This is a genomic window from Thermococcus sp. MAR1 (assembly GCF_012027305.1).
In the GTDB taxonomy this organism is placed as follows: domain Archaea; phylum Methanobacteriota_B; class Thermococci; order Thermococcales; family Thermococcaceae; genus Thermococcus.
Map to the genome: position 1 here is coordinate 768,639 of NZ_SNUF01000001.1, position 53,213 is coordinate 821,851.

Sequence of the window (53,213 nt, forward strand, 5' to 3'; positions counted from 1 at the left end):
CGCCTCCCTGCGAGTACCTGGTGTAATCAAATGATAGTCTCATACCCTTCATTAATCCGTGATTAAACCAGTTAGATAACCCTCTCGGCCCTCCTCTTGTAGTGCTCGAAGAGTTCTAGCCCCCACCTCTTAGCCTGCTCGCTGGTGCTGATCAGGTCGTTCATCATGTCATAGGTCCCATTGGGAAGGAACAGGCCCAGGGACAGGAAATTATTGGTCACCGTGAAAGCGACCTTCGGATTCTCGTCTATAACGTATAGCCTGACGTTCGGGAGGTTTCGGACCTTCTCAACGGCCTCTGGGGCAGATAGCTCAACCAGTTTCTCGTACACGGTTCTGGTCGTTATTATCTCGATGTCCACGTCCTCCCCAAACGCCAGTTCCAGAAACTCCTCGGGGTAATCGGCAAACAGTATCGGGGAGACCCCCTTAATCCATTTGGACGTCCTTATGAGCTCCATGTAGATTTCGTGGGGCAGCTTCAGGTACTCCGGCGTCGTGGTATGAAGCTCTGAATCCTTCAGCTCACCTATCCTCAGCAGAAGCTCTTTGGGGATGCCGCTCAAATCGTGGGAGAGCCAGAACTCCTCAAACTTCCGGATGCTCTCCAGCGCCTCCATTATGTTTTTCACCTGAAGGGACACGAGGTAGCCCAGGTTGGTGAGCTGGTACTGCTTGGTCTCGGGGTCTTGGATTATGAGCATCTCATCCATAAGGTCGCTGAGTGCGTGTGAGATTGTGGATTTGGTCGAGCCCACTTGACCGTGAATCTCGCCCAGGGTTTTTGGCCCCTCCGAGAGAGCAAGCAACACTTTATGGCGCACGCTGGATGTTATAACCATTTTGAGCACGTTTTCAGGATTCATGGCTTCTCCTCCCGTTCTTTTTTGGTTATCCTCCTAATAAACTTTTCTCGAACCGGGAATTCTTGTTTAATCAGAACAATTTTGTTGCCAGAGAGCAAAAATGTTATATACCCAAACGTACAAATGGTGTAGCGTGAAACACATGAAGGTGGTAACGTCTGGAATAGACTACATAGATACCGCTGTTGGCGGTGGAATCGTGAAGAATTCCAGCTTGCTGGTCATTTACGACTCTTTCTCTCTAGGCTGGGCGTTGCCCTTTGAAATACTGAAGCGCCAGATATCCAACGGAGTCCTGGGAATCATCATAAACTACAACCTTCCCCTTCCAAGGCTGATCCTGCGCGCCAACTCCGCGGGTCTTGATATAGAAGAGGAAGGGGAGAAAGGAAACCTCGTCATAATTGACGTTTTCGGCTCGAGATATGGATTCAATCACTTAGAGGATTACGTTTACAGGATAGAGGGTTTCAACCCCGAGACCTACATTCCGAAGCTTGAGCAGATATACAGGGAGATATTCAGAAAAACCGACAAGACGGAGGTCGTTGATTTTGTGTTCTCGCTCGATGGGATGGCCTTCGAAATCGGCGAGGAAAGAAGCATAAAGCTCATCAAGCGTCTTCTCTCCAACCGCATCATAAACGGTAGGCACCTCTTTTCGCTGTACCTCCTCGGAGCCGATAGGGTTTCCAAGGGATTCCTCTCCTGGAACATCGAGTTCAACGATTACGTGCTTGAATTCTCAAGCAAGAAGGGTGACTATGGAATCTCCGAGCAGATGTACGTCCTCAAGTCCCCCCTGGCCAAGTTCGAGCCCAAGGCTTACAGGTACGATATCAAACACCAGGACATTATGCCGCTCGCTGCTCCACGGGGCTGAGGGGGCAGGATTATAAACCCTCGGACACGAAGCAAAATACGTGATGAGCTCGGCAGAACTGACGTCAGGATGATGACGATCTTGAGTGCTGATGATAAAAAAGAAATCAGCGGAGAATAATATTGAGCCTCCTCAGCTCTATCCTTATGCTGTATTCCTTTGAAACTTCCCTCAGGATGCGCCTTATGGAATCCTCAATGTCCTTCTTGATTTTGCTGTCAGAGACTCCAGAGAACGAGCCGAAGAGTCCCCCTGTTTCCTCCCTCAGAAAACTGGCCTCTATATCGAGCTGAATTGTCGAATCCTTGATCTCGTGGTTCAGCTTGAGCCACTTGAACGTGACCCTGGGAATCATCTTCATCTCGGCGTGGATCCTGGTCTTCAGCGTCTCGATGGCTGGCTCGATGCGGCCCTTCAGTATGGCTTCCTCTGCTTCTTTCTTCTTTTCCTCGGTGAACGGAGCGAGTTCATCTATCCCCGCCTGCTTCAGGAGCTGTTCGACCTCCTTCTCAAGGAGTTCCTTCTTTGCCAGAACCTCGGCAGCCTTGCTCGACGTTACCGCAGTCTCTTTAGTGGTCTTGGAAGTGACTGCAGGCGCGAGGATCTCAACGTCGATGTTGTGCACGGTTATGTAGCGCTTGAGGGACCTTCCAAGCTCCCTGGCATGCCTGGTAAGGACGTCCCGGGCTATTCTCTCGACGGCTTCCTTGGTCATCCCAGCCTCCGCGACCATCGAGAGGTTTATCTCGAACTCCCTCCTTCCCTTCACGTCGAAGTAGGCCTTCTTGACCCGAATTCCCGCGCTCTCCATCTCCGTGACAACTGTCCTGGCGTATGCGCTGAAGTAGGGCCATACATCTTCCAGAACCGCGAGGCTTATCCTGCCGTCCTTCGTCACGTTGCCCGTCTTCTTTTTGTCCCTGTCCACTATCTCCTGGGGCTTCACTTCTTGGCCGTCTATGACGATGCTGACGTCCTTGATTATCGGTTTAACCTCCGCCTCCCTCAGGAGAACCGGTGCGTATTTGCTGACCGCATGGAGCATCCTCTTCTCCGCTATTTCTATGTCCCTGGCGCTGCCATCGGAATTTCCGTGGATGTGAACGTTGAGGTAGACCACTCCCTCGCCGACGTTTGCATCAAACTCAATCCTGCTGATCCTCAGCCCCTTAATCCTCTTGGCCTCCTTGAGCAGGTCTTCTGCGTAGACCCGGAAGGCCTTCTCGGGAACACTTCCTCCACTCAAGTTGACAACAACCTCAGGCTTTTCGGCGGGGGCTGGCTTTTCTTCCACGGGCGCCGGAGTGGGTTTTGGTTTAGGCACTGCCTTGGGTTTTTCCTCGGCGGTCCCTTTGACCGTCTCTTCCGCTCTTACCTTCTCGACCACCGGGAGCGTCGTTGGAACCTCACTTTTGGCAACCTCAGCGGTTGCCGTTGCCTTCATTTCCTCCTTGGCCGGCGGCCCTTCCTCTGCCTTTCCCAGGAGCTCCTCTAGTGGTATCTTTGGGGTCTGGACGTAAACATCAACGTTATCCGCTATTGAAAGCTTGATCTCCAGCTCGTCGAGGTCGTAAACGTCAACAACCATGGGTTTACCAATGAGTGACTTCAACACGCTGATTGCCTCTTCCCCGCTGAGGTCTTGTTTCCTGTCCACGAGGAGGCACTCCGCGGCTAGGATCTTCGACCTGTCGAGGAGTATGGTCAGGTAGTATTTACCGCTTGAGTCCTTGGCGAATATCTTTAGAAACGCTCCGTTGCCCTTCGCGAGGCCATTTTCAACGAGGCCCTTCAGCTCCCCCGCCGACGTCACTACCATGTTCTCAATGAGCGGTTGCTTGTCCGGCAGCTGCATGCTCATCACCATTAGCTATATATATCCCTCTATCAAAGAAATCCCGAAAGGAGTTCACCGTCTTAGTATATCGGCGCTTGTATTTAAACATTATTGTGCAAAAAGGTGAGAGGCATGCGGGTGCTGATACTCGGAGGTGGCGCAATCGGCCGCTCAATAGCAGACTCCCTCAAAGGGGAGTTTGAGGTTATAATCATAGAGAAGGATCAACTCCGCGCAAAGGCCCTTGAGGATAGCGGTTTTCAGGTCGTTCAGGGTGATTTCTCATACACCGCGACCCTACTGAAGGCCGGTATAGACAAGGCAGAACTCGTTATAATCGCCACGATGAACGTTGACACAATAAAGAAGACGGTTTATGTCATAAGAACCAACAAGGAGGTTCCCATTCTAACGGTTCTTCCCGACGAGGTAAGCCTCGATGAGCTCGTCTCTCAGATAAACGAGGAGTTTGAGGCAGATGTTAGGGTTGATTACGCGATTTCCCCAAGAAGCGCCCTCAAGGACGCCATGGTAAAGACAGTGATGATGCTGGGCGAGAGGAAGAACGCAAACCTTCTTGTGAGGAAGCTCAAGGAGCTCAAGTCCAAGAACGACTCCCTTCTTATAGTCACGCATGATAATCCGGACCCGGATGCCATAGCCAGCGCGACCGCGCTTAGCGTCATAGCCCAGACGCTCGGCTTCAAGACCCAGATAGTTTACGGCGGTGAGATAACACACCACGAGAACAGGGCCTTCGTAAACCTTCTCGGCGTTGACATAAGGAAGATTTCCCGCGGCTCCTACGAGCTAAAGCGCTACCCCGTGATAGCCCTCGTTGACTGCCAGCCCAACGGGAACCTGACGATACTCGAGCAGGGAGACTACGAAAAGATAAAGATACTCATAGACCACCACCAGATACTCCAGCACCTTCAGGAGCTCCTCCCCGACGATGCTTTCCTTGACATAAGGCCCGAAGTGAACTCATCCTCCGCCATACTGGCCGAGTACCTCCGTACCCTCAACATATCGGTCACACCGACTCTGGGGACGGCCCTCTTCTACGGCATCTACATAGACACCAAGAAGTTCTCCAAGCTGAGCCACGTTGACCTCAAGGCCATCGAGTTCCTGGCAGGTAAGGTTGATTACGAGCTCCTCGATAAGATAGAGCACCCCGACATAAGCACTGAGACGGCCGAGATATTGGCCAAGGCCATAATGAATCGTCGCATATACAAGAACGTCGTCGTCAGCAACGTTGGCTTCATAACCAATCGTGATGCTATAGCCGAGTCAGCCGACTTCCTTCTCCGTCTGGAGGGCATAACGACTGTTCTGGTGTTTGGAATTGTTGACGACAGGATAGAGATATCCGCGAGAACCCGCGATGTCAGGGTCAACATAGGCACCGTTCTCAGGGAGGCTTTCGGAGACATAGGTAGCGGCGGGGGACACGCGCAGTCCGGCGGTGCCAGAATTCCGCTTGGAATATTCAAGCTAGCGAAGGACAAGAGCTCGTTGCTGAGACTGGCAGAAGAGGCCATAACCGAAAAGTTCCTGGACGCACTAAAAGTTAAAGAGGGTTAATTACCCTTCCCTTGCCTTTACCAGTATTATATCCCCAATCGCAGTGACCCGGTCGTAGGGCACGCCCACCTTCTCCCCAGGAAGGCCTAGGGCGAGTATCTTGGCCTGCCCCCTGTCGATCTCGATCAGTATCTCATCAACGTAGCCAATGTAGTAGCCCTTGGTGTTGTATATCTGCTTCCCGTAGAGCCTTGAGAGGCGCATCACCATTTTAATCACCGAATTAGGTTATCGGTGAACGTATTTAAACGTTACCTCCCCGGGATGTTTTTGGCCACGGTGAAGGCCCACCTCCCGAAGACCGCAAAGAACGCAAGTATTGCCCCCATGACTCCAACAGTGAACAGGCCGACGACAGCCCCCTCCATCCCCTGAAGAGGTTGATAGCCCTTGAAGGTCAGCATGGCGACGGCAAAGCCGCCGAAGTACGTCAGAGGTACGAGGAACATGTCAAAGAACCCACTGCCCCCCACGAGTATCATGATCACCATCACGATGGCGAGGAACGCGTAGATGTCGTTGTACGCCACCGGTTTTACCATCCACAGGCCAGCTAGGAGCGATGTGGCGGCGAAGCCCAGAGGGAAAGCGCAGGCCGATGCCCTGCTCTCAATGGGATACCTCACTCCAAGAAGGGCACCGATGAACATGCCGGCGTATATCAGGTACACAAAGTTTTCATTTCCCTGGGGGGAGTAGGTGGCAACCGCTATTGCGAATCCGGCGAAGGAGCCAACCCCCGCCCAGGTAAGAACCGACTTCCAGTTCATCCTTTCACGACCCTCACGGTTATTCTGTCTCCGTCCTTCAGCCCGAGGGTTTCCCTCAGGCAGACGGGGGCAACTATCTCGGCTATTTTAGGGGGGTGAACTGTCCTCGATGGGATTACTATCGCCCCTTCCACTTCTCCTATCTGAACGCGGTAGGCCTTGACGTCACCGAAGGTTCTTCCCTCCTTCACGAAACCCGGAAGGATTACGGGTCTAACGCCACAGAAAGCATCGAACACCGTCTTTGGAAACAGTATCCTGATGTTAAGTGTCCCGGGATAAGGCTCGAATCCGAGGTATTCCCTTATCAGGTGGGCGTATAACCTGACATAATAGGCGCCCTCACCTATCCCCGAGATTACCTCCCCGATTATTATGCCGTTGTATAATGCCTCGGAAATGGCGTCGCAAAGGTTCTCAAGGAAGGTCAGGCCCTCATGACTGATCTCTACATACGTTTTTCTTCCCACTACCTCCTTGTCCACGAGCCCCTCTTCCTCCATCTCCTCGAGGAGCCTGAGCACCGACTGGGGGGAAATACCCAACTCACTGGCGAGTTCCCTGAGAGTGATCTTTATCTTCTTTCCAAGCGCCCCTCTTTTGGCGAGCAGTATGAGCATCTCTATCCTCTTCATAGACCTCCCCTCTTCGATAGTCTGTCGGCGAGTCTTAGTGGCTTGGGATAGCCTTCCTCAAGCAGGGACTTGATGAGTCTCACCGCAGATTCTAAGTCGACTAAATGGCCGACGCTTACATAAGCTTTTCCCACCTTCCTGAAGTCTTTCTCCGCGACTCCCTTCAAGGGCCTCTTGGCGACCCCTATCACGGGCCTCCTGATGAGCAGGCCGATGTGGCAGGCCAGTCCGTATCCCCTGGGGTGTGCCTTCCCGTGCCCTTCCACCAGAAGGAGGTCGAATTTCTCCCCTCTGAGGGCCAGCAGGACAGGCCTGGTCTCGCGCAGGAAAAAGAATGTGGGTATGTAAGGGAACGGAACCTCGGTCTCAACGATCTTCGTCCTTAAGACTTCGCAGTCGGGATAAGAACAGAGAACGAAGGCAGCTCTGGCGGTGTTGCCCCTGTAAGAGACATCGATCGCCGCGACAGTTTTTACCTCCTCCGGTCTGAGCGGTCTCTCCTTTACCCTCGACGCCAGCTTTTCCTGGATCCTCTCGATTTCCCGAAGTTTTTCATTGAATTCATTAATCACATAATCACCGAATTATGTAATTATGTCATAATTCTTTTCCCAACCGCTTCCCTGAGCTTCTCCTCCAGCTTCCTGCTCAGCTTTGCCCTCGTCAGGTCCTCGAGGGTTCTCTCAAGGATGTGCCTGGCCTGATCCTGCTTGCCCCTGATGTTCACGAGCCCCTTTGGATACTCTAGAGTCATGAGCTCCTCGTAGATGGCCTCCATGAACCGGTAGACCTCTTCGGCACCCTCGATGTTCCCCTCCAGGAGCAGTATCAGGAAGCGCCTCCTCAGCTCCCCTATAAAGTCTCCAATCCCCAGTGCATAGTCCGCGTGCGGAACCCCCAGTTCGGATGGTGACGGGAACCTCCCGCCAGTGATGTACGCGAAGAAGAGACTCGCCTCCACAAACTCCTGGTGGGCGCTCTGAACGTAGCCCGTGAAGTATATGTCCTTATGGCTGGAGAGCTTTTCCCTCAGGCTCTTTACCCTCTCGCCGGCGAGTCTGAGACGGTCGGAGGCTTTTTCAACCTCGCCGCGATGGAGGGCCTTTATGGCATCCCCGCTCAGGCGAACTATCTCCCTCGTGAGTCTCAGAGCCTCCTCCCGCAGGGCGTCTTTCTCATCCAGCACGGTTCGTATCTCATCTATAATTGTCTTCAGCTCCATACTCTCACCAGGAGGTGTTAGGAAGAACCGGTTAAAAATGTGGGCTTGGCCATCCCCCACCATCATCGAAGGCAGAGCCACCCTCAGGCGGTCCGGAGACCAAGCCCTGTCCGCCCGGCATCGTCGCACCCCTTCATCGCCGCCCGAATGCTCCGGGGACCGGGCCACCGGGCGTCGTCGGATGCCGTATGGAGAATTTTCGGGAAGAATTTTAAGGATTTTGGTGTTGATAACCCTCAGGAATATTAGGCTCTCGAATTCATGCCGAAAAATATATAAAGTGATGAACAGAGCCGTTCATACAGACATTAAGAGGTGACGATCATGGCTGGGAAGGTTAGGAACATAGTAGTTGAGGAGCTAATGAGGACCCCAGTTGAGATGCAGAGGGTAGAGCTCGTCGAGAGGAAGGGAATAGGCCACCCAGACAGCATAGCCGACGGCATAGCCGAGGCCGTCAGCAGGGCACTCAGCAGGGAGTACATCAAGAGATACGGCATAATACTCCACCACAACACCGACCAGGTTGAGGTCGTCGGCGGAAGGGCCTACCCGAAGTTCGGGGGCGGTGAGGTCATCAAGCCGATATACATCCTCCTCTCAGGAAGGGCCGTCGAGATGGTCGACCGCGAGTTCTTCCCCGTTCACGAGATAGCTATCAGGGCCGCCAAGGACTACCTCAGGAAGGCCGTTCGCCACCTCGACCTCGAGAACCACGTCGTCATAGACTCCCGTATAGGCCAGGGAAGTGTCGACCTCGTCGGTGTCTTCAACAAGGCCAAGGAGAACCCGATTCCGCTCGCCAACGACACCAGCTTTGGAGTTGGCTATGCTCCCCTCAGCGAGACCGAGAGGATAGTCCTCGAGACCGAGAGGCTCCTCAACAGCGACGAGTTCAAGAAGAAGTACCCCGCCGTTGGTGAGGACATCAAGGTCATGGGCCTCAGGAAGGGCGACGAGATAGACATAACCATCGCCGCCGCCATAGTTGACAGCGAGGTTCAGACCCCCGAGGATTACCTGGCTGTTAAGGATGCCATCTACGAGGCCGCCCGCTCGGTTGCAGAGGAGCACACCGAGAGGAAGGTCAACATCTACGTGAACACCGCCGACGACCCGGAGAGGGGCATCTACTACATCACCGTCACCGGAACCAGTGCGGAAGCTGGAGACGACGGTAGCGTTGGTAGGGGCAACCGTGTTAACGGCCTCATCACCCCGAACAGGCACATGAGCATGGAGGCTGCTGCCGGAAAGAACCCGGTCAGTCACGTCGGAAAGATATACAACCTTCTCTCGATGCTCATCGCCAACGACATCGCAGAGCAGGTTGAGGGAGTGGAAGAGGTCTACGTCAGGATACTCAGTCAGATAGGCAAGCCCATTGACGAGCCGCTCGTCGCGAGCGTTCAGGTTATCCCGAAGAAAGGCTACAGCCTTGAGACCATTCAGAAGCCGGCCTACGATATAGCGGATGCCTGGCTCGCGGACATAACGAAGATACAGAAGATGATACTGGAGGACAAGCTCAACGTCTTCTGAGCTTTCTCCTTTTCTAAAAGTTTTGAAAAACTCAGACGGCGGGATAGCCGTTCTGCTTGAGAACCCTTATCAGTTTTGCCTCCTCTAGAGCTACGGCAACTTTTTCTCTTTTGATCTTTGCAAGCTTGGAAGCGGCAGCCTTTTTCTGACGGGCCATTCTCACAAGCCTGGCCTCTTCAAGGGCAAGGAATTCCTTCCTCTTCTTAACAACCTCAAGCCTCTTCCTAAGTAGGCTGGATTTCAACCTTTCCACTTGTATCACCTAAACTCCTACCAACCTAGTCCTTTATAAGGTTTTCGCTAAATGCTACATGTACATTCGACAATTAACGAGGAACAAGCATATAAACTTCCGGTAACAAAATAGAGTGAGTTCTCGGGGGTAAATCGATGATAATTGCCGTGAGTGGTACTCCCGGAGTCGGTAAAACCACCGTTTCAAAGCTCCTGAGTGAGAGGCTCGGTTACGAATACGTGAGTGTGAAGGATTTTGCCCTCATGAAGGACATAGGCGAGCCTGTTGGGGAGGAGATTGAGATAGACGTAGATGCACTGGCCCGTGAAGTCAGGGCCGAGTTCTCCGGTAAGAACGTTGTCATTGATGGTCACCTCAGTCATCTTGTCCCGGCCGATGTTGTTGTGGTTCTCCGCCTACATCCTCAGATAGTGGCAGAGAGACTCAAATCCAGGGGCTACCCCTTCAAAAAGCTTGCCGAGAACGTCGAGGCAGAGCTCGTGGACGTTATTCTCGTCGAAGCCATTGAGGAGAATGAAAACGTCATAGAGGTGGATACCACAGGCAAAACTCCCGATGAGGTGGTTGATGAGATTCTGTCCCTCCTGAACGAGGGGGTGAAGAGGAGGGTTGGAATAGTCGACTGGAGCTGGGCCTACGATGACGTCGTCCAGTATCTAATGCTCGGAGGGGATTAAATATGGTGGCCCTCAAATGGCTCAGGTTTCTGCTCACGATACCCTTCGTTGCGATTATCCCGGTCATCGTTGGGTATCTCCTGTGGGGGAGAAGGGGCATCACTGCGGCCATCGTTGTGGTTATCATTGCGTACTTCCTGGTTTACTGGTACGGCGACCGGATTCTAATGAGATGGTACCGGGCGAGGCTCGTTGGGGAGGGTGACTACCCCTACCTGTACGCCGTGCTGAGAAAGCTCGCCTCCAGCGCAGGGATTCCTGTTCCCAGGCTGGCCCTGGCCCCAGTTGGAACCCCCAACATATTCTCTGCCGGCAAGGGGCCCGGCAGTAGCACGATAGTCCTGACTTATGGCCTCCTCAGGGTCCTGGACTCCGAGGAGATAGAGGGGGCCATTGCCCACGAGATTGCACACATAATCAACAATGATACGCCCCTTCAGACTCTCGTCTCCGTGATCTGTGGCTCTCTCCTTGGCGTGGCCTATTCCATCGACCGCTTGATAAACCTGCCCTCCAGCACCAGGAAGAGGAGAAACCCCAACGATGGTCTCCTCCTGAGGATTCTCACGCCGATAGTGGGGATTTTCCTTCATGTCGGACTCAGTCCCTCACGCGAGTACTTCGCGGATGAACACGGCGCGAGGATAAGTGGGAAACCGCTCGCCCTGGCCAGCGCCCTTCTCAAGCTCGAAAAGGCAATCTCCTTCCGCCCGATGAGGGGAGGGAACCTCGCAACATCACCCCTCTTTATAGTTAACCCGTTCCGGGGCGACCTTGCGGACATGGTCTCCACGCACCCTCCAACGAAGGATAGGGCTGAGAGACTCCTGAAGCTCGCCGAAGAGATGGGCATCTACACGTAGGGGGGTGGTTCCGTGAGGTTCATAGCGGTTACCGACATCCATGGAAACGTCAAAAGAGTCCGCCAGCTTGCCGAGGTGATTAGGGGCGAGGAATTTGACGCCCTTCTGGTGGCCGGGGACCTCACGCACTTCAGCGGTTCCGATAAGGCGTGGGAAGTCTTGGCGCCAATTCTTGAGCTTGTGATTCCGCTGGTGGTGGTACACGGCAACTGCGACGGCAGGGACGTCCCGGAACTTTTGAGCGAACTTGGGATAAATGCCCACAACAGGCGGGTTGAGGTCGGTGGAGTCGGCATAGTTGGAATTGGGGGCTCCAACATCACACCATTCCACACCATATGGGAGCTGACGGAGGAGGAGATCAGAGGGATCCTCGAGCGAAATTACCGCGAGGGGGACATAATCCTCTCCCACGTTCCACCCCATGGAACGGTCGCTGACAGGGTCCACTTTGGCCACCACGTCGGCAGCAGAGCACTCAGGGAGTTCATAGAGGAGAGGCAACCCCCTCTGGTTGTCTGTGGCCACATACACGAGGGGAGAGGGATCGACCGGATTGGAGAAACCATAGTGGTGAACCCCGGTCCGCTCTTCAGGAAGTATTACGCCGTGATAGAACTGGAAGAAGAGATAAAGGTGAAGCTGAAGAAGCTTTAAACGAGCTTCTTCTCCCTCAATACTCTCTCCATCCTGTTTATGGCCTCTTCGAGCTGCTCGTAGGCCGTCGCGTAGCTTATCCTGATATAGCCCTCGCCGGCGCTTCCGAATGCGCTTCCCGGGACGACGGCGACCTTGGCCTCCAAGAGCATCAGCTCGCTGAATTCCTTGCTGGTCAGGCCGGTGTCCCTCACGCGCGGGAAGATGTAGAACGCTCCCTTGGGCTTAACCGTAGGAAGTCCCATCTCGTTCAATCTCTTCCACACGAGGTTTCTTCTGCGGTCATACTCCTGCCTCATCTCTTCGACGGCCTTCCAACTGCGCTCGTCTTTCAGGGCCTTCGCCGCTGCGTACTGGGCGAACGTAACTGGGCAGGTCGAGTTGTACATCTGGAAGCGGGTCATCTTCTCGATTATCCACTCAGGGGCGGCCACGAATCCAAGGCGCCAGCCGGTCATGGCAAAGGTCTTGGAGAAACCGTTTATGGTTATCGTGCGCTCGAACATGCCGTCGAGCGCTCCAATGCTGTAGTTCTTAACGCCGTCGTAGACGAAGTGTTCGTAGACCTCATCGCTGAAGACTATGAGGTCGTGCTCAACAGCGAAGTCCGCTATCTCCTCGAGGTCCTTCCTGGTGAGAACCGCTCCAGTCGGGTTGTTGGGGCTGTTTATTATGATTGCTCTGGTTTTGTTCGTAACGTGCTTCTCGAGGTCATCAACGCTAAGCCTGAATTCGTTCTCCTCGTAGGTCGGCACCTCAACGGGCTTCCCTCCCGCCAGGATGACGGCCGGGGCGTAGCTGACGAACATCGGGCTCGGAATGAGAACCTCTTCCCCGTCCTTCAGAAAGGCCGCGAATCCCATCAGAAAAGCCTGGTTCGCTCCAACGGTCACCATGACCTGGGTCTTTGGGTCAACCTCGATGCCGTTCTGCTCCTTCAACTTCCACGCGAGGGCCTCCCGGAGCATCATGATTCCTGCGTTCGGGCCATAGTGGGTCATTCCCCTGTCAAGGGCCTCCTTGGCATACTCCTTGATATGTTCGGGGGTATCGAAGTCCGGTTCGCCGATTCCGAGTGAGATGAGACCCTCAACGCCCTGGGCAAGGTCGAAGAGCTTTCGGATCTCAGAAGGGTTAACGAGTTCCAGCCTGTCGCTCAGCGCCATAAGCATCACCGCTCTTCATTGGGTGCAATGTTTATAACTTTACCTCAACGAAAAGATGTTCATCGAAGTGCTGAAAATAGCATGAAAGAACCTAAAGGGTCATTGAGAGAGCAACTCTAACACAGACCCCATAAAGCTCGTGACGCCCTACGGGAGAACTTTAACACCCCTCTTTCTGCCCAGTTTCCTGAACTTGGAGTCGAACGTTATTAAAACGCCCTTTTCAATGGCATGGACTAAAATCATGGCGTCGTTGAAGCGGGAGAGTGAAAGTTTCTCAGCCGTTAGCAACTCAATGGCTCTCCTCACGATTTCGGGATTATCTTTAAGCCCCCTGAACCTCGGGTCATCGAGGTATCCCCTCAGAACTTCCCACGTCTCATCAACGGAAAACCCGTTGTTCTTGAAGAACCAGACGAACTCCTGAAGGACTATCGGGGGTATATACCACGTATCGAGGGACTCCAGAACTTTTTCGGCCTCTATGTGAAACTCCGAGTCCTCGAATGTGTCATAGATGAAGACGTTGGTATCTATCACTCCATGCATTCCTTCATGCCCTCCTCGATGGCCTTCTCGATGTCCTCCGGAGGAAGTTTTCTTCCAATTTTGAGCCTCTTTCTCTTCCTCTCCAGCCTTTTCAGGACTATCCTGTCGCCTTCAAGGTGAACTTCGAGGAGCTCCCCCTCCCTTATTCCGAGCGCCTTTCTAATCTCCGCCGGAATCGTTATCTGGTAGTTTCGGGTTACTTTGGTCACTCTCATAGGAGGCTCACCTTCGTAGTAGATTCGTCAGCGTACTATATTAACCTTTCCACACCGCGAACCCTTCAACCACCAGGACATCCAGTCCGGCCGTTTGGAACGTTCTCAGCGCATCCTCAGGTGAGCAGACTATCGGCTCGCCGTGCATGTTGAAGCTGGTATTTAGAATCGCGCCCAGGCCTGTCTCCCGCTCGAAGGCTTTGATTACCTTGTAGTAAACGGGGTTGATTTCCCTCCTCACAGCCTGCGGCCTCGTTGTACCGTCCACATGGACAACGGCGGGGGCAACTTCCCTAAAGCTTTCGCTTGCCGTGTAGCTCATGGTCATGAACTCGTTGGGCCTTCCGTTGAGGTCTTCAAGGTATTCCCCGGCTTTCTTCCATAGCAGGGAAGGTGCGAACGGCTGGAAGACGTCGCGCTTTAAAGCAACGTTGAGCCTCTCCTTAACGGTCTCCTCCCTCGGATCGGCTAAAATCGAGCGGTTGCCCAACGCGCGAGGCCCGAACTCCATCGCCCCTTGGAAGAAGCCAACGAGCTTCCCATCAACGAGAGCATCTGCAACGAGGCCCGGGACATTATCTATCTCCTCAAACTTAACGCCCTCCCTCGCCAGGAACTCTTCAACCTCGTCTCTCCTGTAGGATGGGCCGAGGTAAACGTGCTCCAGTCTGGAGGGCCTCCACTTCCCGTCGAGCCTCTCGAACTGGGCTTTCACAAAAACCGCGGCGCCGAAGGCCAGACCGCCGTCGTCCATCGCCGGAAAGACCCACAGGTTATCGTCCCCGAAGATGTGCCTCAGCACGGCGTTGGCCTTGACGTTCTGGGCAACCCCACCCGCGTAGGCAAGGGGGAGGCCCTTCGACCTCAGCCTCAACCCCAGCTCCTCCATCAGCTTCTCCAAGTGTGCCTGAGCGCTTGCCGCTATCTCTATGGCCTTTTTCTGGAGCTTGCCCTCAAGCCTTCCCCCCTTCATCTGAAGGGCTATCTCCCTGGCGTGGCGGAGGGGGTAATCAAAGAGCTCTGCGAGTTTCCTCGTCGCCTCGATTCCGATTACTCCGAGATGGTTGTTGAAACTCAGTCCGCTGAGTTCTATTATTGAGCTAAGGTCGTAAGAGGGTTTCCCGTATGCGGCCAGGCTCATAACCTTGCCCTCGTGCCTCATCGGCTTGAATCCCAAAAGCTCGGTAACGGAGGCGTAGAAGTCGCCCAGGGAGTCGAGATAAGTACTCTGGGCTATCCTGATCATTTCGCCATCTCTCGCAATGTAAATCGAGGAGCTCAGCCCGTCTCCCGCGGCATCAATGCTTACTGCGAGGGCATCCCGCCACCCGGAGGTGTAGTAGGCACTCGCGGAGTGGGCTAGATGGTGCTCAACGAAAAGGACCTTCCTTTTAAACTCGGACCCGAAGAGTGCGCGGAGATTCTCCTCGAGCTCAAGAAGTCGTTTCTGCTTTCGGAATATGCCCGCAACGGCTATGATTTCAACGTCCTCTGGACCAGCCCCCGCCATTTCCAGGACTTTTCTCACGCTCAGGGCCGGAAAGCCCCTATACTTCTTGACCCTGTTGAGCCTCTCCTCGTTGACGGCGAATATCCTATCCCCATCAATGAGCGCTGCACCCGCGTCGTGACCGTCGTGGATTCCCAGAATCATGGTGGTGCATTCCACCTTCTTTTTTTAAACGTTAGGGAAGGGAAGAATTTAAAAATCCGGGCGGGATGAATAGGTATCGGAGGTGGAACCATGAAGAAGGTTGCTGCAATCATGGCCCTTTTCCTCCTGGTGCTCGTCCCCTTCGCTGGGGCGGTGAGCGCTGCGACGTGGAGCTATGAGAACTTCATCAAACAGTCAATGGCCTGGTACTACTTGTACCAGAACAACGAGTACAGGTTCAACGAGCTCTACAACCTCAGCGTTCAGATGAACGTCAGCAACGAGACCCTTTCCCTTGCCATGGAGCTTTATAACAACGCGAGCGCTGAGTACAGCCAGGCCCTCACCTACGGCATCCCCCAGGAAAGCCGCACTCTCAGCTGGGTTGTCTTCAGCGTCCACATAAGGAAGGCCTACCTCTACATGAGCCAAGCCGTTGAGGTTCTCGAAGAAGCGCTCGCTCCCCTTGAGAATGAGGCAGCCTGATTCCTCTTCTTTATTCCTTTGAACGTCAAAAGTAAAAGCTGAAAAAAGGGATCAGTAGGTTCTCGCGAACCTTGCTATGAACTTGGCCTCCCGGCCACAGACCGGGCACTTCTTGCCCTCGGGGGCTTTGGCCTTCTTCTCTGGGTAGGGCGTTCCGAGCATCTTGGCGTCGAGTATCTCCTCCATTTCAAGTCCGCAGCTCTCCTCACCGCACCATGCTATCTCCACTATTCCGCGCCTGTCCTCGAAAACGGCCTTGGCTTCCTCTATGCTATCGACGCGCTTGATGTGGCTCTCAAGGAACTCCCTCGCGCGGTTGTACAGGTTCTCATGAATCGCATCGAGGGTTTTCCTGACCTCATCAACGATGGCATCGCGCTCAACCGTGACCTTCTCAAGGGTGTCGCGTCTGGCTATAACGGCTTTTCTACCCGCAACATCCCTCGGGCCGACCTCTACCCTTAGTGGAACACCCTTCAGCTCCCAGTCGTAGAACTTCCTGCCAGGCCTTATGTCGCGCTCGTCAACGTGAACCCTTATTCCCGCTGCCCTCAGCTCCTCCGCTATCTCCCTTGCGTAGGCGAAGACGTCAGCCTCGGCGTCCTTCTTGGGAATCGGGACTATAACCACCTGTATCGGGGCTATTGTGGGAGGCAGAACCATTCCCCTGTCGTCGCCGTGTATGGCTATGACCGCCGCCAAAAGGCGCTCGCTCATTCCGAAGGTGGTCTGGTGGACGTACTCGTGGTCGCCGCTCTCGGTCTCGTACTGGATGTTGTAGGCCTTTGCGAAGTTTTGCCTATAGTTGTGCATGGTGCCTATCTGGAGCGTCCTGCCGTCGGGCATCATGACCTCGGCGCCAAGGGAGTAGTATGCACCGGGGAACTTGTCCCAGTCGGGCCTCTTGGAGACGATGTAGGGAATCGCGAGGAACCTCGCGAGGTTGTCAAATATCTCAAGGTCCTCCTTTATCTGTCTCTCTGCGTCCTCAAAGCTGTCGTGGGCGGTATGCGACTCGAAAAAGCGGCTTATCTCCCTGACCCTGATCAGGGGCCTCGTATGCTTGGTCTCGTAGCGATAAACGTTAACTATCTGATAGATTTTGAAGGGCAAATCTGCGTGAGAGCGAATCCATAGGGAAAACATCGAGTACATAGCGGTTTCGCTCGTCGGGCGAAGGATGAGCCTAACATCGAGGGGGTCGTGGCCCGCGTGGGTAACCCAGAAGACCTCCCCCTCAAAGCCGGCTATGTGCTCGGCTTCCTTCTGGAACTCGGTTTCGGGGATGAGCGCCGGGAACAGAACTTCATCGTGGCCCGTTCTCTCCATCTCGGAGTGTATGAATCTCTCAATGCTCCTCATGATTTTCAACCCGTACGGGAGCCAGATGTTCATTCCCTTGACCGGATAGCGCTTGTCCTGGATTCCAGCGGTCTCAATAAGCTCGTTGTACCACTCACTGAACTCCTCGCTCCACTTCTTCCTCTCCACCTTACCCATCTACACCACCTAAAGGGAGAAACCGGAAAAGTTTTTAAGTTTTCCCGGTGGCGGCTCGGATTTTTGACGAACCCATGCAAAAACCTTATTAGGGCCGTTTCGATAAGCATCTTAAGGTGATACCATGAGGCCGAAGGTGGCCGTTCTCTTTAAGATGAAGAGCAAGCTCGTTGAGGAACTCAAGAAGTACGCAGACGTCGAGTTCATACTGTATCCAAGCGTCGATGAGCTCAAAGAAAGAATAGGGGAGTTTGACGGGGTCATAATCTCTCCGCTGAACATGTTTCCGCGTGAAGTTATCGAGAGGGCCGAAAGGCTAAAGGTTATCAGCTGTCATTCCGCCGGCTACGACCACGTTGACGTTAAGGCCGCAACGGAGAGGGGAATATACGTCACCAAGGTTGCTGGTGTCCTGAGCGAGGCCGTTGCGGAATTTGCCGTCGGACTGACCATAGCGCTCCTCAGGAAGATAACCTACTCCGACAGGTTCATCCGTGCCGGGAAGTGGGACTCCCACAGAACCGTCTGGAGCGGATTCAGGGACATAGAAACGGTCTATGGAAAAAAGGTAGGAATTCTCGGAATGGGTGCCATAGGAAAGGCCATAGCGAGGAGAATGAAGGCCATGGGAACGGAGATACTCTACTGGTCCCGGTCAAGGAAGCCCGATATTGAAAAGGAAGTCGGAGCTATCTACAAGCCCCTTGAAGATGTCCTGAGGGAGAGCGATATCGTGATTCTGGCCCTGCCGTCCACACCGGAGACGTATCACATCATAAACGCGGAGAGGCTGGAACTCCTCGAAGGCAAATACCTCGTCAACATCGGGCGCGGGACGCTGGTAGACGAGAAGGCCCTCGTAAAGGCCATTGAAGAAGGAAAGCTGAAGGGCTACGCAACGGACGTCTTTGAAAACGAGCCCGTTCAGGAGCACGAGCTGTTTAAGCACGAGTGGGAGACCGTTCTAACGCCTCACTACGCGGGTCTCTCAAAGGAGGCCATGGAGGATATGGGCTTCCAGGCGGTTAGAAATCTCCTGACGGTTCTCCGCGGTGAAGTTCCAGACACTCTGGTAAACCGTGAAGTGATCGAAATTCGCCCGCCGGAGAAAGTTAAGATGCTCTGAGGTGGTTGTATGTTGATTGATGAGCTGAGGGAAATCACGCGGATTCCAGGGATTTCTGGCTACGAGGAGAAGGTGAGGGAGAAGATAGCGGAGTGGATAAAGCCATACGCCGACTATACGGTTGACACCATTGGAAACCTCGTCGTTGAGCTCGGGGAGGGTGAGCTCAAGGGCATCTTCATGGCCCACATGGACGAGATTGGGCTTCTCATAACAGGCGTAAGGCCCGACGGAAAGCTTACCTTCAGGAAAATCGGTGGAATAGACGATAGGCTCCTCTACGGAAGACACCTTGACGTCATCACCGAGAACGGGAAGCTCGACGGCGTTATCGGGGCACTTCCGGTGCACTTAAACCTTGAAAGAAAGTTTGACACGGTCCCCTGGAGCAGGCTGGTCATAGACATCGGCGCCGAGAGTAGGGAGGAGGCGGAAGCCCTCGGCGTTAAGGTGTTGGATTACGCGGTCTTCAAGAAGCACTTCGCGGTTCTCAACAACCGCTATATTTCTACGCGCTCTCTGGACGACCGTTTTGGCGTCGTTGCCCTCGTTGAAGCCATAAAGGACCTAGTTGACCACGACCTCGATGGAAGGTGGATCTTCGCCTTCACGGTTCAGGAGGAGATAGGCCTCAAAGGAGCGAAGTTCCTGGCCGAGCATTACACTCCAAAGTACGCCTTTGCTATAGACTCCTTCGCCTGCTGCGGCGATATAACCGGAGACGTAAGGCTCGGCGGGGGAGCTGTGATAAGGGCCGTAGATAACTCCGCGATCTACACAAGGAAGCTCGCCAGAAAGGTTGCCGAGATAGCGTCGAGGAACGACATCCCGCTCCAGATAGGCGTCACCGGGGGTGGAACGGACGCGTCGGTCTTCCAAGACAGGAGCGAGGTTCTGGCTTTGAGCGTTCCGATAAGGTACCTCCACAGCGAGGTCGAGATGCTCCATCTGGCCGACCTTGAGGCGCTGATAAAGCTTATAGAGGCGATAGCGTTTGAGCTCTAGTACTCAGAAAAACGTGAAGAATCCCAGAGAACTAATGGTACTGCTGGTCAAGAGAGGCCAGCAACTTACAGAGGCTGACTTTGAAAGGTTGGAGCGCGAGATTGAAAAGGAAGGAAACGAACTTGCTAAGAGGATGATATCTCGGGGGTGATCCCTTGCTCAAATACATCTCCTACTTTGCCGTCGGGGTATTCATCGGCATTTTGGCAGCGTTATTCGGCCTCGGAGGGGGATTCCTGATAGTCCCCACGCTCAACTTCCTCGGCGTCGAGATACACCATGCCGTCGGAACTTCCAGCGCGGCCGTCGTCTTTACCTCCCTCAGCTCTGCCCTGGCTTACCATAGGCAGAGACGAATACATTACAAGGCCGGTCTTCTCTTGGCTTCAACGGCCGTGATAGGGGCGTACATAGGTGCATGGATGACTTCCTTTATAAGCGCCGGCCAGCTCAAGGTCATCTTCGGTGCGGCCCTCGTTATAGTCGCCGTCAGGATATACCGGAAGAAGACGGCCGAGCCGAGCGAGGTTAAGCTTGAGGAAGTTGAGGTCAACTACAAGCTCGTTCCGGTTGGAGGATTCTTCGCGGGAATAGCCAGCGGTCTCCTCGGCGTTGGAGGGGGCATAATCAACGTGCCGTTTTTGACGTACCTCGGCCTGCCGATACACTACGCGGTCGCTACCTCAAGCTTTGCAATAGTCTTCACAGCAACCGCCGGAGCGCTCAAGCACTACGCCATGGGCAACGTTGAAACTCAGTGGCTGGTCCTCCTCGTCCCGGGCCTCATCATAGGTGCCCAGCTCGGTGCGAGGATAGCGAAGAGGACGAGGGCGTCTTCCCTGAAAAAGGCTTTCGCGGTCGTTATGGCATTGCTGGCCCTTAGAATGATTCTCAAGGGGCTCGGCCTTCCGGTTCCCTGAGCTTCTCTTCTTTTCTTGCTTTTATGTATGCAGCCAGCAGAACTACGGCAATTATTATCATCACCACCCATGCAACGGCCAAGGGGTGGTCGTAGGGGTAGTATAGGTCGCCGGTGAGCGCGTAGGGCAGAGAAAAGGGAAGGAGCATTATCGACAGGGCAAGGCCAATGAACCCTCCGATCACAAAAAGCACTATGTTCCCGCTTCCGTAGCCCATTTCGCCCCCGAGCGCAAGCTCAGCGCGATAACCGATTATAGTTGCTAAAACCATGATAACGGCGGCTAAGACAATGTTTGCATAACCCAGTTTTTCGCGTTTCCACTCGTACAGGCCGTATGCAATCACCAGAAGCAATCCTCCAGCAGAAGAGCTGAGCCAGACCGAGAGGTCCTTGTAGAAACCATAAGGAGCGTCCCAGTTGGCGAGGGCTATCGAGCCCGGCTGGGTGAGAACGAAGGCAAGTGTCACCATGAGCCAGAACCTGAGCTCTGTGGCCCTCACACAACCACCGGAGAATTTTTAATGCCATTCCTAAAAAGAGTTCCCATGCTGGGTTACTTCCTCGATTTCCTCCTCGGCATTGGCATCGGTCTAATAGCCGGTCTCTTTGGGGTTGGCGGGGGATTCCTCATAGTCCCTGCCCTCGTCTTCCTCGGCCTTCCCGTACACGTTGCAATAGGGACGAGTCTAGCCTGTATAGTCCTCAGCTCCCTCTCGGCAGCGGTAACTCACATCAGAAGGGGGGCGGTTCTCTATCGCGTTGTCCTTTTGAAGGAGGCATTCTCTGTCCCGGCGGCACTTCTGGGTGCTTACCTCTCCTCCCTACTACCGGAGAACTATCTTAAGGTTCTCTTCTCGGGGATTCTCCTTTACCTCGCTTTTCAGATGTGGCGGGGGAATGCGTCATCACATTCGAAACCGGGGGAACTCAAAACATCCCGCGTGTCCCTGGTTGGCGTCCTCTCTGGCCTTACGTCGGGCCTCTTGGGAATCAGCGGTGGGATTCTCAACGTGCCCCTCTTTCACTCCTACGTTGGGATACCAATGCGCTACGCGGTTGGGACATCGAGCTTTGCCCTTTTCTTCACAGCACTGGCAGGTTCAATCGGACACTACCGCCTCGGACAGGTTGACCTTCACACCGCACTGCTCTTGGCTCCTGGCCTCATAATCGGGGCCAGAATCGGTGCCCTTCTCGTCCACCGTCTCCATCCCGGGCACTTGAGGAGGGCTTTCTCCGCCATCCTCGTGATCGTTGCAATCAGAATGCTCCTGTGATGGTTCCACAGGAGGTTCCTCTACGAAGATTTATTAGGCCCTCCCCCAAAATCTCCTGGGTGAGGAAATGAAGGAGCTTTTCAAGAGGGTGAAGGAGGAGTTTGGAGTCGAGATAAGGAATGAAAACGACATGACGAACGCATGGAAGCTCGTTGAGATGCTCAAGGAAAAGGGCTGGGTGGTGTACATCATCACCGCAAGGGGACGCGAGCAGGTCGATGCGTGGCACCCGAACTACGGGAGCTTGTACGCCCAGTTTGGCGAGATTCCGTATTTTACGAGCGTAGTTGAGGGTATATGCGTCACAGCCCTTCGTGTGGGGGAGCTTGAAGCCAATGGAACGCTCTGAAACGTTCGTTTCGTCGGAGTCCTCAAATAGGTTTGGGGCGTAGCGTTCATTGGTGATGCCCATGAAGGGGACGAAGGGCTTTGCACTGGCCCTGGCAATATTGCTGGTTGGAAGCGTGATACCCCTGGGACTGGCAGAGAGCAACAACACCACGGAGTCGTACACAGGAGTCCTCGACAACAGCACCAGGGAGATGGTGATAGCGGGTCAGCTGATTGATCAGCTTCAGAGGCTGAGCAGGTTCGCCGAAGATAAGATAGAACCAATAAAGGACAGGCTACCCGAGAACTCGACTGTACTAACCCACTACGAGCTCGCTGAGGACTACAGGGAAAAGGCGGTGAGTGAATACGAGGCCGGCGACTACTACAGCTCGATACTCGACAGCCTCACAGCAATGCACCACTACAAGGTTGCCCTCTCGGCACTTAAGGAAGGCAGAGAAAAGGCTCAGGATGTAAGGGAACGCATCAAACTGGAAATCGAGCGCCTCAGTGAGTACTTCAGGTTCGTTGAGAAGACCATAAGGCTGGCGGAGAACCAGGGGATAGACGTGAGCAACCTCACCGCACTTTACAACGAGACCAAGGATGCCTATAAAGTTGTACTGGATGACCTTAAGGCCGGAGACTATGAAAAGGCGAGGGCAGACTATGAAGTCGCCAAGGAGAAGAAGGCCCTTCTCGACAGGGGGCTGAGAAAGGTCCGCGAGGAGCTCGCCTATGCCAACGCCGATAAAATCGTCAAGGACTTTCTGATCAAGGGTGAGAAGGGAATGGAGATAGCTCAGAAGGCAATCGAAGTTGGGGAGGAGAACGGCTACAACGTGACGGAGCTCCGGGAGAGGTTCGATGCCTTTTCGGAGGTTTACAGTCAGGTCAAGGCCCTCGCCGACGAGGGCAGGTGGGAGGACGCCCTCACAGTCATGAAAGACAACAGGGAAACAATAATCGAGTTCCACAGGGCTGTTGAGTTCGTACTCAGGAAGGTTCGCGAGAGGGAGCTCGATGAAAAGCTGAAAGATATGCACGCTTTCCTCAGGGAGATGAACGATAGGATTCAAAAGGACGAGAAAGCGCTCCGCGACCTCAAGAGCAGGGGGGTCGACACCACCCGGGCAGAGATCCAGCTGAAAGTAGCTATCCAGGAGCTCAGGATAGGCGTCGAGCTTCTAAAAGCGAAGAAACCCCTCCAGGCCAAGGCACACTTTGCAATAGCGCTGGAGGTGCTCCACAGGGTGGATGAGTTCATACTCGCCCACTCATGACCTTTCCTTTTTAGCTTAGGGAGGGATGCTTAAATGAGACTCAAATGGGTTCCAATCCTCATGCTGATAACGCTCATCCTCCTGCCCGGAGTTAGTCCCTATACCGTTTCATCCCTGGTTTTGACGGTTTACAATGACGGCTACACCAAGGTTGAATATGAAATCCTACCCTCGGAGTATTCATCCCAGGTTGAACTCCCCCTCCTCGGAGACCATTACGAGAACGTTATCGTCGGGGACGGGAACGGAAATCCCCTCAACTTCAGGCTTGAGAACGGAAGCCTTCTCATCTATTCCGGGAACGCTGAAGTAGTCAAGGTCTCCTACTACACTCCAGACCTGACCGTGAAGCAGGGCGTGGTGTGGACGCTTAACATTGCGACCAACGATTCCTTCACAGTTGTGCTGCCCGCAAACGCCATAGTGGTTGACCTGAGCGACATACCCCTTGAGATAGCGGGGAACTCGATAACCATGCCCCCCGGAAACCAGAGCGTTTCCTACACGCTCAGCGGAAGAGGGGTCGGAGGAGAGAAAGGAGCGGACAGTTTAGTGTATCTCGCCCTCCTGGGAGGCCTCGCGGTAGTCGGGGGCTCCGCCTACGCCCTATGGAGAAAGAAAAAGAGTCAGAGCTCAATGCCAAGCCGTGAGGAGTTCCAGGCCAGGCTTGAGAACCTCGACCTCAACGAGGAGGAGAGGCGTGCGCTGCTCTACATCTTTGATAAAGGTGGAAAGGCCAGTCAGGCCGAGGTCAGGGAAGCGATAGGCCTGCCCAAAACCACCGCATGGAGGATGTTCAAGCGCCTTGAGAGGAAGGGTCTGGTGAAGGTTCTTAAGGGCAGGAAGGAAAACTGGGTGGAGCTGAGGCTTTAGACGGGTCTTTGTTTGGGACTTCCTTTTAATTTCAATCTTCGTTCATGATGGGAGTGAAATGCTCTAAGTCCCAAGCGAAGTAACCCCTATCCCTAAGACTGCCTTTTCTCTCGATCCTCCTTGCCACTATCCCATAGTTTTCCTCCCATCCATTCAGACCGACAAGTCCGGCCTTTCTTTCCAAGTCCTTCAGAATTCCCTGGGCTTCCCTTTCTCTGAGGTCTTTCCACTTGACCTCAACGAACAGTGCTTTCTTGTTCCGTTCGTCGAGTGCAAGAAGGTCAATCTCCTCGCCCTTCTGCCACCACCTGCCAATCTTGGCGAAGCGGAATGGAAGCTTTCCGGCTTTGTTCAGCCCGATAAGGAATTCCCTAGCCACGTCCTCAAAAACGTCTCCCAGATAATGGTTGTACTCCTCAAGGAACTCACTCCAGAATTCGAGGCTCTCAAGCTCTATCTCGTTCCTGTAACGCTCGACAAAGCGGAAGTAGAAAGCCAAGTAGTTGTCCTTAATCTTGTACAGGGTGTTTTTCGTCTTCGGCTTCGCCGTTACGGGGATTTCCCGTCTAAGGAAGCCGAGCCTCTCAAGAACTTCGACGTATTTGAAGAGGTTCGAGCGTGGTATCCCGGTGTGGGTGCTTATCTCGTTGAATCTCCGTTTTCCTTCGGCGACCGCCTTGAGGATGAGCTTGTAAACTCTCGGCTCCCTCAGCTCGCTGGATAGGATGAAGTCCCCCTCAGCGTAGAGAAAGCCCCTCTTGTCGAAGGCAAGATTTTTGACATCCTCAAACCTTTCAAAGAGCTCCAGATAAGCCGGGATTCCACCGGTTATTCCGTATATCTTGACCGCCTCTTCAACATCCACTCCCAGGAATTTCCATGAGTCAAAGAATCCCAGCGGAGAGAGTTTTATCTGGCCGTCTCTCCTGCCGTAGAGGGGACTCTTCTGGCTCAGGACGTGCTCCTCCATCATGCCAACGGAGGAACCGACGAGGACTAGGTGGAGGCTGGATTCCCTCACTATCTCGTCCACTATGTACTGGAACTCGCTGAGAACCCTTTTGTCAGACTGAATGAGATATGGGAACTCGTCTATAACGACTACTATCTTCCCCTTCTCGGATAGATACCTGAAAACGTCGGAAAAGCTCGAAAACGATGTCTCGCTTAGGAAAGTGGATGGAAACCTCTCAAGCACCGTCCTTGAAAACTCCCTCAGATTGTCGGAGTAGGTGCTGTTCCGGGCGAGGTAGTAAACGGAGGGCTTATCGGCTATAAATTCCTTGAGCAGTCTTGTTTTGCCGACCCTCCTCCTCCCGTAAACGGGGAGGAACGAATTTTCCTTCCCCCAGAGCCTTCCAAGTAACTCAAGTTCCCGCTCCCTGTCAATAAAAGTTATTGTCATGGTATAATACTTGATCTATAACTTTTTAAGAATTTCGGGACCCGTGTCTTAGGCCCCGCGGAGTCTTCGAGGAACCCCTCGGCCCTCTCGAACTCACCCCTTTTGAGAAGCCTCTGGAAGCCGAGGTACGGGCCGAGGAGCTCAAGGTTTCCCTCATCAATCAGCTCATCTATTCTGGCGTCAAGCTCTTCAACTGCCCTTTCGACTGCTTCTTGAGAGTAGCCCGCGAACTTCAGCCCGCTGAGAATCCCGAGGAGCTTCTGAGCTTCGAGCCTTAGGTCTGATACCCATTCAACTACAGCACGGGAAAAGAAAAGGTTTTCGAACCCGGCACCATCAGCACGAAAAGGGAAGAAGAAAGAATCACCTTATTCTTGCACCCAGCTTTATTTCTTTGTCCGGCATGAGCAGAGCCACGTTCTCGCCGTCGTCGGCCGCTAGGAGCATTCCCTGGCTTTCCACACCGCGAAGCTTCTTGGGTTCGAGGTTTGCTATGATGACGACGTAGTGGTTGAGCAGCTCTTCCGGCTTGTAGTACTTCTTCAGTCCGGCGACCAGCTGTCTGACTTCATTGCCGAGGTCGACCTTCACCACGTAGAGCCTGTCGGCGTTGGGGTGGTCTTTGACCTCGATTATCTTTCCGACCCTCAGGTCGAGCTTCATGAAGTCGTCAAAGCTGATATACTCCACGCTTTCACCACCTTTTCCCTTTTTCTTCATCTTCTCCTTCTTCGAGGCCTTTCCGGCCTTTTCGGCTTTGGCCTCCAGCTCATCCCCGTAGATGCTCTTAAGGATTGCCATAGCCTCTTCCCTGTTCTTGAACCGCTCCAGAGCTACTTTCACAACATCGTCCCGCCTGTAGTACTTGTCGAGGAGCAGTCTGGCACTCTCAGGGTTGCCCCTGGCTATGTAGTTCACGATGAAGTAAATTATGTCCTCGTCGCTCACCTTCTTGAACATTGGAGTGGCCTTTCTAACCTTATGACCTGCAGGAATCTCGGTGAACTCCCAGCGCTTGAGCTCCTCAAGGTTGAGGAGGTGCCATATCTTCTCGCTCGCATCTGGAAGGAACGGCTCAAGCAGGATTCCAAGGGCCTTGACTATCTGGAGGGAGATGTTCACAGTCGTTGCCGTCCTCACGCGGTCTTCTTTGGCCGTCTTCCACGGCTTCTGGTAGTCGAAGTAGCGGTTACCGAAGATTGCCAGCTCCATGACCCTTCTCAGGGCGTCCTTGAAGCGGTACTGGCTTATCAATTCTCCGACTTCCTTAAAGGCCCTTTCAATTTCCTCGAAGGCTTCCTTATCAAGCTCGTCCAGCTCGCCTCTCTCCGGCACGGTTCCGTCGAAGTAGCGGTTGGCGAAGGTGAGTGCACGATGCACGAAGTTCCCGAGGTTGTTGACCAGCTCCTCGTTTATCTTGCTCTTGAAGTCGGCGAAGCTGAAGTCGCTGTCGCGAGTTTCGGGCATTATCGCGGTGAGGTAGTAGCGGAGGTAATCCGCTGGAAACGCATCGAGGAACTCGTGGACCCATATAGCCCAGTTCCGGCTCGTTGAGAACTTCTTGCCCTCAAGGTTGAGGTATTCATTTGCAGGGATGTCGTACGGCAGAAGCCACTCGGCCTCGACTTCCCCGTCCCTGTATTTGCCATACGCGAGGAGGAAGGCGGGCCAGAATATCGCGTGGAAGGGCACGTTGTCCTTGCCGATGAAGTGGATTACCTTAGTTTGACCGTCGAGGTTGAGCCAGAACTTCTTCCACTCGTTTTCTTTGTTGAGCTTCTTCAGGTGCTCGATGGTGATCGAGATGTAGCCTATAGGCGCCTCAAACCAGACGTAGAGCACCTTTCCCTTAACGTCCTCATCGTCGAGCGGAACCGGAATACCCCAGTCGAGGTCGCGCGTTATGGCCCTCTCCTCAAGGCCCTCCTTTATCCAGCCGAGGACGGTGTTCCTGACGTTTGGCTTCCAGTGTTCCTGGCTTTCGACCCAGGTCTTAAGCTTCTCTTCGAAGTCCTTCATCCTGATGTAGTAATGGGCTGAGTCCTTGAAGGTTATCGGATTACCGCAGATGTTGCACCGCGGGTTAATGAGTATCTCAGGGGTGAGTGGATGCCCGCAGACCTCACACTGGTCTCCTCTCTGGTTCTCGGCACCGCAGTAGGGGCAGGTGCCTATGACGTACCTGTCGGGCAGGAACATCTTGTCGTGCTCGCAGTAGGCCTGTTTCGTGACTTTCTTGACCAGGTGACCGTTTTCGAGTGCTTTTAAAAAGAACTCCTGGCTGATTCTATAGTGAACCGGAAGCTCGGTTCTGCCAAAGTAGTCGAAGCTTATCTTTGCCCTCTCGAAGGTCGTCTTTATGTGTTCGTGGAACTCATCGACGATCTCCCTGGCACTTCTTCCCTCTTTGAGAGCACGGAATGTTATCGGAGTCCCATGTTCATCCGTCCCACATATGAAAAGGACTTCCTCGCCCTTCAGGCGGAGATAGCGAACGAAAATGTCCGCTGGTAAATACGCTCCTGCCAGGTGTCCCGCGTGAATCGGCCCGTTAGCGTAAGGGAGGGCAGATGTTACCATGTACCTGACCATTTTAACCACCGTCCCCTGATGACTTTAGCCCCTTATAAGGACTTCGCGTTAAAAACATTACGGTGGGTTATTATGTCTGGGGAAAAATATGTAGGGTTTGATATATCACTTTCCGAGGGAGAGGTTTTCGGTCCTTACAAGGATGGCATTTTCTGGAACCTCGACCTCTCCCCGGGTGATTATCAAAGCTCCGTCGTAGGTTGTCATTGTCAGCTTGGTTTTCCTGAAGCCCCCAGTTTCACCCACTATAAGAAGGGGCCTTTTCTTGAGTTCAAGGAATTTCTTGAACTCTTCCGGCTCTACAAAGATTAAAACACCACCGGCTATAACCCTGTTGGCATCGACGGCCATACCGCACCCCATAACATCACCGGAAAAGTTTAAGGCATCCCCTTGATGTGGTTTTCGGTGTGATGGCGGAAGGTTTATTTTTGGATAGAGATAAACCAGTAACGGTGGGAGTATGGAATTAGTCAAGCGGCTCCAACAGTTGGAACATCGCATTGAGAGGCTGGAGAGATTGATGGAATTTGAGGAGCTTACTGAGGAAGAGATACGGGAACTTGAATATCGGAGGAAAAAGCGGGACTTCATGGGGGAGGATGAGTTCTGGAGGGAGCTGGGTGTATAAACTTCTTTTTCACAGGGAAGTCCTTAAAGATATGAAAAAGATCCCTCCAGAAACGCAACTCAGAATAAAGCAGGTTCTCCAAACTCTCAAAATTGCCCCCGAGTCCATACATAAAAAACCGTTGAAAGGATATGATGATCTTTTCTCGGTGAGGGTTGGGGATTACAGGATTATCATTGAACCTAACCATGAGGAGAACATTATTTTTGTGTGGATGATTTCTCACAGGGGTAAAGTCTATGAGAAGTTAAAGAGACGAAAGGGTGAGTAATTGTGAAGGCCAGAATCGTCGAGCGTTTCAAGTTTGAAGCGGCCCATGCCGTTGTAATCAACGGAAAGCCCGAAGAGATACACGGGCACACATTCAGACTTGAGATAGCTGTTGAAGGAGAGCTTAAGAGGGGCTACGTGATGGACTTTCTCGAGCTGAGGAGAATCGTGAACGAAATCATTGAGATGCTCGACCACAGAAACTTAAATGCTCTCTTCGAGAACCCAACGACCGAGAACGTCGCCCTGTGGATAGCGGAGGAGATTGAAAAGAGGCTTCCCAGTGGCATAAGGCTCCAGAGGATAGTCCTCTGGGAGGGCGAGGAGAACGGGGTGGAGTTTGAGTTCTGAGAAACATTTTTATCCCCCAGTGTGGAAGTTAGCAATGGTGAATGGAATGTCCGAGGTTACTTCAGAACGGATGTTAAAGCTGTATTCTCATCTTTTCAAGGAGGCTCTTGAACTTAAGAAGCTTATCGAGGTGAAAAAAAAGGAAGTCAGACCCGGAATGTTTGGGAAGGGGAGCGCTGAGGAGTTCAAAAGGTATAGGCTTGAGGTGTACGAGCGGTGATTTTTATAGACTCAAGCGTTCTCTACAACTACCTTATCGAAACCAGCCTTACCGAATACGCCGTTGATGTTCTTGAGTCTCGAGAGGGGAAACTAGCTTCAGACACCGTCGTTGATGAGTTATTTTATGCACTCATCAGGAAGCTTGGTGAGAAGGAGTACAACGCAAGGTCAATCTGGAAAGTTAAGGAGCTTCTCAGGAACGACGCAGAGTTCAGGAGACGCGCTTCTGATGTCATATCGGACATCTTAGCACTTATTGACGCAAAAGATGTTTTACTGGTTTCTGACTCTCGGGACTGGCTGACCGTTGCCACGTTCGTTCATGATTACTCCCTCCTTCCCCACGACGCCAGAATTCTCGCCACGGCCTTGGAATACAACTGTGACAAGCTCGCCGCCCTCGACGAGGACTTTGAAACGGTGAGGGACGTCATCAAGCTCGTTCCGGAGGGATTCTGGGAAGAATAGGAGGCAATGTCTCTAATAGAAGAGTTTACTGAGAATGTGGAATTCGAAGAGTTCAAATGGGATGAGAAGACACATTTTGCAGTCATCCGTACCTTTCATACATGCATATTTCGGAGTTGACCACCGGGTGGTATGGCGAACCCTCAATGAAGACATGCCCAACTGAAAAAGAATCTGAGTCCCTCGTTTAGTTCCCCTCGGCCTTGACTTCCTTAACGCTCTCGGCCATCGCTATGCCGTTCGAACCTTCAAAGGAGATCTTCTCCGGCAGCGACACCTTCACCGGCACGGCTTTCTCTTTATCTTCGCTTGGAGACCAGCTTATCAAATCGCCCTTCTCAACGTCGAGCGTTTTTATCAGTCCAAGGGGCCCCTCTATTATGTACTTGGCCGGCTCTTTTGGAGCGTAAAGCCGCCATTTCCGGGCGGTTTTGAAATCAACCACCCGTCTCGCTGAATCGAGCCAGATGACGTCTATATCGCTCAGCATGAAGAACATGTGAATAGAAGCGTTAGCCTTCGTCTCGGCGGGAAGAACGAAGACCAGAGCGTAGTTGATGTTTCTAACCAGCATTAGTCCCCGGAAGCGCTTAAAGAAGCTGTCCGCCAGCTTCACAGGCCCGTGCCACGTTTTTGCTTTTGTCTCGTTGACGAGCATGGTAAGAAATGGGGGCGCGGGTTGATAAGTTTTTGGGAAAGGAAAAATATTAAAGTTCCCCTGACTTGGCCTTCTCTCCAAGTTCAAAGCCCTTGTGGAGGGCCTTCAGGTTTATCTCCTCCGTTCCCTTCGGCACAGCGTCCAAAACGGCCTTCTCTATGGCCTTCCTGCTCACGACGCCGGTCCATGCCGTCAGGATTCCGAGGGTGAGGATGTTCATCGTGAGGCTTAAACCCGTGGTTTCCTCGGCTATTTCCGTGAGCGGTAGCGAGACCACCTCAAGCCCCTTCTCAAACTCGATGTCCCTGTGTGGAACGAGCTCCTCCTCGACTATTATCCTAGCACCCTCTCTGACGGTGTGGAGGTACTTGTTGTATGCCTCCTGGGAGAAAAAGACGGCGCAGTCAGGATTGAGGGTCTTGGGGTAGTCTATGGGCTCGTCGCTGATGACTACCTCCGCCTTGCTCGCCCCGCCCCTCGATTCTGGCCCGTAGGCCTGCGTCTGCACCGCGTAGAGGTTCTCGTAAACGGCAGCAGCTCTGCCAAGGATGACACTGGCGAGGATAACTCCCTGACCGCCGAAGCCGCTGAAGAGTATCTCCTTCCTCATTCCTCCCACCCCATCATCTTCTTGGCACGCTTCTTGTAGGCTTCGTACTCCCTCACGAGACCGGGCCTGTCCCTGTCGGCGAATTCACCTATGACGATCTTGCCCTCGAGCTCCTCTGGAGACATCTTCTTGGCCTTCGCGAGCGGGACGGTTATCTTCTGGTACCAGCGGAGAAGTTCCGGAGCGGTCTTCATCCTGTTCCTCCTTCCGAAGCTTATCGGGCACGGCGAGAGGAACTCGACTAAAGTGAAGCCCTCCTTCTGGAGAGCCTTCTTTATACTGTTGATTCCCTGGATGTAGTTGAAGACACTCCATCTCGCCACGTAGTTGGCCCCGGCCGAGACCGCCAAATCAGCTATGTCGAAGGGGTTCTCGAACTGGCCGTACGGCGCTGTGGTTCCGCGCAGGCCCTTTAGAGCTGTTGGCGCGACCTGTCCGCCGGTCATTCCGTAGGTGAAGTTGTTGATGAGTATCACTGTAACGTCGAGGTTTCTCCTGATGGCGTGAATGAAGTGGTTCCCACCGATGGCTGCGGCATCTCCGTCGCCCATGAAGGCTATTATCTTGAGGTTTGGGTTTGCGAGCTTTATGCCGGTGGCAAACGCTAAAGCCCTCCCGTGGGTCGTGTGCAGGCCGTCGAAGTTTACAAAACCCGGAACGCGTGAGGAACAGCCGATTCCGCTGACCCAGACTATCTCGTCCGGGTTCAGCTTTAAGTCATCTATCGCTCGGAGCGTGTACTGTAAAGCTGAGCCTATTCCACAGCCCGGACAGAATATTGTAGGAAGCATGTCCTTTCTCAGGTACTTGTCGCGAATCTCATAGGCGGATTTCAGGTACATTCAGCCCACCACCCTCTCGACTATCTCCATCGGAGTGTGAACCTCGCCGCCGATCTTCGCTATCAGCTCGACCTCAGCTTTCCCGTTCGCCCCTTCCTTGACGAGGTGGTAGAGCTGTCCGAGGTTCATCTCCGGGACGTATATCCTCTTCACCTGCTCGGCAAGCTCCTCAATCATCTCGAAGTCAAAGGGCCATATCGTGTTGAGCTTCAGCAGACCGGCTTTAACGCCCCTCTCGCGGAGAATCTTAACGGCCCTTACTGCCGAGCGGGAAACGATGCCGGTGCTTATTATCGCTACCTCGGCATCATCGAGCTCAAAGGCGTCGTAGGTTATGATGTCCATCTTGTTGCGCTCCAGCTTTTCGATTATTCTTCGTATGAGCTTCTCGTGAACCTCCGCATCTACCGTCTTGGGCCTTCCGCGCTCGTCGTGCGTCAAACCTGTAACGTAGGTTCTGTACCCCCTGCCGAATATCGGCATCGGCGGAACACCGTCGCCGTGTATGTCGCCGAACGGGAACTTCGCCTCCTCCTCGTTGGCGGGGAGCTTACGGTCTATAATCTCTATCTCCCCGGGATTTGGAATGTAAACCCTCTCGCGCATGTGGGCTATCTCGGCGTCGGTGAGCAGAACTACCGGAGTCCTGTACTTCTCGGCCAGATTGAAGGCCCTTATCGTCAGGTCAAAGGCCTCCTGGACGGTTGAGGGACTGAGGACTATGAGCGAATGGTCGCCGTGAGTTCCCCAAATGGCCTGCATTATGTCGCCCTGCGCCGCCAAAGTTGGCTGGCCCGTCGACGGACCGCCGCGCTGGACGTCCACGACAACGACCGGGGTTTCAGTCATTATCGCGTAGCCGAGGTTCTCCTGCATGAGGCTGAACCCTGGCCCGCTAGTTGCAGTCATGGCCTTCGCCCCGGCCCAGGAGGCGCCTATTATCGCCGCCATGCTGGCCAGCTCGTCTTCCATCTGTATGCTTACTCCATCAACGAGGGGCATGTAGAGCGCCATCGCCTCGAATATCTCGCTTGCGGGCGTTATCGGATAGCCAGCGTAGAAGCGGCAGCCGGCCAAGATAGCCGCCCTCGCTATCGCCTCATCGCCCTGAATGAAATCACTCCTACCGACAGGGAAAGGGTACTTCATGCCATCACCCCGCGGGGAATGCGAACTATCAGCTCGTTGAAATCAACGGCCTTGGAAGCGTCGAGGATTTCTATTTCCACCACTTCACCTTTCTCGTTGAGGTGGGCTATTATCCCCTCTTCCAAGTCAATCGAATCAACAATCCTGTCCTCCTTCAGGCGAATAATCAAAACGTCAGCATCCTCCGAGAGCTTAATCATCATCTTTTACCCTCCTCGTAACCAACCCTGAAGGCTTTGATGTTTATCTCCTCCGTTCCCTTGGGAACCCTCCTCCTTATGGCCTCCTCGACGCTTTCCTTCTTCACAACGCCGGTTTTCGCCACGAGGTAGCCTAAAGCCACCATGTTGACGGTGAGTGCTAGACCTGTGTTCTCCTCAGCCAGGCGCGTGAATGGGGCACCGATGTAGTCCCTATCTGGCTTAACCAGGTCGGTGTCTATAATCAGCAGTCCATCCTTTCTCAGCTCGTCCTTCACCGTGTCGTAGCCGAGCTGGGCGAGGGCAACCAGGACGTCCGCCTCGGTGACTATGACGTCGTAAATCGGCTCCCTGGATATTATTACGTCCGCTATGGAGTGGCCGCCCCTGCTTGCGGAGCTGTAGTCCTGGGTCTGGACGACGTTCAGCCCCTCTATGGCGGCGGCCTCGCCGAGTATGACACCGGCCAGGACAACGCCCTGGCCTCCTATACCTGCAAACCTAACCTGCATACGTCACACCCCCAAGTCGAGGTATTTCTTCGTGAACTCCAAAAACTCACGTGCTGACTTTAAGACGTCACTGGCCTCTTTTTCGGTGTATTCAACGAACACATCGTAATCCGCTGTGTGCCTCATGTTCAGGGCCTTTGAGTAGGCAGTAAAAAGTCTCGCCGGCATCTCTCCGCTTTTAACGAACTCCTTCCCAAGCTGGGCGTGGACACCGGCGTGGCTTTTTGGAGCAATCCCCTTTGAGAGAAGCAGTGCCCTGGCACAGTAGAACATCGAGTAATAGGCACTCGATATGGCAAACCCGTAGTGATCGTTTGAAAGCAGCTCTTCTGAAGCTTTAAGCCGCTCCTCGGCTTTTCTGATCAGGGCTTCTATCTCTTTCATACTGCAATGCCCTCCTTCAGTGCGCTCATGTAGATGCTGTCCCTTCTTGAGTGGGGCACTATCATAACCGAAATTCCAAGTTCAATGGTCAGCTCTGCACTTAGCTTTCCAACGACGTCCCAGTCCTCTGGATTGACCCTATCAAGAACTACCATAACGTCGAGGTCGCTCTCCTCATTCCAGTCTCCCCTCGCCCTTGAGCCGAAGATTATCACTTCCTTTACCCTCTCATCGAAGGCTTCCCTGATCTTTCTGCCGATTACCTCAAACATCCCCCTCACCTTTAAGCCCGAAATGCTCCTGAACCTCGTCTATGAGCTTGTTAAGCTCCGTGGTGAACTCCGGCCTCTCCCTGTTGACTATCTCCCCTATGACGAACTTGCCCTCAAGCTCCTCCGGGCTCATGTTTCTCGCCCTGCTGACCGGGACCGAGTTCTTGAGGAACCACCTGAGCATCTCTGCCGGCTCCTTCATCCTGTTCCTCCTTCCGTACTGGACTGGACACTGGGAGATGACCTCAACGAGCGAGAAGCCCTTAACAGTTAGGGCCTTCTTTATGCTCTCGATGAGCTGGTAAACGTGGGCAGTTGTCCACCTTGCCACGTAGCTAGCTCCGGCGGCAGCTACAGTCTCGGAAATCTGGAGCGGGTGCTCGATGTTCCTGTACGGGCTGGTTGTGGTCTTTGCGCCGAAAGGTGTCGTTGGGGCCACCTGTCCGCCCGTCATTCCGTAGATGAAGTTGTTCACGAGGATGACCGTTATGTCGATGTTTCTCCTTGCCGCATGGAGGAGGTGGTTGCCGCCTATGCTCGCCAGGTCGCCGTCGCCGCTTATGACGACGACCTTCTTGTCCGGCAAACCAACCTTGACGCCGGTGGCAAAGGCTATTGCCCTTCCATGGGTGGTGTGGAGGGTATCGGCAAGGAAGTACGGCGAGGCTATCCAGGCGGAGCAGCCTATCCCGCTGACGACCACCAAATCCTTCGGGTCGAGCTTGAGCTGGTCTATCGCATTTGCAAAGGCGTTGAGGACCGTCCCACCGCCGCAGCCGGGACAGAGGGCCGTTGGTAAGGCCTCCTTGCGGAGATACTTGACCATCGGATAGGTGGAGTATATCTTCTTCGCCATCAGGCAACACCCCTTATCTCGCGGAGGATTTCCTCAACAGTCAATGGAACACCGCCGATTTTGTTCACGCCCTTGAGGAGAACGTCGTCATTGACGTAGCGCTCGACCTCTATTATCATCTGGCCGAGGTTCATCTCGGCGACGAGTATTGCACCAACACGCTTTCCAAGCTCCCTCATTCTCTCGGCCGGGAACGGGTGGACTGTCTTCGGCACGAAGAGGCCGACCTTTATTCCCTCTTCCCTTGCCTTAAGAACCGCTCCGAGGGCTGGTCTCGCGGTAACGCCCCAGCTGACGACGAGTATCTCCGCATCGTCGGTGAAGTGCTCATCATAGCTTTCGTAAACCTCGCGGTTCTTCTCGATCTTGCGGTGGATTCTCCTCACGAGTTTATCGTGAACCTCTGGCGTGTAAACGTCCCTCAGGCCGGTTTCCTTGTGGGTCGAACCGGTGACGTGGGTGAAGTAGCCGTGGCCGAAGAGCGGCATCGGCGGCACGCCGTCACCGTGGGGGTCGCCGAAGGGGAGCTTAGCCTCTTCCTCGTCCTCCGGAAGCTTACGATAGGTTATTTCAACCTCAGAAACGTCCGGAATCTTTATCTGCTCCCTTGTGTGAGCTAAAACACCATCGAAGAGCACCACCACAGGCGTCCTCAGCTTCTCGGCAATGTTAAATGCCCTTATCGTCTCCCAGAAGGCGTCCTGTCCGCTCGTCGGAGAAACGGCAACGATTGGGTGGTCCCCGTGCGTCCCCCACCTTGCCTGGAAGAAGTCGCCCTGCGCTCCCTTGGTCGCCTGTCCGGTTGATGGGCCGCTCCTCTGAACGTCAACCAGAACGAGGGGCGTTTCCGTCATCACGGCGTAGCCTAGGTTTTCCTGCATAAGGCTGAACCCGGGGCCAGCTGTTGCCGTCATGACCTTGAAGCCCGTCCAGGAGGCGCCTATCATAGCCGCTATGCTTCCAATCTCGTCCTCCATCTGGAGGTAGTAGCCGCCGAGCTTTGGCAGTTCGCGAGCCATCGTCTCCGCTATCTCGCTGGAGGGGGTTATCGGATAACCCGCGTAGAAGCGGCAGCCTGCGAAGAGAGCGCCGTAAGCGACAGCCTCGTTGCCCTGCATGAAGTAGTTGCCCGGTTTGTAGAGCTTTCTAAGGAGCCTGACTTGCTCAGGCTCGTCACCACGGATGATCATGAGTCACCACCTTACCGCTATCGCGAAGTCCGGGCAGAGGAGCTCGCAGAGCTTGCACTTGACGCACTTTTCCGCATTGACGGGGACCGGGTAGTGGACACCCTTCTCGCTCAGCTCCTTGCTCCACTCAAAGACCTTTCTCGGGCACATCTCAACGCAAATACCACAGCCCTTGCATAGAAAAGTGTCCACATCGATTTCAACGATTCCTTCCGCCTTGCCGGTAACGAGGTAGTCGGACCTTTCGACCACAGTTTTCCCTTCGACATCTGCCATAAGCATCACCCATGAATTGCTCAGCGGTTTTACGTTTGTCAACATTTAAAGGTTTCGTGCATGATCCAAAATGTCCATCGGAGAACGTGGGAGTTCCAGCCCGGAAATTAAAAAACGCCCAGTATGGAGAAAGAACAATACAAACAAATTTCATATTTCGGGGTTTTTTCTCGTACCTCTGACGTATGCCTATTACCACGTCAGCAGCTGCCAGTCGAGGAGGCCGTTCTCAACTATATACCCCCACCTCTCGCGGCACTCCTGCTTGAGGTTCTCGATGTGGGTTAAATCCTGCGTTGCCGAGAACTTCTTTATTGCCCTTCCTATGGTCCGGTCGTAGTCCGTGAGGCAGTTATGTGGCCCGCGCTTCGAGCCAGCCCCCACCGGGTCGCTCAGGATCCTCTTGTTGGGGAAGCGCTTCTTCGCCCATATTAGGACTTCAACCGCGCTCCAGAGCCAGGGCGGGCGATACTCATTCTTCTCCCAGAGTCTCTCGTAGAGCGTCCCCTTCTGGATATCGGTGATGTTTATCGAGAAGGTGTCAGTGTAGGGCTCGGCTTTGATTATGCTCTCCTTGACGTCCTCTATGCCGTCGCGTTCGCTCAGGAAAATCGGCTTCAGCAGGAGGTATGTTTTGACCCTTGCCCCGGCTTCGTGTGTAATCTCGGCCGCTTTAACGAAGTCCTCGAAGGTGTTCCCCTTGTTGATTGAGACATCGGCTATATCGTCGTTGGCCGTTTCAAGACCTATGGCAACTTCGAAGTGCTTATCCGGGACTATCTCTGCCAGCTCCTTAACGGCCTCGTATCTCACGAGTTCGCTCCTGCTCTCTACCACGATTTCCTCGACGTTTTCCATCCCAGCTAAAAGCTCGAAGATTCTCCTCCGGGTTTCGGGCTTCAGCTCACCGTTGTCTAGGAAAGAGCCGGAGGTGAACATCCTCACCGCGAAGGGCCCCTTCTTGCCTTCGATTTTTTTGAGGGCCTCCTTAACGTAGTCCACTATGGCATCTTGGCTCCACTTAACCTTTGGCGCGGCAGTTGGGTAGGCGCACATGTAACAGGCCTGGTTGATCCTGAAGCGGTAGCAGCCTATCGTGGGCAGGATTATGAAAAGTGCCGTTCCGGGCTTCCCGGCGACGTTGTCCTCGCTTGTCCAGTATGTCATTCTCTCACCTAAGCCTCGCTGGGAGTTAGGGTTTTTAAAGGTGAGGGAAGGTTTAAATTGATCGGCACCGAGGGTTTTAATGGTGAGAAAATGGAGGACGTTGAGAAAATCATAGCCCGTCACAAGACTGACGATCCCCTTTGGCTTGAGATTCAACTCGCCCTTCTCTTGGGCAAGATTGACAAGGAAGAAGCACTGAGGAGGTCTAAGGGAATAATGAAAACCTCCAAATCCTGGCAGGAGCTGGAGGCAGAGATGTATGATGAGCTTGTTCCTTGACAGTAACCTCTTCATTGAACACCTTAAGGGCAACTCAGATGCCTCTGCGCTCCTCTCAGAGTTAATGAGGAGAAATTTCCGATTGTTTACCAACGAAACCGTATACAACGAAGTTCTCTTTGTTTACCTTCGCACCAATGTTGGCGGATACTGGAAGCTGAAAAAGAACATAGAAGAGGTTAAAGAAGCTGCCAAAACTTTCATTCTTCAGGTCTTGCCCCTGCTGAGTTCTACTAATTTCCTAGACACCACTCATGAGGTTAGCCTTCTCTCGCTTAAATTCACTGCAAAATACGGTCTCCTCCCAAGCGATGCCCTAATACTAGCAACCGCGAAATACTACGGTCTCGACGGCATTGTTAGTCTCGATACTGATCTCCTCCAGATTGCACCCAAGGAGGGATTGCTTGCTATTTCAAAGGTTGGGGATTTGGAGGGAGAACGGTGAGAATCCTCCTCACCAACGATGACGGGATTTATTCCAAAGGGCTTCAAGCCGCTGTCGAGGCCGTCAAGGACCTCGGCGAGGTCTACGTGGTTGCACCGCTCTTTCAGAGGAGCGCAAGTGGCAGAGCCATGACCCTCCACAGGCCGATAAGGGCCAAGCGCGTGAACGTTCCCGGAGCGAAGGTTGCTTACGGCCTTGATGGAATGCCCGTAGACTGTGTAATCTTCGCCCTCGCGCGCTTCACCGACTTCAACCTCGCCATAAGCGGGATAAACCTCGGCGAGAACCTCAGCACCGAGATAACCGTTTCGGGAACCGCTTCAGCTGCTATAGAGGCCGCCACCAACGGGATTCCGAGCATAGCGATAAGCCTTGAGGTGAGCCGGGAGAAATACAAGTTCGGCGAGGGAAGTGAGGTTGACTTCTCTGCAGCCTCTCACTTCCTAAGGAAGATTGCGCGAGCCGTTTTGACCAAGGGTCTCCCCGAAGGCGTCGACATGCTCAACGTGAACGTTCCGGACGATGCCAGCGAGGGAACAGAGATAGCCGTCACGAGACTTGCCCACAGGATGTACCGGCCAACGGTCGAGGAGCGCATAGATCCCAAGGGCAACCCGTACTACTGGATAGTCGGCAGAAAATGTCGTGAGTTCGAGCCGGGAACCGACGCCTATGCACTGAAGGTCGAGAGGAAGGTCAGCGTCACGCCGGTGAACATAGACATGACGGCGAGGATTGATTTCGGGGAATTGAGAAAGATTCTATCAGGGGAATGACAGCTGGGGACGTTCCTCTCCGTGGAGGATCAGCCATTGAAACGTTAGGGAATTCCTTTTCTACCTCTCTGTTATTGCCCTCTCAATGGCATGGGAGCTCCTTCTCTTATACAACATGACTTGGCTGAGGGGCTACTACATCGAAAGCGGGAGGTTTTACATCAGGGACGGTATTCCCTCCGGCTGGTTCAGGTACTATCAATCACCGGAATTCGCTGTTTTAGTCCTTCTGCCCGCCATCGTTTCCCTTGCCCTGTACCTGGTCTTCAGAGATTCCACGCTCCTGAAAGAGGGCCTTGTGTTGGTTCCTCGGTCCTGACCGATGCCTTCATCGGGAAAGGGCGTTGCTCGCTATCGAGGGGCTTTTACCAGGTTTTCCGTGCTGGCGATTATACTCGACGGACTCGGCGTGAGCTGCTGACTGGAGTCTTAGTCATTTGGAGAACTTTACCTTCCACACAGAGGACGTAAAAGTCCACCTCCAAGGGGAGAAAAGAAAGGTTGTTACACCCTTTTATTCTCCAAAAATCCTCTCCACGAACCACTTCTCGTCGAACGGCTTTAAGTCGTCGTAGCCCTGGCCGACGCCGACGAAGAGTATGGGAGCACCGATGGCATGGCTTATGCTTAGAGCTGCACCACCCCGTGCATCGGCGTCGAGCTTTGTGAGGATTACTCCGTCTATCTTTACGGCCTCATTGAACTGCTTTGCCTGCTCCACCACCGAGTTGCCTGCTAAGCTGTCACCGACAAAGATGACGAGGTCAGGCTTGGTTACGCGCGCTATCTTCTTCATCTCGTCCATGAGGTTCCTGTTCAGCTCGTTCCTTCCGGCGGTGTCTATGAGGACGACATCCAGCCCCCTGGCCTTCGCGTGCTGGATTGCATCGTAAGCAACAGCCGCCGGGTCGGCGCCGTAGGAGTGCTTGATGACCCTGACGCCGACGCGCTTCGCGTGCTCCTCAACCTGCTCTATCGCTCCAGCCCTGAAGGTGTCGCTCGCGGCTATGACGACTCCGAGGCCGTTCTTTTTCAAAAAGTTGGCGAGCTTGGCTATGGTCGTCGTCTTTCCGGAGCCGTTGAAGCCCACGAAGGCTATGACGAAGGGCTTCTCCTTCTTTGACCGAATCAGCTCAAGGAGGTCTATCTTCTTCTCCGGCGTCAGAACCTCAAGGACGGCCTCACGGACTGCTTCTTCAACCAGTGCCTTCTTGTTCGTCCCTATTTTTACCTTCTGGCCGACGAGTTTCTCCTTTATCCTCTCTTTGAGCTCCTCAACGGTTTCGAGGGCGACGTCCGCCTCGAGAAGCTCTATCTCCAGATCCCAGAGGGCGTTTTCAACGTCCTTCTCGCTTATTTCAGTCTGCGAGACCTTGTCCACAAATGAGCCTAACTTCTCCTTGAGTTTTCCCAGCATCTCTACCACCCTATGGGCGAGGGGCTTAAGCCTATATAATTATTATGAATGCCCTCGGCGATAGCTGGTTTCATCATGCCTCAGACCCGAAACCGCTCGTCATCGGGCGGGAGTGTTCTCCTTCCCAGAGTTTATAAACCGCACGTGCCCCTTCAGTACCTCCTGACGTAGGTCTTGTTCTCCACTATCCTCCCGTTCTCAAGGCGCATGACGTCCAGCCTCTCAAAGCCAACCGTTTCCCTTTTGTATGCGATTAAATAATCGATGAATTCCTTTATTTCATAGCGGGTTATGGAGTCCTTCACGTACTTGTGCTCGTAGAGCAGAACAAGCTTGTCCCTGTGCTCCCCCAGCCAGTCCTTCAGTTTTTTCCTCTCCGCCTTGGAGCGTGAGAGCGGGTTGACTATGAGGTACACCTCGAAGTCGTCGCTCTCGAAGGGGGAACCTATGTAAACGTCACCATCGACCTGGAACGGCAGATACTCAGCAAGTATGCGTCTCCCTGCCTTTCCCCATGCGTTCAGGTATATTCTCGCAAGTCTCTTCCCGTCGCCGGTAATTAAAACCGCTCCCGAATTTAATTCGGCTATCTCCTTCAACATGGTCATCACAAAAAACTTTTACTCTGAGGTTAAAATTCTTTCTCAGATTTTCGGCGTTCAGAGAACCATAAAGTATATATTGCGCTTCACAGCTATACCTTTGAAAACTCGCGGGGTGTTAGCATGAAGAAGCTGTTTAGCCTGTTTTTAATTGGACTCCTGGCCCTCGGTGTAGTGGCCAGCGGCTGCATTTCTTCAGGTGGTGAAAAGGAATCCACTACGGGCGCCATTGCCATCGTTTATGACGTTGGCGGCAGGGGTGACCTGAGCTTCAACGATATGGCGTACCTTGGTGCCTCCAAGGCGGCAAAGGACTTCGATCTGGAGCTGGTCGAGCTTCAGAGCAACAGTGAGGACGACTACGTCAAGAACCTTGAGACCCTCGCAAGCCAGAAGAAGTACCTAGTTATTATAGCCGTCGGCTTCATGATGACGGACGCCGTCAAGCAGGTTGCCGATGAATATCCAGACCAGAAGTTCGCCATAATCGATGGCTACATCCCTGACAAGGACAACGTCATGAGCATTCTCTTCAAGGAAAACGAAGGTTCGGCCCTTGCCGGTGCTCTCGCAGGTCTTATAGCGGCCAACAGCGGCAAGGACAAGGTTGGAATAGTCCTTGGCATGGAGATACCGGTTCTCTACAAGTTCGAAGCCGGCTACCGCTTCGGTGTCAAGTGGGCCGAGGACTACTACAAGCAGCACGAGGGCAAGGAGGTCAGCATAGACGTCATCTACCAGTACACCGGAACCTTCAACGACGCCGCCAAGGGTAAGGCGGCCGCCAGGGCCCAGCTCGCCCAGGGTGCGTGGGTCATCTACCAGGTCGCTGGTGGAACCGGTCTCGGTGTCTTCGACGCCGTTTCAGAGGTCCTTGACTCCCAGGGCAAGAAGATGGGTCCGCCCTTCGCTATCGGTGTTGACTCAGCCCAGGACTGGATAAAGCCGGGCGTTATAATAGCCAGCATGATGAAGCGTGTTGACGTCGGTGTCTACACTGCAGTTAAGGACGCCGTCGAGGGCAACTTTAAGGGTGGTATCGTCGAGCTTGGCCTCAAGGAGGGCGGTGTTGGCATAAGCACCGTGGACGACGTTATGGCCATGTTCGACTCGCTTCCTGAGGACACCCAGAAGCAGAAGCTTAAAGACCTCGGTTTCAACAGTAAGGACGAGCTCAAGAAGTACCTCGAGGACACCAGGGCCCAGGTTCCCAACTGGATATGGGAAGCCGTGAACGATCTTGCGGGCAAGATCAAGACCGGTACCATCAAGGTTCCGGCTCCGATGGACAAGGAAGGCATAGAGAAGGTCCGCGCCGCTAAGACCTGGCAGGAAATGATGGAGCTCGCCAAGTGAGCTCTTAACCCCTTTCTTTTCTCCACTTAAAAGGGGGTGCTGCAATGGAGAGGACGCCAATAATCGAGATGAAGGGAATAGTCAAGGTGTATCCTGATGGCACTAAGGCCCTCAAGGGCGTTGACCTTACCGTGTATAAAGGCGAGATTTTGGGTCTCCTCGGTGAGAACGGCGCCGGAAAGACCACCCTTATGAAAATCCTTTTCGGTATGCTCCACCCAACCTCGGGTAAAATCTTCATAAGGGGCGAGGAGGTCAGGTTCAAAAGCCCCTCCGATGCCATCGCTCACGGCATCGGTATGGTTCATCAGCATTTCACGCTCGTTGAGGTTTTCGATGCCCTCCACAACATAATCCTGGGCATGGAGGGCCATGGACTGTTTTCAAAGATTGACGTTGATAGGGCCACCGGGAAGCTTCAGGAGCTTATGGATAACCTCAACTTCAAGGTCCCCCTGGACGTCCCGGTGGAGGACCTGCCCGTTGGAGTCCAGCAGAGAATTGAAATCCTAAAGATGCTCTTCAGGGACGTTGACGTTCTCATACTCGATGAGCCAACGGCGGTACTAACGCCAATTGAGGTCGAGGAACTCTTTGCCGTTCTCAAGAAGCTGAAGGCCGAGGGGAAGACGATAATCTTCATCAGCCACAAGCTCAACGAGGTCATGGAGCTCACCGACCGCGTCACCGTCATTAGGAAGGGTGAGGTCATAGGAACCGTCAACACGAGCGAGGCAACGCCGCAGTTACTCGCGAGGATGATGGTTGGAAGGGACGTGGTTCTCAGGATACAGAAGCCTCCAAAAGAACCCGGGGAGCCTATACTTGAGATCAAAGACCTCTGGGTTAAAGGAGATAGGGGCGAGGATGCCGTTAAGGGTCTGTCCTTCGAGGTAAGGGCCGGTGAGATATTCGGAATAGCCGGCGTCGAGGGCAACGGTCAGACGGAGCTCATCGAGGCAATAACCGGACTTAGGAGGCCCGAAAAAGGGCATGTGATTCTGAATGGGGCTGAGATAACTGGTAGAAGCCCTAAGGAACTCTATGAGGCGGGAATGGCCCACATCCCAGAGGACAGAACCCACATGGGACTGATACTCAACATGACCGTCACGGAGAACGCTATCCTCGGTCTCCAGTGGATGAAAGAGTTCCAGCGCTGGAAGGGAACGATAGACTGGAACAAGGCCAGGGAGCACACGGAGAGGCTCATTGAGGAGTTCGAGATAGTTGCCCCGGGTGTTGACGCCCCGGTCAAGAGCCTCAGCGGCGGCAACCAGCAGAAGCTCATCGTTGCAAGGGAGGTCAGCAAGAAGCCCGTGCTCATAGTGGCCTCTCAGCCCACGAGGGGTGTTGACGTCGCCTCGACCGAATACATCAGGAACTATCTCGTAAAGCTCAGAAACGAAGGTAAGGCCGTTCTTCTCGTCTCGGCAGACCTCGACGAGGTCGTCCAGCTCAGTGACAGGATGGGAATAATCTACGAGGGCGAGTTCATGGGCATTGTGAAGCCCGAGGAGGTCACCACGGAAGAGATCGGTATGATGATGGGGGGAATACGCTATGAAGAAATCAGGAAGTGAGCTCTTCAAATCCCTGAACGTCCGCCCGTTCATCGAGAGCCTTATAGCTATATTCGTTGGCTTCCTCATAGGTGCAATAGTCCTCCTGGCTTTCGGCTACAACCCCTTTGAGGCCTACTACTGGCTCTTCCAGGGCGCACTAGGCTCCACCAGGGGTATCGCCTCGACCCTCAAGTACGCCACCCCTATAATGCTCACGGCACTGACCTTCGCGATAGGCACCAGGACGGGAATATTCAACATAGGTGCAGAAGGCTCCTTCTACTTCGGAGCAATAGCGGCGGTGATATTCACCAACGTCTGGAACAACATGCTCTTCGGCCTCGTCATGGGTATGCTCCTCGGAGCACTCTGGGCCTTGCCTGCGGCGGTTCTCAAGGTCTACCGCGGCGTTCACGAGGTCATCTCAACAATCATGCTCAACTGGATAGGCTGGTTCTTCGTGCTCTGGCTTATAGTTGGGCCATACGCCAACCCCAACGATCCCAATAAGACCATCAGAATTCCCGTAGAGGCCAGACTTCCCGAAATCGGCTATGGCCTTTCGATAGCCGTCATAATCGCGGTAATCGCCTCACTGCTGACGTACTTCCTGCTCTGGCACACGACCATGGGCTTTGGAATGCGCGCCAGCGGAATGAACGAGAAAGCCGCGCGCTACGCCGGAATGAACCCGAAGATGGCCGTCATGTGGTCGTTCCTCATCGGTGGCCTGCTCAGCGGACTGGGTGGTGCCATGAAGATAATGGGTGAGGGGCCGACGTACGCCATCAGCCAGGGAGGAGCTAACATCTACGGCTTCGGTTTTGACGGTATCGGTGTCGCCCTGGTCGGAAGAAACCATCCACTCGGAATCATCCTCGCGGCGATCTTCTTCGGGATGCTCCGCGCTGGAACGGCTCTAATGCAGGCGCAAGCCCAGGTTCCTCTGGAGATCATCAAGGTCATACAGGGAATCATAGTCATAACCGTTGCCATCCCGAGCCTGTACGACCTGATTAAGAAGGCCATCCACAGGGGGGCTGCCCAATGAACGTTGGTGACGTCCTCACGGTACTTTTCACGTCTCTCATGGCCATGGTGCCGATAGTGCTCACTAGCGTTGGTGCCGCCTGGAGCGAGCGCGCCGGTGTGGTCAGCATTGGCTACGAGGGCGTTCTTCTGATGAGTGCCTTTTTCGGTGCTATATTCGCTGAGCTTGCGCACAACGCCCTCGTTGGCCTCATTGGCGGAATACTCATAGGCGTCCTGCTCGGAATGCTCCACGGTGCCCTTACGGTCTACCTTAAGGGCGACCACGTCATCCCTGGTATAGGCATCAACCTGCTCGCCATGGGTGTGGTTCCCTTCGGCATACTGGCCTACTGGGGAACCGCTGGCCAGCATCAGCTTCCCCACGATGCCCAGATGTGGCACTGGAAAACTCCCTACGGCGAGCTGAGCCCGATGGTCTTCGTGACCGTATTGATAGCCATCGTGACTTGGTGGGTGCTCTTCAAAACCCCCCTTGGACTGCGCGTTAGGTCGGTCGGTGAGAACCCTGAGGCGGCAGACGCGCTGGGCATAAACGTCGAGAAGTACAGGTTCTGGTCAACGGTCTACGGACACGCTTTGGCCGGTCTCGGCGGGGCATTCATGAGCGTTGACTGGCTCGGGCTGGTTCACAAGACTATGTCTGGAGGCAGGGGTTTCATAGCCCTCGCCAACATGGTCTTTAGTGGCTGGAATCCGCTGGTCTCACTGATAGGCGGCTGGCTCTTCGGATTCTTCGATGCCCTCGCCACGTGGCTGGCACCGAAGCACATAATCCCCGGGCAGTTCATTCTCATGCTGCCCTACATAATGACCATCATCATTGTGGCGGGGATAATAGGCAAGGCCAGACCGCCGAAGTGGGACGGAAGGCCCTACAAGAGGGAGTGATTTCCCCTCCCTTTTCTTTGAATTTTGCAAAAAGGAAAAAGCGTCACTTCTTGAGAACCACACCCAGCGCCGTTCCCAGAACGATTCCAACCACGAGGGAGACTGCAACGTAGCGGTTCACGTTGACCCTCGTCGCGGGTCCTTCCTCCGGTGCCTTTCCTCCGAGTGCCCGGATTATCTCGGCGCTGTTCTCCCTGAGAACTTCGGTGTACGGCTCATCCTTCCAGAAGACCCTTATCTTGGCGGACGGCTTCCCACTCTTGGCGGACAGCTCCTTTGCGGCATCCTTCAGCTGGTCGGGACTGTCCACGGCGTAGACCACAACGTCCGCCTTGGCCGCGGTGGGAAGGAGTTCATCCACACCCATGGCAGGCACCTCTTCCTCCGGCTTTATTGAGGCGATTGCCTTGATTCCAAGCCATTCCAGAGCGTACTGGTCGGGGGGCATCTGAATCACTGCGGTGTGGTTCTCATCAACGAGGGCGTGGTAGGCTTCCACTATCGTCCTCACCCTCACCTCGAAATCTCTGTATCCAGCGAGATACTCCTCGGCGTTAACGGGGTCAGCTTTCTCAAGGGCTTTTTCGGTGGCCTTAGCTATGGCCAGCGCGTTCGTGGGGTCAAGCCAGACACCGTGGGGGTTGTCCTTATCGTTGTACCAGTGTTCTGGGAGATAGCGGAAGCCCTCACGTTTGTAATCCTCAAGAAAGAGCGCCTCACCCGTTATCGTCCCTTCCTCCTTCAGCTCAGCTATCTTCTTCTCCACCGGAAGATGGCCGCCGGTGGTTACTATCACGTCGGCTTTCCTCAGGAGTTCGATCTGGCTCGCGGTCAGCTGGTACTCGTGGGGGTCGGCTCCTGGTGGAATGAGGTAGACGACCTCAACGGAGTCTCCGAAGGCGTCCTGAACTATCGAAGCAATCGGGGCTATGCTTGTAACTACGAGGGGTTTCTCACTCGCCGCGCCTGCGAACGGTGCTATCATGCTGGCGATGAGAATCATGATTATCAGTAACCTCCTCATTTTTCGGTCACCCGAACTCTTTTTAATGGCCGGCTTTAAAAAGCCCTCGGAAACTTTAAATATCTCCCGCCGAAATACCACCGGGTGTCGTGATGAAGCGACTGTGGGCTTTAATAATCCTCACGCTTTTCATCGGAGCAATCGCGCCGCAGGTGACCGGCTACGATGTGACCGGAAAGGTGAGCGTCGGGATAAGTCCCAACTCCGAGCTGCTGAGCGTGGTTTACTACCTTGCCTTTGGACGGAGCGACCCCTTCGTCATAGACCGTGGCAGTTATGTCGATGAGGTTGATTCGTACTTTGCTCCCTACAGGAACCACCGCGCGGTTCAAATGCTTCGAGAACACCTTGAAAAGGCCGCTTCCATCTCGGAGAGGGATCTCAGGCTGTTCTACACCGAATACTACCTCCTTCTCTGCACGGAACCTCCTGAGCTCCAGCCCTGGGGGAACATCGACGACCCCTGGACCCTCGACTTCATCGAGGCCCTTAGGGACTTCGCCAGGGAGAGCAACTTCATGACCTTTTACAGAACCCACCAGGATTACTACCGAGAAGACCTCGGGATATACACGAACGCGCTCTCGCTCCTGCCACCGGACGAGTTCCTGAGCAGATACACGGACGTTTCCAACGTTCGCTTCGAATTCCTGCACCCGTTCCTGGTGGCGATACACGGCCACAGCTTCAACCCCGTCAGGGACGGCGTCCATATATACGGGGCCGGGGGAATGGTGCCGCTCGTGAGGCGCGACCCACAGAGGACGGCCTGGAGCTACAAGACCGCTAGAGACACGATGTTCGGCCTGCCCCTCAACAGGGACTACGTGAACAACACCGGCCTCGACGAGCTTATCTACCTGGGCTTCGTCTACCACGAGCTGGGCCACGACATTACTCTACCGGGCCTCTACGCCAACTACGGCGACACCTACTCGCTGGCCTACCTGGAGGAGGCCATTGAGGAGGACATGCCATACCTCGCGCGCTACGACATTCACTTCTGGGACCGGACGGGAATGATATACGAGGGCTTCGCCGACGGCTGGCTGGACTTCGCTCTATCTAGAGTCGATCCGGACTACGCAGCTCTGGCGGTGTGGCTCCAGAGGGCCTGGGGCGAGTTCTGGATAGACGAGGTGCTCCAGCTCTACGGCAAGTACGCGGCAATGAGCGTCGGGAACTCCGTCCCCATTGACGACTACGTGGACGAGATGCTCGTTGACCTGAGGGCAATGATTCCCCCAGGGAATGCCGGAAAGCTCTACAGCGAGCGCGTCCCGGTGACCCCGCTGAGGGCCTTCGACAGGGGCGCCGTTACGGGAAAAGTCGTGGTGGTCTACGGAACGCAAAACCCAGACCCAAAGGGAACGGAATACGACAGAGAAACCGCTGAACTCATAGCCGACAACCTAAAGATCTTCTACTCCCAATGGAACGGAAGCGTGGAGATAGTCGTTAAAGCCGACGTGAACGTGACGGAAGATGAACTTGGAGAAAACCTTGTTCTTGTTGGAGGTCCAGCGGCGAACTCGATTGTCGCTGAAATGCAGGAGCACTTCCCGCTGCGCTTTGTGAAGGAAGGGAACTACTGGGTGATTGACCACAGCATCAATTGGAGCGTCGCTTCGTTCATAATAACGGAGAACGAGAGCGACCCAGTGCTGAAAGGGCAGCTCGATCTGTCCGATGACATCACCGCAGCGCTCCTGCTTGCGGTGAGAAACTCCAACAACCCCAGGAACTACATCGTCTGGATAGCCGGAGCGGACCGCTACGGCACCAGACTCTTCAGAAACCCGACGTACTACCTTTCAAGCTACGAGATATTTACGGGAAAAGAGATAGAGATGGGTTTCTACGTTCAGCCACTTTCCCCTTCCTGAGGGTCTTCTTCCTTTCCGTTTCCGTTGCTCTTGATGTGGGGCTTGCCTATGGCTATCGTGAACCCCTTGAAGCTGTCGTCCTTTCTGTTGAACTCTATCGCCAGCGGAAGCCCGTTGTCTTCGTTGAAGACTATGCGCACTATCCTCGCCCGCGAGTGGTCGTTCAGGTAGTCCTCCTTGAGGTCGTCGTAGTTATCGAGCACCTCATCTATGCTGTCGCTGTGCATATCGTAGATTTCCCTAGCGTAAACGCTGTGGTTCTTGATTTCCTCGACCTTTTTCTCCTTATTCAAACTATCACATCCTGGACTTCATCATGCCCTGCGCCAGGCACCCTCCCGGAATTTAAAAACCTTCCTTCTTTCGGCCATGCGGAGGGCTTCCTCTAGCTTACCCTTCGGAACATCCATACCGTGGAGTTCCTTGAACAGCTCGATGATTTCATCCGTGGTCAAGGCATCCTTCTCCTCGAAGAGGTTGTTCACGAGGTTTATCATGTCCTCGACAAAGTTCCATGGGAACACTATCCATGCCCAGTCGATTTCCTCGCCGTAGTAGTCCGGCTTGAAGCGCGAGCCCTTTATGGTGAGGAGCGTTGCAACTTTTATCTCTGCCGGCTTCTGTTCCTCGACGTAGTTCTTTGCGAGCGTTAGGCTCTCCCCGGTGTCGCTGATGTCGTCCACTATGAGAACCTTCTTGCCTCCAAGGTCGTAGTTGCTTCCGTACTTGAGTCTGGCTTTTCCGTCTGGAGTTGCTGTAACGCCCCAGTGCTCGACCTTGAGGCTGACGAGGTCCTTGACGCCGAGGTAGTCGCAGTAGAGCCTCGCCGCAACCCAGCCGCCTCTGGCGAGGCCGACTATAACGTCGGGCCTCCAGCCGTCCTCCAGAACCTTCCAGGCACCTTCCTTTGCCCACCTTTCTATGTCATCCCAAGAAGCGAGATAAGCCGGAAACTTCTTCATTGTATTTCCCTTAACGGAGCAAGGGGAAGGTTATATTTAAGCGTTACGCTCGGAGCTTTGACGTAAATATGGCAAAAGAAGGTAGGGAAATCAGACCTTAACTCTTTTCCATATCGTTCCCTGTGGTGTGTCTTCGAGCTGAATGCCCATCTCCCTGAGCTGGGCCCTTATCTTGTCCGCTAGGGCAAAGTTCCTCTCCTTCCTGAGCTGGGCGCGGACCTCGATAAGAAGGTTGATTAGCCCCTCCTCCTCACCGGCCCTCTGCTCCCTGAAGTAGTCCTCGAAGAGACCGAAGACCTCGCTGACGATCCTGAAGAACTCCCACGCCTTCCTGAGGATGCTCTCCTTCGGCTTCTCAACCTTTGTCAGATACCTGTTGACTGCGTTGCTTACCTCGAAGACGGCCTTGAGCGCCTCTGCCGTGTTGAAGTCGTCGTCCATCGCCTTGTAGAACCTCTCCCTCGCGTTTCTTATGGCCTCGTAGGCCTCGAACTCTTCTTTACCCCACTTGAAGGAAATCTCGGCCTTTTCAAGTGCAATCCTTATGTTCTCAAGGGTGTTATACAGACGCTCAAGGTTGTTCTTGGCGTGTTCCATGCCCTCCTCCGTGTAGTCGAGCGGCGAGCGGTAGTGCCTCTGGAGGACGAAGAGTCTGATGACCTCTGGGTCGTAGCGTTCGAGCATCTCCCGTATCGTCACGAAGTTGCCGAGGCTCTTGCTCATCTTCTCGCCGTTGACCATCAGGAAGCCGGTGTGGAGCCAGTATTTGACCCACTGCTGGCCGGTGCATGCCTCGGTCTGGGCTATCTCGTTCTCGTGGTGCGGGAAGATGAGGTCGTTGCCGCCGCCGTGGATGTCGAAGCTCTCTCCGAGGTACTTGGTGCTCATCGTGGAGCACTCTATGTGCCAGCCGGGCCTTCCCTCGCCCCATGGGCTTTCCCATTTGGGCTCCCCTGGCTTGGCCTTCTTCCAGAGGGCAAAGTCTTCGGGGTTCCTCTTGCCCTCACCGGGCTCAACTCTTGCACCCTTCCTGAGCTCTTCAAGCTTTATCCCGCTGAGCTTTCCGTACTCCCTGAACCTCTGAACCTCGAAGTAAACGCCGTCAGAGCCTTCGTAGGCGTAGCCCTTCTCCTCCAGCTTTTTCACAAAGTCTATGATGTCCTCGATGTGCTCGGTAACGCGCGGGTAAATATCGGCTGGCTTGACCTTGAGGGCCTTCATGTCCTCAAGGAAGTATCTCAAAAAGCGCTCGGCCAGCTCCTTTGGGTCTTCCCCGGTCTCGTTGGCTCTCCGGATTATCTTGTCGTCTATGTCCGTGAAGTTCATGACCATTAGAACCGTGTAACCGCGGTGCTCCAGGTACCTCCTGATGACGTCAAAGGCTATGTAAGTTCTGGCATGCCCGAGATGAGTGTAATCGTAAACCGTCGGCCCACAGACGTACATCCTGACCTCGCCTTCTCTAATGGGCCTGAACTCCTCCTTCTGTTTCGTCAGGGTGTTGTACACTCTTATGGCCATCTTCTCACCACCGGGGGAACTTTGGAAGGTTCTTTTATTAGGTTATCGCCTTCGCTCTGGGCAGATTTGGGCATAGTTTTCGATTGTTCCCTAACCCTTTGCCGCCCCAGTACCTCGGCAAAAGCTTAAAAACCGACCCCTTCAATCGGGGTTAGAGCAGTGAAAGGAGGTTACGATGATGAAGGTTCAGAAGGGAGACGTCATAAGGCTCCACTACACCGGAAAGGTCAAAGAAACTGGCGAGATATTCGACACCACATTTGAGGATGTCGCCAAGGAGGCGGGCATATACTCAGAGAAGGGAATCTACGGTCCGGTTCCAATAGCCGTTGGAGCGGGCCACGTCCTTGGAGGCCTTGACGAGCAGCTCGAGGGACTTGAGGTTGGGAAGAAGTACGAGCTCGTGATCCCCCCGGAGAAGGGCTTCGGGAAACGCGACCCCAAGCTCATAAAGACCTTCACCCTCGGGCAGTTCAGGAGGCAGGGCATCTACCCGTTCCCTGGAATGCCGGTTGAGATAGAGACCGAGAGTGGAAGGAAGCTCAAGGGTAAGGTCATGACCGTCAGTGGAGGTAGAGTAAGGGTTGACTTCAACCACCCCTACGCCGGCAAGCACCTCGTATATGAGGTTGAGATCGTCGAGAAGATTGAAGATCCGATCGAGAAGGTAAAAGCCTTAATAGAGCTCCGCATGCCGAGGGTCGACACTGAGAAGGTCATCATCGAAGTCGGTGAGAAGGACGTTACCGTTGACTTCGGCCAGCTCCTCAACGAGGTTGACAAGAACACCCTCGTCCTCGGCGAGATACTCCTCGAGAGCGATCTCAAGTTCATAGGCTACGAGGAGGTCACCTTCAAGCCCTCCGTCGACGAACTCCTCAAACCGCCCGAGGAGGAGAAAGAGATCGTGGAGCTCGAGGAGGAGGTCAGCGAGCCCCTCGTGGAGGAAGTTGAGGAGAAGGCTGAAGAGGTCAAAGAAGAGCCCGAGGCTGAGAAGGCCGAGGAGAAGCCGGATGAAGTCACCGAGGAAAAGGCCAAGGAACCAAAGGAAGCCGAGGAGCCTGAAGAGACAGAGAAAGAGGAGAAGCCCAAGAAGAAGACCACCAGGAAGAGCACCAAGGGCAGGAAGACCAGGAGAACAACCACCAGAAAGACCACCAGCAAGAAGAAGGCCAAGGCCGCTGAGGAGAG

64 protein-coding genes (1 of these 64 only partly in view) are annotated in these 53,213 nt (G+C 54.0%); 29 read left to right on the plus strand and 35 right to left on the minus strand.

What is annotated here, in order from left to right; all coding sequences use genetic code 11:
• Positions 1–71: 71 nt before the first annotated feature.
• Positions 72–866 (minus strand): helix-turn-helix transcriptional regulator, encoded by a 795-nt coding sequence (locus E3E25_RS04380; protein WP_370456644.1) that lies wholly within the window; start codon positions 864–866, stop codon positions 72–74.
• A gap of 133 nt (positions 867–999) precedes the next feature.
• Between E3E25_RS04380 and E3E25_RS04385 the strand changes: the two genes are divergently transcribed.
• On the plus strand, positions 1,000–1,749 hold the full coding sequence (locus tag E3E25_RS04385; RefSeq protein ID WP_167891971.1) for a hypothetical protein: 750 nt from the start codon (positions 1,000–1,002) through the stop codon (positions 1,747–1,749).
• A 106-nt stretch (positions 1,750–1,855) separates the two neighbouring features.
• Here the strand turns inward: E3E25_RS04385 and E3E25_RS04390 are convergent, their stop codons facing one another.
• Positions 1,856–3,610 (minus strand): hypothetical protein, encoded by a 1,755-nt coding sequence (locus tag E3E25_RS04390; protein ID WP_370456645.1) that lies wholly within the window; start codon positions 3,608–3,610, stop codon positions 1,856–1,858.
• A 108-nt stretch (positions 3,611–3,718) separates the two neighbouring features.
• Here E3E25_RS04390 and E3E25_RS04395 point away from each other — a divergent pair, with 108 nt between their 5' ends.
• Positions 3,719–5,179: a DHH family phosphoesterase gene (locus tag E3E25_RS04395; RefSeq protein WP_167891972.1), complete on the plus strand. Its 1,461-nt coding sequence runs from the start codon at positions 3,719–3,721 to the stop codon at positions 5,177–5,179.
• On the opposite strand, the gene E3E25_RS04400 is transcribed toward E3E25_RS04395, so the two are convergent.
• Genes E3E25_RS04400 through E3E25_RS04420 form a run of 5 tightly spaced genes read right to left on the minus strand, consistent with a single transcriptional unit; the run spans position 5,180 to position 7,806 of the window.
• Positions 5,180–5,389, minus strand: coding sequence for a PRC-barrel domain-containing protein (locus E3E25_RS04400; protein WP_167892678.1), 210 nt, complete (start codon positions 5,387–5,389; stop codon positions 5,180–5,182). It abuts the gene before it with no gap.
• A 41-nt stretch (positions 5,390–5,430) separates the two neighbouring features.
• Positions 5,431–5,949: a hypothetical protein gene (locus E3E25_RS04405; protein ID WP_167891973.1), complete on the minus strand. Its 519-nt coding sequence runs from the start codon at positions 5,947–5,949 to the stop codon at positions 5,431–5,433.
• Positions 5,946–6,584 carry a DUF120 domain-containing protein gene (locus E3E25_RS04410; RefSeq protein WP_167891974.1) on the minus strand — a complete coding sequence of 213 codons (639 nt, stop codon included), beginning with the start codon at positions 6,582–6,584 and terminating at the stop codon, positions 5,946–5,948. The genes E3E25_RS04405 and E3E25_RS04410 overlap by 4 nt, the downstream gene beginning before the upstream one ends.
• Positions 6,581–7,156, minus strand: coding sequence for an endonuclease V (locus E3E25_RS04415; RefSeq protein ID WP_167891975.1), 576 nt, complete (start codon positions 7,154–7,156; stop codon positions 6,581–6,583). Before E3E25_RS04415 ends, E3E25_RS04410 begins: the two co-directional genes overlap by 4 nt.
• Positions 7,157–7,176: 20 nt before the next feature.
• Positions 7,177–7,806 (minus strand): haloacid dehalogenase, encoded by a 630-nt coding sequence (locus tag E3E25_RS04420; protein ID WP_167891976.1) that lies wholly within the window; start codon positions 7,804–7,806, stop codon positions 7,177–7,179.
• Between the two features lie 324 nt (positions 7,807–8,130).
• Here E3E25_RS04420 and E3E25_RS04425 point away from each other — a divergent pair, with 324 nt between their 5' ends.
• Positions 8,131–9,348, plus strand: coding sequence for a methionine adenosyltransferase (locus E3E25_RS04425; RefSeq protein WP_167891977.1), 1,218 nt, complete (start codon positions 8,131–8,133; stop codon positions 9,346–9,348).
• 31 nt (positions 9,349–9,379) lie between these two features.
• On the opposite strand, the gene E3E25_RS04430 is transcribed toward E3E25_RS04425, so the two are convergent.
• Complete coding sequence (locus E3E25_RS04430; protein WP_370456646.1) at positions 9,380–9,610, minus strand: hypothetical protein; 231 nt, start codon at positions 9,608–9,610, stop codon at positions 9,380–9,382.
• 128 nt (positions 9,611–9,738) lie between these two features.
• On the opposite strand from E3E25_RS04430, the gene E3E25_RS04435 reads away from it, so the two are divergent.
• The 3 genes from E3E25_RS04435 to E3E25_RS04445 are packed head-to-tail and all read left to right on the plus strand — an operon-like array spanning position 9,739 to position 11,801.
• A complete protein-coding gene (locus tag E3E25_RS04435) occupies positions 9,739–10,281 on the plus strand; it encodes an adenylate kinase family protein (protein ID WP_167891978.1) in 543 nt (180 codons plus the stop codon).
• A 2-nt stretch (positions 10,282–10,283) separates the two neighbouring features.
• Positions 10,284–11,144 carry a M48 family metalloprotease gene (locus E3E25_RS04440; protein WP_167891979.1) on the plus strand — a complete coding sequence of 287 codons (861 nt, stop codon included), beginning with the start codon at positions 10,284–10,286 and terminating at the stop codon, positions 11,142–11,144.
• 12 nt (positions 11,145–11,156) lie between these two features.
• Positions 11,157–11,801 (plus strand): metallophosphoesterase, encoded by a 645-nt coding sequence (locus E3E25_RS04445; protein WP_167891980.1) that lies wholly within the window; start codon positions 11,157–11,159, stop codon positions 11,799–11,801.
• On the opposite strand, the gene E3E25_RS04450 is transcribed toward E3E25_RS04445, so the two are convergent.
• From E3E25_RS04450 to E3E25_RS04465, 4 genes are all read right to left on the minus strand, one after another.
• Entirely contained in the window at positions 11,798–12,967 is a 1,170-nt protein-coding gene (locus tag E3E25_RS04450; RefSeq protein WP_167892680.1) for a pyridoxal phosphate-dependent aminotransferase, read from the minus strand. The genes E3E25_RS04445 and E3E25_RS04450 overlap by 4 nt on opposite strands.
• Positions 12,968–13,114: 147 nt before the next feature.
• The gene (locus tag E3E25_RS04455) at positions 13,115–13,516 is read right to left on the minus strand and encodes a PIN domain-containing protein (RefSeq protein ID WP_167891981.1); all 402 of its coding nucleotides are present in this window, start codon (positions 13,514–13,516) and stop codon (positions 13,115–13,117) included.
• A complete protein-coding gene (locus E3E25_RS04460; RefSeq protein ID WP_167891982.1) occupies positions 13,504–13,731 on the minus strand; it encodes an AbrB/MazE/SpoVT family DNA-binding domain-containing protein in 228 nt (75 codons plus the stop codon). Before E3E25_RS04460 ends, E3E25_RS04455 begins: the two co-directional genes overlap by 13 nt.
• A 40-nt stretch (positions 13,732–13,771) precedes the next feature.
• On the minus strand, positions 13,772–15,385 hold the full coding sequence (locus E3E25_RS04465) for a carbamoyltransferase (RefSeq protein ID WP_167891983.1): 1,614 nt from the start codon (positions 15,383–15,385) through the stop codon (positions 13,772–13,774).
• 90 nt (positions 15,386–15,475) lie between these two features.
• On the opposite strand from E3E25_RS04465, the gene E3E25_RS04470 reads away from it, so the two are divergent.
• Positions 15,476–15,871, plus strand: coding sequence for a pyrolysin (locus E3E25_RS04470; protein WP_167891984.1), 396 nt, complete (start codon positions 15,476–15,478; stop codon positions 15,869–15,871).
• A 51-nt stretch (positions 15,872–15,922) separates the two neighbouring features.
• Here the strand turns inward: E3E25_RS04470 and proS are convergent, their stop codons facing one another.
• Positions 15,923–17,371: a proline--tRNA ligase gene (proS, locus tag E3E25_RS04475; RefSeq protein WP_167891985.1), complete on the minus strand. Its 1,449-nt coding sequence runs from the start codon at positions 17,369–17,371 to the stop codon at positions 15,923–15,925.
• Positions 17,372–17,495: 124 nt separating this feature from the next.
• Here proS and E3E25_RS04480 point away from each other — a divergent pair, with 124 nt between their 5' ends.
• The 3 genes from E3E25_RS04480 (at position 17,496) to E3E25_RS04490 (ending at position 20,422) form a co-directional block, all read left to right on the plus strand.
• Positions 17,496–18,497, plus strand: coding sequence for a 2-hydroxyacid dehydrogenase (locus E3E25_RS04480; protein WP_167891986.1), 1,002 nt, complete (start codon positions 17,496–17,498; stop codon positions 18,495–18,497).
• A 9-nt stretch (positions 18,498–18,506) separates the two neighbouring features.
• Complete coding sequence (locus E3E25_RS04485; RefSeq protein WP_167891987.1) at positions 18,507–19,502, plus strand: M42 family metallopeptidase; 996 nt, start codon at positions 18,507–18,509, stop codon at positions 19,500–19,502.
• 155 nt (positions 19,503–19,657) lie between these two features.
• Positions 19,658–20,422, plus strand: a complete 765-nt coding sequence (locus E3E25_RS04490) for a sulfite exporter TauE/SafE family protein (protein ID WP_167891988.1) — start codon at positions 19,658–19,660, stop codon at positions 20,420–20,422.
• On the opposite strand, the gene E3E25_RS04495 is transcribed toward E3E25_RS04490, so the two are convergent.
• Complete coding sequence (locus E3E25_RS04495) at positions 20,394–20,924, minus strand: hypothetical protein (protein ID WP_370456647.1); 531 nt, start codon at positions 20,922–20,924, stop codon at positions 20,394–20,396. The two genes, E3E25_RS04490 and E3E25_RS04495, sit on opposite strands and share 29 nt — an antisense overlap.
• 45 nt (positions 20,925–20,969) lie before the next feature.
• On the opposite strand from E3E25_RS04495, the gene E3E25_RS04500 reads away from it, so the two are divergent.
• The 4 genes from E3E25_RS04500 (at position 20,970) to E3E25_RS04515 (ending at position 24,190) form a co-directional block, all read left to right on the plus strand.
• Positions 20,970–21,701, plus strand: coding sequence for a sulfite exporter TauE/SafE family protein (locus E3E25_RS04500; protein ID WP_167891989.1), 732 nt, complete (start codon positions 20,970–20,972; stop codon positions 21,699–21,701).
• 67 nt (positions 21,702–21,768) lie between these two features.
• Positions 21,769–22,050, plus strand: coding sequence for a hypothetical protein (locus E3E25_RS04505; protein ID WP_167891990.1), 282 nt, complete (start codon positions 21,769–21,771; stop codon positions 22,048–22,050).
• Positions 22,051–22,111: 61 nt separating this feature from the next.
• The gene (locus tag E3E25_RS04510; RefSeq protein WP_167892682.1) at positions 22,112–23,317 is read left to right on the plus strand and encodes a hypothetical protein; all 1,206 of its coding nucleotides are present in this window, start codon (positions 22,112–22,114) and stop codon (positions 23,315–23,317) included.
• A 33-nt stretch (positions 23,318–23,350) separates the two neighbouring features.
• On the plus strand, positions 23,351–24,190 hold the full coding sequence (locus E3E25_RS04515) for a helix-turn-helix domain-containing protein (RefSeq protein ID WP_167891991.1): 840 nt from the start codon (positions 23,351–23,353) through the stop codon (positions 24,188–24,190).
• 31 nt (positions 24,191–24,221) lie between these two features.
• Here E3E25_RS04515 and E3E25_RS04520 read toward each other — a convergent pair whose 3' ends face one another.
• The 3 genes from E3E25_RS04520 to E3E25_RS04530 all read right to left on the minus strand — a co-directional run bounded on the left by E3E25_RS04520 (position 24,222) and on the right by E3E25_RS04530 (position 28,550).
• Positions 24,222–25,595 carry an ATP-binding protein gene (locus tag E3E25_RS04520; RefSeq protein WP_167891992.1) on the minus strand — a complete coding sequence of 458 codons (1,374 nt, stop codon included), beginning with the start codon at positions 25,593–25,595 and terminating at the stop codon, positions 24,222–24,224.
• A gap of 363 nt (positions 25,596–25,958) precedes the next feature.
• The gene (gene metG / locus E3E25_RS04525; RefSeq protein ID WP_167892683.1) at positions 25,959–28,187 is read right to left on the minus strand and encodes a methionine--tRNA ligase; all 2,229 of its coding nucleotides are present in this window, start codon (positions 28,185–28,187) and stop codon (positions 25,959–25,961) included.
• Between the two features lie 105 nt (positions 28,188–28,292).
• On the minus strand, positions 28,293–28,550 hold the full coding sequence (locus E3E25_RS04530; RefSeq protein WP_167891993.1) for a hypothetical protein: 258 nt from the start codon (positions 28,548–28,550) through the stop codon (positions 28,293–28,295).
• A gap of 100 nt (positions 28,551–28,650) precedes the next feature.
• Here E3E25_RS04530 and E3E25_RS04535 point away from each other — a divergent pair, with 100 nt between their 5' ends.
• The 5 genes from E3E25_RS04535 to E3E25_RS04555 are packed head-to-tail and all read left to right on the plus strand — an operon-like array spanning position 28,651 to position 30,129.
• Positions 28,651–28,818, plus strand: a complete 168-nt coding sequence (locus E3E25_RS04535; protein WP_167891994.1) for a hypothetical protein — start codon at positions 28,651–28,653, stop codon at positions 28,816–28,818.
• Positions 28,790–29,089 (plus strand): type II toxin-antitoxin system RelE/ParE family toxin, encoded by a 300-nt coding sequence (locus tag E3E25_RS04540; RefSeq protein WP_255496491.1) that lies wholly within the window; start codon positions 28,790–28,792, stop codon positions 29,087–29,089. The genes E3E25_RS04535 and E3E25_RS04540 overlap by 29 nt, the downstream gene beginning before the upstream one ends.
• A gap of 2 nt (positions 29,090–29,091) precedes the next feature.
• Positions 29,092–29,439 (plus strand): 6-carboxytetrahydropterin synthase, encoded by a 348-nt coding sequence (locus E3E25_RS04545; RefSeq protein ID WP_167891996.1) that lies wholly within the window; start codon positions 29,092–29,094, stop codon positions 29,437–29,439.
• 37 nt (positions 29,440–29,476) lie between these two features.
• On the plus strand, positions 29,477–29,659 hold the full coding sequence (locus E3E25_RS04550; RefSeq protein WP_167891997.1) for a hypothetical protein: 183 nt from the start codon (positions 29,477–29,479) through the stop codon (positions 29,657–29,659).
• Complete coding sequence (locus tag E3E25_RS04555) at positions 29,656–30,129, plus strand: PIN domain-containing protein (RefSeq protein ID WP_167891998.1); 474 nt, start codon at positions 29,656–29,658, stop codon at positions 30,127–30,129. The genes E3E25_RS04550 and E3E25_RS04555 overlap by 4 nt, the downstream gene beginning before the upstream one ends.
• A 187-nt stretch (positions 30,130–30,316) precedes the next feature.
• Here the strand turns inward: E3E25_RS04555 and E3E25_RS04560 are convergent, their stop codons facing one another.
• From E3E25_RS04560 to E3E25_RS04615, 12 genes are all read right to left on the minus strand, one after another.
• Entirely contained in the window at positions 30,317–30,787 is a 471-nt protein-coding gene (locus E3E25_RS04560; protein ID WP_167891999.1) for a DUF192 domain-containing protein, read from the minus strand.
• Between the two features lie 49 nt (positions 30,788–30,836).
• Positions 30,837–31,397, minus strand: a complete 561-nt coding sequence (locus E3E25_RS04565) for a 2-oxoacid:ferredoxin oxidoreductase subunit gamma (RefSeq protein ID WP_167892000.1) — start codon at positions 31,395–31,397, stop codon at positions 30,837–30,839.
• A complete protein-coding gene (locus E3E25_RS04570; protein ID WP_167892001.1) occupies positions 31,394–32,239 on the minus strand; it encodes a 2-oxoacid:ferredoxin oxidoreductase subunit beta in 846 nt (281 codons plus the stop codon). Before E3E25_RS04570 ends, E3E25_RS04565 begins: the two co-directional genes overlap by 4 nt.
• Positions 32,240–33,388, minus strand: coding sequence for a 2-oxoacid:acceptor oxidoreductase subunit alpha (locus E3E25_RS04575; protein WP_167892002.1), 1,149 nt, complete (start codon positions 33,386–33,388; stop codon positions 32,240–32,242).
• Positions 33,385–33,591 carry a DUF2283 domain-containing protein gene (locus tag E3E25_RS04580; RefSeq protein ID WP_167892003.1) on the minus strand — a complete coding sequence of 69 codons (207 nt, stop codon included), beginning with the start codon at positions 33,589–33,591 and terminating at the stop codon, positions 33,385–33,387. Before E3E25_RS04580 ends, E3E25_RS04575 begins: the two co-directional genes overlap by 4 nt.
• Complete coding sequence (locus E3E25_RS04585) at positions 33,588–34,100, minus strand: 2-oxoacid:ferredoxin oxidoreductase subunit gamma (RefSeq protein ID WP_167892004.1); 513 nt, start codon at positions 34,098–34,100, stop codon at positions 33,588–33,590. The genes E3E25_RS04580 and E3E25_RS04585 overlap by 4 nt, the downstream gene beginning before the upstream one ends.
• Before the next feature lie 3 nt (positions 34,101–34,103).
• Positions 34,104–34,484, minus strand: coding sequence for a HEPN domain-containing protein (locus E3E25_RS04590; RefSeq protein WP_167892005.1), 381 nt, complete (start codon positions 34,482–34,484; stop codon positions 34,104–34,106).
• Positions 34,481–34,756 carry a nucleotidyltransferase family protein gene (locus E3E25_RS04595; RefSeq protein ID WP_167892006.1) on the minus strand — a complete coding sequence of 92 codons (276 nt, stop codon included), beginning with the start codon at positions 34,754–34,756 and terminating at the stop codon, positions 34,481–34,483. The genes E3E25_RS04590 and E3E25_RS04595 overlap by 4 nt, the downstream gene beginning before the upstream one ends.
• Positions 34,749–35,612, minus strand: a complete 864-nt coding sequence (locus E3E25_RS04600; protein ID WP_167892007.1) for a 2-oxoacid:ferredoxin oxidoreductase subunit beta — start codon at positions 35,610–35,612, stop codon at positions 34,749–34,751. Before E3E25_RS04600 ends, E3E25_RS04595 begins: the two co-directional genes overlap by 8 nt.
• Positions 35,612–36,802 carry a 2-oxoacid:acceptor oxidoreductase subunit alpha gene (locus tag E3E25_RS04605; RefSeq protein WP_167892008.1) on the minus strand — a complete coding sequence of 397 codons (1,191 nt, stop codon included), beginning with the start codon at positions 36,800–36,802 and terminating at the stop codon, positions 35,612–35,614. The genes E3E25_RS04600 and E3E25_RS04605 overlap by 1 nt, the downstream gene beginning before the upstream one ends.
• 3 nt (positions 36,803–36,805) lie before the next feature.
• Positions 36,806–37,078 (minus strand): 2-oxoglutarate ferredoxin oxidoreductase subunit delta, encoded by a 273-nt coding sequence (locus E3E25_RS04610; protein WP_139681699.1) that lies wholly within the window; start codon positions 37,076–37,078, stop codon positions 36,806–36,808.
• A gap of 192 nt (positions 37,079–37,270) precedes the next feature.
• The gene (locus E3E25_RS04615) at positions 37,271–38,245 is read right to left on the minus strand and encodes an archaeosine biosynthesis radical SAM protein RaSEA (protein ID WP_167892009.1); all 975 of its coding nucleotides are present in this window, start codon (positions 38,243–38,245) and stop codon (positions 37,271–37,273) included.
• Positions 38,246–38,335: 90 nt separating this feature from the next.
• Between E3E25_RS04615 and E3E25_RS04620 the strand changes: the two genes are divergently transcribed.
• From E3E25_RS04620 to E3E25_RS04635, 4 genes are all read left to right on the plus strand, one after another.
• On the plus strand, positions 38,336–38,524 hold the full coding sequence (locus E3E25_RS04620; RefSeq protein ID WP_167892010.1) for a hypothetical protein: 189 nt from the start codon (positions 38,336–38,338) through the stop codon (positions 38,522–38,524).
• Entirely contained in the window at positions 38,505–38,972 is a 468-nt protein-coding gene (locus tag E3E25_RS04625; RefSeq protein ID WP_167892011.1) for a type II toxin-antitoxin system VapC family toxin, read from the plus strand. The genes E3E25_RS04620 and E3E25_RS04625 overlap by 20 nt, the downstream gene beginning before the upstream one ends.
• Positions 38,969–39,748, plus strand: a complete 780-nt coding sequence (gene surE, locus E3E25_RS04630; protein WP_167892012.1) for a 5'/3'-nucleotidase SurE — start codon at positions 38,969–38,971, stop codon at positions 39,746–39,748. Before E3E25_RS04625 ends, surE begins: the two co-directional genes overlap by 4 nt.
• 85 nt (positions 39,749–39,833) lie before the next feature.
• A complete protein-coding gene (locus E3E25_RS04635) occupies positions 39,834–40,067 on the plus strand; it encodes a hypothetical protein (protein ID WP_167892013.1) in 234 nt (77 codons plus the stop codon).
• Between the two features lie 195 nt (positions 40,068–40,262).
• Here E3E25_RS04635 and ftsY read toward each other — a convergent pair whose 3' ends face one another.
• Together ftsY and E3E25_RS04645 are read right to left on the minus strand one after the other, a co-directional pair.
• Positions 40,263–41,165, minus strand: a complete 903-nt coding sequence (gene ftsY, locus E3E25_RS04640; RefSeq protein ID WP_167892684.1) for a signal recognition particle-docking protein FtsY — start codon at positions 41,163–41,165, stop codon at positions 40,263–40,265.
• Between the two features lie 152 nt (positions 41,166–41,317).
• A complete protein-coding gene (locus E3E25_RS04645; RefSeq protein ID WP_167892685.1) occupies positions 41,318–41,767 on the minus strand; it encodes a hypothetical protein in 450 nt (149 codons plus the stop codon).
• A 123-nt stretch (positions 41,768–41,890) separates the two neighbouring features.
• Between E3E25_RS04645 and E3E25_RS04650 the strand changes: the two genes are divergently transcribed.
• The 4 genes from E3E25_RS04650 to E3E25_RS04665 are packed head-to-tail and all read left to right on the plus strand — an operon-like array spanning position 41,891 to position 46,629.
• Positions 41,891–43,123 (plus strand): BMP family protein, encoded by a 1,233-nt coding sequence (locus E3E25_RS04650; protein WP_167892014.1) that lies wholly within the window; start codon positions 41,891–41,893, stop codon positions 43,121–43,123.
• 44 nt (positions 43,124–43,167) lie between these two features.
• Positions 43,168–44,706, plus strand: coding sequence for an ABC transporter ATP-binding protein (locus tag E3E25_RS04655; protein ID WP_167892015.1), 1,539 nt, complete (start codon positions 43,168–43,170; stop codon positions 44,704–44,706).
• Entirely contained in the window at positions 44,687–45,739 is a 1,053-nt protein-coding gene (locus tag E3E25_RS04660; protein WP_167892016.1) for an ABC transporter permease, read from the plus strand. The genes E3E25_RS04655 and E3E25_RS04660 overlap by 20 nt, the downstream gene beginning before the upstream one ends.
• Positions 45,736–46,629 (plus strand): ABC transporter permease, encoded by an 894-nt coding sequence (locus tag E3E25_RS04665; RefSeq protein ID WP_167892017.1) that lies wholly within the window; start codon positions 45,736–45,738, stop codon positions 46,627–46,629. The genes E3E25_RS04660 and E3E25_RS04665 overlap by 4 nt, the downstream gene beginning before the upstream one ends.
• 43 nt (positions 46,630–46,672) lie before the next feature.
• Here E3E25_RS04665 and E3E25_RS04670 read toward each other — a convergent pair whose 3' ends face one another.
• Positions 46,673–47,653: a metal ABC transporter solute-binding protein, Zn/Mn family gene (locus E3E25_RS04670; RefSeq protein WP_167892018.1), complete on the minus strand. Its 981-nt coding sequence runs from the start codon at positions 47,651–47,653 to the stop codon at positions 46,673–46,675.
• A 92-nt stretch (positions 47,654–47,745) separates the two neighbouring features.
• Here E3E25_RS04670 and E3E25_RS04675 point away from each other — a divergent pair, with 92 nt between their 5' ends.
• On the plus strand, positions 47,746–49,539 hold the full coding sequence (locus tag E3E25_RS04675) for a DUF4932 domain-containing protein (protein WP_167892019.1): 1,794 nt from the start codon (positions 47,746–47,748) through the stop codon (positions 49,537–49,539).
• Here the strand turns inward: E3E25_RS04675 and E3E25_RS04680 are convergent.
• From E3E25_RS04680 to cysS, 3 genes are all read right to left on the minus strand, one after another.
• Positions 49,518–49,832 carry a hypothetical protein gene (locus E3E25_RS04680; RefSeq protein WP_167892020.1) on the minus strand — a complete coding sequence of 105 codons (315 nt, stop codon included), beginning with the start codon at positions 49,830–49,832 and terminating at the stop codon, positions 49,518–49,520. The genes E3E25_RS04675 and E3E25_RS04680 overlap by 22 nt on opposite strands.
• 21 nt (positions 49,833–49,853) lie before the next feature.
• Positions 49,854–50,501, minus strand: a complete 648-nt coding sequence (locus E3E25_RS04685; RefSeq protein ID WP_167892021.1) for a phosphoribosyltransferase — start codon at positions 50,499–50,501, stop codon at positions 49,854–49,856.
• A 90-nt stretch (positions 50,502–50,591) separates the two neighbouring features.
• Positions 50,592–52,022: a cysteine--tRNA ligase gene (gene cysS, locus E3E25_RS04690; RefSeq protein ID WP_167892022.1), complete on the minus strand. Its 1,431-nt coding sequence runs from the start codon at positions 52,020–52,022 to the stop codon at positions 50,592–50,594.
• Positions 52,023–52,197: 175 nt separating this feature from the next.
• Here cysS and E3E25_RS04695 point away from each other — a divergent pair, with 175 nt between their 5' ends.
• Positions 52,198–53,213, plus strand: the 5' portion of a protein-coding gene (locus tag E3E25_RS04695; protein ID WP_167892023.1) for a peptidylprolyl isomerase. The gene runs 22 nt beyond the window's last position; 1,016 of the gene's 1,038 nt are visible here — the first part of the coding sequence; its start codon is at positions 52,198–52,200; its stop codon lies beyond the right edge, outside the window.

What these genes read in the sequence shown, in the direction of transcription:
- E3E25_RS04380 (WP_370456644.1), bottom strand. Translation starts at nt 866, where the DNA reads ATGAATCCTGAAAACGTGCTCAAAATGGTTATAACATCCAGCGTGCGC.
- E3E25_RS04390 (WP_370456645.1), bottom strand. Translation starts at nt 3,610, where the DNA reads ATGAGCATGCAGCTGCCGGACAAGCAACCGCTCATTGAGAACATGGTA.
- E3E25_RS04395 (WP_167891972.1), top strand. Translation starts at nt 3,719, where the DNA reads ATGCGGGTGCTGATACTCGGAGGTGGCGCAATCGGCCGCTCAATAGCA.
- E3E25_RS04400 (WP_167892678.1), bottom strand. Translation starts at nt 5,389, where the DNA reads ATGGTGATGCGCCTCTCAAGGCTCTACGGGAAGCAGATATACAACACC.
- E3E25_RS04405 (WP_167891973.1), bottom strand. Translation starts at nt 5,949, where the DNA reads ATGAACTGGAAGTCGGTTCTTACCTGGGCGGGGGTTGGCTCCTTCGCC.
- E3E25_RS04410 (WP_167891974.1), bottom strand. Translation starts at nt 6,584, where the DNA reads ATGAAGAGGATAGAGATGCTCATACTGCTCGCCAAAAGAGGGGCGCTT.
- E3E25_RS04420 (WP_167891976.1), bottom strand. Translation starts at nt 7,806, where the DNA reads ATGGAGCTGAAGACAATTATAGATGAGATACGAACCGTGCTGGATGAG.
- E3E25_RS04425 (WP_167891977.1), top strand. Translation starts at nt 8,131, where the DNA reads ATGGCTGGGAAGGTTAGGAACATAGTAGTTGAGGAGCTAATGAGGACC.
- E3E25_RS04435 (WP_167891978.1), top strand. Translation starts at nt 9,739, where the DNA reads ATGATAATTGCCGTGAGTGGTACTCCCGGAGTCGGTAAAACCACCGTT.
- E3E25_RS04440 (WP_167891979.1), top strand. Translation starts at nt 10,284, where the DNA reads ATGGTGGCCCTCAAATGGCTCAGGTTTCTGCTCACGATACCCTTCGTT.
- E3E25_RS04450 (WP_167892680.1), bottom strand. Translation starts at nt 12,967, where the DNA reads ATGGCGCTGAGCGACAGGCTGGAACTCGTTAACCCTTCTGAGATCCGA.
- E3E25_RS04455 (WP_167891981.1), bottom strand. Translation starts at nt 13,516, where the DNA reads ATGCATGGAGTGATAGATACCAACGTCTTCATCTATGACACATTCGAG.
- E3E25_RS04460 (WP_167891982.1), bottom strand. Translation starts at nt 13,731, where the DNA reads ATGAGAGTGACCAAAGTAACCCGAAACTACCAGATAACGATTCCGGCG.
- E3E25_RS04465 (WP_167891983.1), bottom strand. Translation starts at nt 15,385, where the DNA reads ATGATTCTGGGAATCCACGACGGTCACGACGCGGGTGCAGCGCTCATT.
- E3E25_RS04470 (WP_167891984.1), top strand. Translation starts at nt 15,476, where the DNA reads ATGAAGAAGGTTGCTGCAATCATGGCCCTTTTCCTCCTGGTGCTCGTC.
- proS (WP_167891985.1), bottom strand. Translation starts at nt 17,371, where the DNA reads ATGGGTAAGGTGGAGAGGAAGAAGTGGAGCGAGGAGTTCAGTGAGTGG.
- E3E25_RS04480 (WP_167891986.1), top strand. Translation starts at nt 17,496, where the DNA reads ATGAGGCCGAAGGTGGCCGTTCTCTTTAAGATGAAGAGCAAGCTCGTT.
- E3E25_RS04485 (WP_167891987.1), top strand. Translation starts at nt 18,507, where the DNA reads ATGTTGATTGATGAGCTGAGGGAAATCACGCGGATTCCAGGGATTTCT.
- E3E25_RS04500 (WP_167891989.1), top strand. Translation starts at nt 20,970, where the DNA reads ATGCTGGGTTACTTCCTCGATTTCCTCCTCGGCATTGGCATCGGTCTA.
- E3E25_RS04505 (WP_167891990.1), top strand. Translation starts at nt 21,769, where the DNA reads ATGAAGGAGCTTTTCAAGAGGGTGAAGGAGGAGTTTGGAGTCGAGATA.
- E3E25_RS04510 (WP_167892682.1), top strand. Translation starts at nt 22,112, where the DNA reads ATGAAGGGGACGAAGGGCTTTGCACTGGCCCTGGCAATATTGCTGGTT.
- E3E25_RS04515 (WP_167891991.1), top strand. Translation starts at nt 23,351, where the DNA reads ATGAGACTCAAATGGGTTCCAATCCTCATGCTGATAACGCTCATCCTC.
- E3E25_RS04520 (WP_167891992.1), bottom strand. Translation starts at nt 25,595, where the DNA reads ATGACAATAACTTTTATTGACAGGGAGCGGGAACTTGAGTTACTTGGA.
- metG (WP_167892683.1), bottom strand. Translation starts at nt 28,187, where the DNA reads ATGGTCAGGTACATGGTAACATCTGCCCTCCCTTACGCTAACGGGCCG.
- E3E25_RS04530 (WP_167891993.1), bottom strand. Translation starts at nt 28,550, where the DNA reads ATGGGGTGCGGTATGGCCGTCGATGCCAACAGGGTTATAGCCGGTGGT.
- E3E25_RS04535 (WP_167891994.1), top strand. Translation starts at nt 28,651, where the DNA reads ATGGAATTAGTCAAGCGGCTCCAACAGTTGGAACATCGCATTGAGAGG.
- E3E25_RS04540 (WP_255496491.1), top strand. Translation starts at nt 28,790, where the DNA reads ATGAGTTCTGGAGGGAGCTGGGTGTATAAACTTCTTTTTCACAGGGAA.
- E3E25_RS04560 (WP_167891999.1), bottom strand. Translation starts at nt 30,787, where the DNA reads ATGCTCGTCAACGAGACAAAAGCAAAAACGTGGCACGGGCCTGTGAAG.
- E3E25_RS04565 (WP_167892000.1), bottom strand. Translation starts at nt 31,397, where the DNA reads ATGAGGAAGGAGATACTCTTCAGCGGCTTCGGCGGTCAGGGAGTTATC.
- E3E25_RS04570 (WP_167892001.1), bottom strand. Translation starts at nt 32,239, where the DNA reads ATGTACCTGAAATCCGCCTATGAGATTCGCGACAAGTACCTGAGAAAG.
- E3E25_RS04575 (WP_167892002.1), bottom strand. Translation starts at nt 33,388, where the DNA reads ATGAAGTACCCTTTCCCTGTCGGTAGGAGTGATTTCATTCAGGGCGAT.
- E3E25_RS04580 (WP_167892003.1), bottom strand. Translation starts at nt 33,591, where the DNA reads ATGATGATTAAGCTCTCGGAGGATGCTGACGTTTTGATTATTCGCCTG.
- E3E25_RS04585 (WP_167892004.1), bottom strand. Translation starts at nt 34,100, where the DNA reads ATGCAGGTTAGGTTTGCAGGTATAGGAGGCCAGGGCGTTGTCCTGGCC.
- E3E25_RS04590 (WP_167892005.1), bottom strand. Translation starts at nt 34,484, where the DNA reads ATGAAAGAGATAGAAGCCCTGATCAGAAAAGCCGAGGAGCGGCTTAAA.
- E3E25_RS04595 (WP_167892006.1), bottom strand. Translation starts at nt 34,756, where the DNA reads ATGTTTGAGGTAATCGGCAGAAAGATCAGGGAAGCCTTCGATGAGAGG.
- E3E25_RS04600 (WP_167892007.1), bottom strand. Translation starts at nt 35,612, where the DNA reads ATGGCGAAGAAGATATACTCCACCTATCCGATGGTCAAGTATCTCCGC.
- E3E25_RS04605 (WP_167892008.1), bottom strand. Translation starts at nt 36,802, where the DNA reads ATGATCATCCGTGGTGACGAGCCTGAGCAAGTCAGGCTCCTTAGAAAG.
- E3E25_RS04610 (WP_139681699.1), bottom strand. Translation starts at nt 37,078, where the DNA reads ATGGCAGATGTCGAAGGGAAAACTGTGGTCGAAAGGTCCGACTACCTC.
- E3E25_RS04615 (WP_167892009.1), bottom strand. Translation starts at nt 38,245, where the DNA reads ATGACATACTGGACAAGCGAGGACAACGTCGCCGGGAAGCCCGGAACG.
- E3E25_RS04620 (WP_167892010.1), top strand. Translation starts at nt 38,336, where the DNA reads ATGGAGGACGTTGAGAAAATCATAGCCCGTCACAAGACTGACGATCCC.
- E3E25_RS04625 (WP_167892011.1), top strand. Translation starts at nt 38,505, where the DNA reads ATGATGAGCTTGTTCCTTGACAGTAACCTCTTCATTGAACACCTTAAG.
- E3E25_RS04635 (WP_167892013.1), top strand. Translation starts at nt 39,834, where the DNA reads ATGGCATGGGAGCTCCTTCTCTTATACAACATGACTTGGCTGAGGGGC.
- ftsY (WP_167892684.1), bottom strand. Translation starts at nt 41,165, where the DNA reads ATGCTGGGAAAACTCAAGGAGAAGTTAGGCTCATTTGTGGACAAGGTC.
- E3E25_RS04645 (WP_167892685.1), bottom strand. Translation starts at nt 41,767, where the DNA reads ATGTTGAAGGAGATAGCCGAATTAAATTCGGGAGCGGTTTTAATTACC.
- E3E25_RS04650 (WP_167892014.1), top strand. Translation starts at nt 41,891, where the DNA reads ATGAAGAAGCTGTTTAGCCTGTTTTTAATTGGACTCCTGGCCCTCGGT.
- E3E25_RS04655 (WP_167892015.1), top strand. Translation starts at nt 43,168, where the DNA reads ATGGAGAGGACGCCAATAATCGAGATGAAGGGAATAGTCAAGGTGTAT.
- E3E25_RS04660 (WP_167892016.1), top strand. Translation starts at nt 44,687, where the DNA reads ATGAAGAAATCAGGAAGTGAGCTCTTCAAATCCCTGAACGTCCGCCCG.
- E3E25_RS04665 (WP_167892017.1), top strand. Translation starts at nt 45,736, where the DNA reads ATGAACGTTGGTGACGTCCTCACGGTACTTTTCACGTCTCTCATGGCC.
- E3E25_RS04670 (WP_167892018.1), bottom strand. Translation starts at nt 47,653, where the DNA reads ATGAGGAGGTTACTGATAATCATGATTCTCATCGCCAGCATGATAGCA.
- E3E25_RS04675 (WP_167892019.1), top strand. Translation starts at nt 47,746, where the DNA reads ATGAAGCGACTGTGGGCTTTAATAATCCTCACGCTTTTCATCGGAGCA.
- E3E25_RS04685 (WP_167892021.1), bottom strand. Translation starts at nt 50,501, where the DNA reads ATGAAGAAGTTTCCGGCTTATCTCGCTTCTTGGGATGACATAGAAAGG.
- cysS (WP_167892022.1), bottom strand. Translation starts at nt 52,022, where the DNA reads ATGGCCATAAGAGTGTACAACACCCTGACGAAACAGAAGGAGGAGTTC.